Here is a 55985-nt window from a genome sequence, read left to right on the forward strand (position 1 = left end):
TCACCACCGTGCCATGGCCGCTCGCCCTTCAGAGCAAGCGCCGTTCTCTCTCCAAAACTTTTTGCAGAACCTTCAGGACACTATCATCAAAACCCCCGGTTGCCTTGCGGCGCCGGGGGTTTTTGTTTGGCTCTGCGCTGCCCAACGGGACGGAGCTTTACGTCTTCGCCGACATGGCTCGAACTGCAGCTCTAGCCGGCATCCCGGTTGGTCAAGGCGATGTGGCAGCAGCCGGAACCGTGGCCCGGCGTCCAGGTGACGTTGTCGAAGCGCACTCCGGTGGCCTCGAACAGGCCGCGGTCGAAGGCGCCGGCGATGCGGCAGAGCGTGGCGAGCTTCTTGTCGCCAACGCCAGCTTCGACCCAAGCGTCCTTCAGCGGACAGCGCTTGACCTTGAAGGCGATGCGGCCTTGGCCGCGTTCGACGTCGGTCGGATACATGCGGCCGCCATCCGGGCTGACGGCGAGGAACGCCTCGCCGATCGCCGTTGCGTCGTTCGGGCCGAAATCGGCGAAGGCCGACGCCGCAACCTCCTTGCCGCGCCGTTCGATGGTGCGGATCATGATAGCCTCAGCCTTTTCCGCGCCAACTTCCGCGGTTAGCTCGTCGAGCAACAGACGATAGAGATCGGCGCGGTTACGGAAGGCGGAATCGAGTTCGCGCGACAGTTTTTCGGCTCGGGCTTCGACGTCGGTCATGATGCGTCCTGTTCGATCCTTGACAGTCTTGGCGCTGCCGCCACCAGCGCCTTGCCGATCGCGGATTGCGGCGCGTCGATGACGGTACGGGCATCGCCGCTCTCGGCAATGCGCCCGGCGTCCAAAATGGCGACCCGGTGAGCGATGGCACGGACGACACCGAGATCGTGCGAAATGAATAGATAGGCGATGCGCTCTTCGCGCTGAAGGTCAAGCAGCAGCCGCAGGATCTGCGCGCGCACCGAAACGTCGAGCGCCGACACGGCCTCGTCGAGCACGACCAGCGACGGTTTTGTGGCGATGGCGCGGGCGATGGCGACTCGTTGGCGTTGGCCGCCGGAGATTTCGTGAATGGCGCGGCCGGCGAGACCGGGGCTGAGGCCGACGCGCTCCAGCAGAGTGGCAATACGGCGCGGGCGCTCGGCACGAGAGGCAATGTGATGGATGCGCAAGGGGTCGTCGAGCACACGCGCCACCGTGGTGCGCGGGTTCAAGGCGGCGAGCGGATCCTGAAACACCATCTGCAGACGAGCGCGCCGGTGGCGCAAGGCAGCGCCGTTCATTGACAGGAAGTCGCTGCCTTCAAATTCGATATGGCCGGCGTCGGGTTCGATGAGCCGCAGCATCAGCCGGGCTATCGTCGACTTGCCGCTGCCTGAAGGTCCGGCCAGCGCCAGCGTCTCGCCAGCTTCGATGTGGAAGGAAACGTTATCTGCCGCGGCAATGATCTTGCCGCCGCGAGGGTATCGTTTGGTCAGGCCGGAAACGGCGAACAGAGGACTGGTCATGTTCGCTGCAACAGCGGCTCGGCGTCGAGGCCGAGATGAGCGTCAAGCAGCGCCCGAGTGTAAGTGTGCCGCGGCGCACCGACGACCTGCGCCGTCGCACCGAGTTCGATCAATTCGCCATTCCGGAACACGGCGATGCGCCCCGCCAGCTCAGCGGCCAGCGCGATGTCGTGGCTGACGAACAACAGCGTCATGCCGTCCTCGGCCACCAATTGCCGAATTAGCGCGACGATCTCGGCCTGCACGATGGTGTCCAGCGCGCTGGTCGCCTCATCGGCGATCAGCAGTTTCGGGCCGGACGCGATTGCCGCGGCGATGGCGACGCGCTGCTTCTGGCCGCCGGAAAGCTGGTGTGGAAAGGCATGCATAGCCGCATTGGAGTCGGGCAGACGGACCCGTTCAAGCAAGTTTTGGGCCTTCGCGTAGGCTTGCGGCCAATTGAGGCCGAGGTGGGTGTAGGCGACCTCGGCGATCTGCTTGCCAATTGGCATCACCGGGTCAAGGCTCGCCGATGGATCCTGGAAGATGAAGCCGATGTCACGGCCGCCGATTGAAGCATGGTCGCGAAGACTTGCAGGCTGACGTCCCGTCGCACCCCCCTCTGTCCTGCCGGACATGTCCGGCAGGACAGAGGGGGGTGTCTTGGCACCAGACATTGGCGGCGGGCGCAAGAGCCAATCGATGCGGCCTTCGATCCTGGCAGAACCCGGCAGCAGCCCGGCAATGGCAAGCGCCAGCGTGCTCTTGCCCGAACCGCTCTCGCCGATGATGGCAAAGCGCTCGCCGGCGGGAATGTCGAGGCTGACACTCTTTAGTGCCGTCACCTCGGAGCCATCGCGGCGATAGGTCACCGTCAGATTGCGGATCGAAAGCAGCGCCGTCACGACAGGCCCCTCCTCACCGCCGTCGTCTCGACGACGCCTTCGCCGGCGAGATACACACCTAGCACCGTGAGCACGAGTGCTATTCCCGGAACGATCGACAGGAACGGCGCGGTGCGCAGCACGGCACGGCCTTCGGCGATCATGCCGCCCCAGGTAACGCGGTTGGGGTCGCCGAGGCCGAGAAAGGACAATGCCGCTTCGGTGAGAATCGCCGCGGCGACGATCACCGACGACAATGCCAGTACCGGCGGCAATGCGTTGGGCAGCACCTCGCGAAAGGCGATCTCCAGCGGATGCATGCCGATGACGCGGGCGCCCGCTACAAAATCGCGCTCGCGGATCGACAGCACTTCGGCTCGCGCCACGCGTGCCGGTCCGGTCCAGGCGCCCAGTGCGATCGCCGCGACGACGACGCCGAGCGACGGCCCGACGATGCTGACGAAAGCCAAAGCCAGCAGAAAAGCTGGCACGGTCTGGAAAGCGTCGGTGATGCGCATCAGCACTTCGTCGATAAGGCCGCCGGCAAAGCCGGCCAGCGTGCCGATCACTGCGCCGACGGCAAGGGCGGCGGCGGCGGCCGCCAGGCCGACCGCCAGCGAGGTGCGGGCGCCGTGGAAAAGCTCGGCCAGCATGTCACGGCCGAGGCGGTCGGTGCCTAGTGGTAGCGACCAGTCCTGGAACGGTGGCAGCAATGCCGGCCCGGCAATGGCCTGCGGATCGCCGGGAAAGAACAAAGGTGCGGCAAGCGCCACGGCAAACAGCGCCGCCAGGATGACAATGCCGGCGATCGCTTCCGGCGTCCGGAGAAAACGGCGAAGCGGGTTCACGCGCCGGCCTCATTGGCTCCGACGCGCGGATCGAGGACGGCGTAGGCGATGTCGACGAGAAGGTTGATGATGACGACCAGAACGGCGCTGACGAGAATGATGCCGAGCAGCAACGGCGTGTCGCGTGCCGCCACCGCTTCCTGCGCCAATCGGCCAAGGCCTGGCACCGAAAAGACGCTTTCGATGACGACGCTGCCGCCCAGCATTTGCGCGGACTGCAGGCCAAGCATGGTGACCAGCGGCAACAGCGCGTTGCGGGCGACATGGGCGAGCACGACGCGACGGCGGGAAAGTCCCCTGGCGCGAGCGGCGAGGACAAAATCCTGCCGCCAGACCTCGGCCATGCCGGCGCGCATCATGCGCAGATAGAGCGCGAGATAAATGAAGCCGAGCGCGGAGACCGGCAGGACGAGATGGCGGGCGATGTCGCCAGCGCGATCAAGGCCGGTCCTGGCCGAGGCGATGCTCTCGATGCCGCCGATCGGAAACCAGCGCAGGTCGACGGCAAAGACGATGATCAGCACCAGCCCGAGCCAGAAGCCCGGTATGGCATAGACCGCCAGCGAGCCGATAGACAGGAAGCGATCACGGACGCTGCCGGGTCTGGCGCCGGCATAGATGCCGAGCACCGAGCCGAGTCCGAAGGAGAGCGCGGTGGCGCTGCCCATCAACAGCAGCGTGTTGGGCAGGCGCTCGGTGATGACAGCGCGGATCGGCCGTGAAAAGGTGACGGACTGGCCAAGGTCGAGATGCAGCAGCGCCCAAAGGTAATTGGCCAGCCGCGTCAGCTCAGATTGGTCGAGCCCCCAGCGGTGACGCAACAGCTCGATCATGCCGGCGTCGCCGCCGGTCGAGACGATGTAGGCATCGACCGCATCGCCGGGAGCGGCTTCGAGCAACAGGAAGGTGCCGATGACGACAATCAGCAACACGAAGATGCTGCCGACGAGGCGACGGCGAAGGAGGGTGAGGGCGCGGCTCATGGCGGCGCCGGGTGCTTGGCGCAGTGGCAATTAGGAGATGCGGTGTTTCTTCCCACCCCCCTCTGTCCTGCCGGACATCTCCCCCGCAAGGGGGGAGATCGGATGTCATTAGCGATTTCGCCAATCTTCAACGCAGCAGGCAAATAAGCCGACGTTGCGGCCAGCCAATCTCCCCCTTTGCGGGGGAGATGTCCGGCAGGACAGAGGGGGGTGTGAAGGAACTCGGTATTTGACCAAGTTTCCACACGGATTTCGGCGCGAATTTTCATCCGCCAGAATGTGTCACGATTCTAAATAGGTGTCCGCCCAGTTCGACACCGCCCAGCGCGGGGTGTTGGCGATGTTCTTGACCGTATCGCGGGCGACGCTGATGAAACTCCATTCGGCGACGTTGATCAGTGGCAGGTCGGCGGCAACTTTTCTCTGGAACTCCTTGTAGAGTTCGGTGCGGGCGGCGGTGTCAAGCGTCTCCGATGCCTTGGCGATCAGAGCGTCGAGATCGGCGTTCTTGTAGCCGCCCTGGTTGGAGAAAGGCACCCCGTCGGGAATGCCGCTCTGCACCAGGATGGTGGTCGAGATCGCCGGATCGCCGCGGAACACCGGCGGCCCGACCGCAAGGTCGAAGGCGTGGTCGGTGTAAACCGCCTTGATATGCGCGGCAGAGTCGTTGTTGACCAGCTGGGCGTCGATGCCGATGGCGGCGAGCGCCTGACGAAGATAGTCGCCGAACTGCTTGGTCTCGTTGAAATAGGGCGCCGGCAGCAGTTTCAGCGAAAAGCGCTTGCCATCATCGCCTCGGCTGTAGCCGGCCTCGTCGAGCAAGGCGTTGGCCTTGGCGACGTCGAAAGCATAGGTCGGCACGTCGGCGGTGTAGAATTGCGGGTCGTTTTTCGGCACCGGGCCAGTGGCGGTGGCGGCATAGCCGAGAAACACCGTCTTGACGACGAAATCCTTGTCGATAGCGTGAGCGATCGCCTGGCGCACTTTCAGGTCGGCCAGCTCCTTGCGGCGATGGTTGATCTCGACGACCAGTTGGTAAGTCAGCCCTTCGTATCCTTTGGTGATCACCTTGAGGCCGGGCACTTTGGAGATGCGGTCGAGATCGGCCAGGGGCACGGCGGAGAAGGCGGCGAGCTGGATCTCTTCGGCCTCGAGCGCGCTGGCCGCCGACGTGCGGTCCGGCAGCACCTGATAGATGATCTCATCGAGATAGGGCTCGTCCTTGCCCCAATAGTCGGTGTTCTTCTCCAGCCGGTAATATTCGCCGGGCTTGTATTCGGCAAATTTGAACGGTCCGGTGCCGACCGGGGCGTTGTTGGCCGGGTTGTCCTCGATCTTTCCGGTCTCGTAGATGTGCTTGGGCACCACGCTGCTCAGCGCCGGCAAGGCGTTGCGGATCAGCTGGAACGGGGTCGGCTTGGCGAATTTGAACACGGCGGTCGCCTCGTCCGGCGTGTCGACCGCCTCCAGATCCTTGAACACGGTGCGGCCGAGATTCTGCAGCGGTTTCCAGACCTGCAACGCCGAGAAGGCGACATCGGCTGAGGTGAAGGGCTTCCCGTCATGCCATTTGACGTCCTCGCGCAGTTTGAACGTCACCGACAGGCCGTCGGCGGCGCCTTCCCAGCTGAGCGCCAGCCGTGGCTCGAGCCCGTCCTTGCCGCCGAAGGAGGCCTCGGCCAAGGTTTCCACGATCTTGCTCGAGATGAAGAAGACGCCGTTCGAGGCGACAATCGCCGGATTGAGATTGCGCGGCTCGGAATCAGCGGCGACAACCAGTCGTCCGCCCTTTTTCGGCGTCTGCGCCCAGCCGATCGTCGGCATGGCGGTGGAGGCCAGCAGCAATGCCGAACCCGCAAGCATCGTACGCCTGGAAATGGTGAACTCTGGCATGATCGAACTCCGTCCTCTCCGCGACCCGGCCGGGTGCGCCGTACCCCTCGGACGCTCGTGAGCATCCTGCAAAGCTGATTATGGCCCTTGTCCGGGGTTTCGCCAGAGACGGAATTGGCGCATCCTCACGTGGCTTTGAAATTTCCGTCCGCTGGACCAGTTACAGGGAAGCGGTCCAATGCGCTGATCTGGCCGGACCAGATTAGACCATGCCGGTAGCGGAATGAGCTTTTGGCGCCCGCTCGACCCATTCTGGCTGGACCAGACCGGGCAAAATGATGCAGATTTGAGGGGAGCCAAGGCTCTAAAACCAGAAAGGCCGTCGCCACGTGCGGTCGGTCATGGCACTTCAGGGAGAGAGACAATGAACGTTGCTCCGGGCAAGAATGTCGTCGGCAGCGTGCCGTTCGACCAGGCCAGGGTGGACGGGCTGATGGAGGAAGCCGGCATCGACGTGCTGCTCGCCACCTCCAAGCACAACACGCAATATCTGCTTGGCGGCTACAAGTTCATCTTCTTCGCCGCCATGGATGCGATCGGCCATAGCCGCTATCTGCCTGTCGTCGTCTACGAGAAAGGCGGGCCGGAGCATGCCGCCTATATCGGCAACCGCATGGAGGGCGGCGAGCACCAGAACCATCCGTTCTGGACGCCGACACTGCATGCCGCCTGCTGGGGCACGCTCGATGCCGCCAACCTGGCGGTCGAGCATTTGCGGAAGATCGGCAAGGGCAACGCCCGCATTGGCATCGAGCCCGCCTTCCTGCCGTCCGACGCCTATATGCTGATCCGCAACGCGCTGCCGGACGCCAAGCTGATCGACGCCACGCACATGCTGGAGCGCATGCGAGCAATCAAAACCGAAGCCGAGCTGGAGAAGCTGCGCATTGCTTCGGAGCTGATCACCGATTCCATGCTGGCGACCATCGGCTGGGCACGCGAAGGCACAACCAAGAGCGAGATCATCGAACAGCTCAGGCGCGAGGAGACCAATCGCGGCGCGCATTTCGAATATTGCCTGTTGACGCTAGGCTCCAGTCACAACCGCGCGGCCTCGCCGCAAACGTGGAAGAAGGGCGAGGTGATGTCGATCGATTCCGGCGGCAACTACCACGGCTATATCGGCGACCTTTGCCGCATGGGCGTGCTGGGTGAGCCTGACGCCGAACTCGAGGATCTGCTGGCCGAGATCGAGACGGTGCAGCAGGCGGCCTTCTCCAAGGTAAAGGCGGGCACGCTGGGCGGTGACATGATTTCTCATGCCGAAGGCGTGCTGAAGAAATCCAAGGTTGCGGCCTATACCGATTTCTTCGCGCATGGCATGGGGCTGATCACGCACGAAGCGCCGTTCCTGATGACCAACCATCCGGTGACCTATGAAGGCACCTATGCCGCAAAGCCGCTGGAGAAGAACATGGTGCTTTCGGTCGAGACGACCATGCTCCACCCGACGCGCGGCTTCATCAAGCTGGAGGACACGGTGGCGGTGACCGGCGCCGGTTACATTATGTTCGGCGATCGGGGTAGGGGCTGGAACAGGGGCGGGGCTTAGGCGCCGTCTATCTCAATTCCCACCTGACGGCAGCAGCCTGAAATCCGGCAGGTCGCGCAGTGCCAATTCCGGCCCGGCCGGCGAATAGACGACGAAAAGCTGCATCGGCGCGTCGCCGGTATTGAGCGTCGAATGGAAGCGGCTTTCCGGCACATAGATGGTGCAACCGGGGCCGACCTTCTCGACGACCGGATTGCCCTTCTCGTCTTCGACCATCTGCTCGCCATTGCCTGAGATGACGAAAATGATCTCCTCGGCACCCGGATGGTTATGACGCGTATGGCCCTTGCCCGACGGCAGGTCGACGACACCACCGGAAAAGCGCTTCGCGCCGTTCACTTCGGGAGCGACCGTCAGCGACAGCCTGCCCCAGTCGAAGCCGAAGGCGCTGACGTCTTTTGGGTATACGAACACCTTGCTGTTGTCGGTCATCGTCTCACCCCTTCTTCTACGCAGCGCCGAACGTGACGGCCTTGAAATCCGCCGTTTGCCTGGCGATCGAAGCTTCCGCCGGCAGCCGTTCCATCGAACTCGCGCCGTAGAAACCGTGCAGGCCCTTGCAGCGCTCGAGAATATATTTGGCGTCGTCCGGCATCGAGATCGGCCCGCCATGGCAAAGCAGGATGATATCCTCGCGCACTGAGCGTGCCGCTTCGGCAATGGCGTCGATCTCCTTCACACAGTCGTCCAGCGATTTAGCCGAGGTCGCACCGATCGAACCGCCGGTGGTCACCCCCATATGGGCGACGACGATGTCGGCGCCGGCTTGTGTCATGGCGCGAGCCTCGTCTGGATTGAAGACGTAGGGCGTGGTCAACAGGTCGAGTTTGTGAGCCTCGGCGATCATGTCGACCTCGAGCCCGAAGCCCATGCCGGTTTCTTCAAAACTCTGCCGCATCTGGCCGTCGAACAGGCCGATGGTCGGAAAGTTCTGCACACCGGAAAAGCCCATCGTCTTCAACTCGGCCAAAAGCAGCGGCATGATGACGAAGGGATCGGTGCCGTTGACGCCGGCCAGCACCGGCGTCTTCTTCACTACCGGCAGCACTTCGTAGGCCATCTCCTTGACGATCTCGTTGGCGTTGCCATAGGCGAGCAGGCCGGCGGCCGAGCCGCGCCCGGCCATGCGGTAGCGGCCGGAATTGTAGATGATGATCAGGTCGATGCCGCCAGCTTCCTCTGCCTTGGCCGACAGGCCGGTGCCGGCACCGCCGCCGACGATCGGAACGCCGTCCGCGATCATCTTGCGGAATTTCTCCAGGATTTTCTTGCGCGGTATGGCGGCCATATCTTGGTGTCTCACTGTCTGGCGATGTCGAGGAAGGCCGTTGTGGCGGCCCAGGCGAATTCGGGGTCGTTGATATGCAGCGGCAGGCGCAGAACGCGCCGCGTTTTGGCGGGTTTGATGGTGCGCTCGATCGCCTCGAACAAAGCTGCATCGGCTTCAGGGTCGAAGAAGGCGCCGCCTTCGATGTCGAGCGCCGACACGCCTTTCTCCGGAATGAGGAAACGAACCGGACCCTGGCAGAGGCTCAGCCTTGTACCGATCCATTCGCCGATCATTCTGCTTTCGTCGGCGGTGGTGCGCATCAGTGTGACGTTTGGATTGTGCTCATAGAATAGCCGGCCGCGATAGCGTTCCGGAATTGTTGGCGGCGCCCAGAAATTGACCATGTCGAGCGCGCCGACCGAGCCGACATAAGGCAGCCCGGTGCGGGCGATGGCACCAAAGCGATCGTCCGTCGCCGGCAGCACGCCGCCAAACAGCAAGTCGCAGACTTCGGTCGTGGTGATGTCGATGACGCCGGACAACAAGCCGCTGTCGGCCAATTTTTCCATGGTGCGGCCGCCGGTTCCAGTGGCATGAAATACCATACAGTCATAAGTCGAACGAAGTTCGTCGGCGATGGCGGTCACGCACGGCGTGGTGACGCCGAACATGGTGAGGCCTATCGAGGGTCTGCCGTCGGCCGGCGGCGCCGGCTTTGCCGCCATGCCTGATATCGCCTGGGCGGCATTGTGGAGCACGACACGGGAAAGCCGGTTGAGGCCGGCCATGTCGGTCACCGACGGCATCATGACGATGTCGGAGACGTCGACATAAGGCGCGGTGTCGCCGGAGGCCAAGGTCGAAACCATGATCTTGGGCAGGCCGAGCGGCAGCGTGCGCATGCCTGTGGTGATGATCGAGGTGCCGCCGCCACCGCCGATGCCGATAATCCCGGCAATATCGCTACGCGATTGAACAAATCGGGCAAAGGCGGCAGCCATCGCCGCCACTGCGGTGCCGTGGTCGTCGACGCCGAGCACGGCATTGCGACCCTCTGAATGGTGGCTGGCGACCTCGTCTGCCGAAACATCGACCGGCACGGTCGCGCCGCGTGTTCCGATGTCGACACGGGCAATCGAAGCGCCGGTTGCGGCGACCGCATCGGCCAGAAAAGCGAGTTCCTCGCCCTTGGTGTCGGCGGTGCCCACCACATAGATGCGCTTCATCGCGTTTCCCCGGTCCTGGGCGTGTTCGACGCTGCCGCCCCTTTGCCCGGCCATTCGACGGCGCGAAGGGCCATTGCAATTTTTTGAGACGCGCGTATCGTATTGACATGAATGTCTCACGTCAACAAGCGGCAACGGACGACGATGCCGGCCAGGGGCCGAACCCGCGGGTAGAGCGCGGGGCCCGCGCGCGCACCAGGCGGCTGATGCTGGAGACGGCGACAAAGCTGATGCAGGCGGGCGCCACGCCGTCGGTCAGCGAGGTGGCGGAGGCGGCGGAAGTCTCACGCGCCACCGCCTATCGGTATTTTCCGAGCCAGGCGGCGCTGGTGCAGGCGGTGGTCGATGAGGGGCTCGGACCGATCCTTACCTGGAAATCGAGCTCTGCCGATCCCGAGCGCCGGGTGGCCGAGCTGTTCGAGACCGCCATGCCGCGCATCGAGGCCTTCGAAGCGACGTTCAAGGCGGCGCTGAAACTGTCGCTCGACCAGTGGGCGCAGCGACAGGCAGGCACGTTTGACGGCGAACCGGCGTTCACGCGCGGCCATCGCGTCGATCTTTTGAAAGATGCGATTGCGCCACTCAAAGGCCGGTTGCCGCCGCGCGAATTCAAGCGGCTCGCGCAGGCGCTGTCATTGATCTTCGGTGTTGAGATGCTGATCGTACTGAAGGATATATGGGGATTGGACAGCCGCAGTATGATGTCGGTCGCGCAATGGGCCGCCAGCGCGCTGGTACGCGCAGCTGTGACGGAATCGATGATTGAAGGAGATGGGATCGCACCGATGACAGCCGCTAGATGACGCCAATCTGGTTCGACCAGATTTGCACCCTGCCTACTCATACTATTGGCGATGCAGCGGCCGAGGCAAGGCCCCTCTGTATCAAGGAGTAGGAAAATTCAGGGAAAACAGGCAGATATCGCAGAAACCAACTTGTCTGCGTGTCCGCCGCCGTCCAAGAAAGGGCTTGACGTTCGTCTGAAATTGGTAATACCAGATCAGGACAAATAAAGCGGATCAAAGGGTGAAGGCTAATATCCGTTTCGGTCGAACGAGGAGGCTCAAAAACCGGAACGGTGCCGTCACGGGAGGACTACCAGGGCCGGCCTCGCCGCCGGCTCGCATGACGCGGTAGAATGCGCACAAGGGAGGAAATCATTATGCGCAAGACAATGACCAGCTTGCTTGCTGGTATCGGCTTAGTGCTAGCCTGCGGAACGTCCGTCTACGCGCAGGAAAAGGAACTTACAATCTTCTGGGCGGAATGGGATCCGGCCAATTACCTGCAGGAACTCGGCAACGAGTACGAGAAGGAAACCGGCGTCAAAATCACGGTGGAAACCACACCGTGGCCCGACTTCCAGACCAAAGCCTTCACCGAGTTCAACGCCCATGGCGACGCCTATGATATGGTCGTCGGCGACTCGCAATGGCTCGGTGCCGGCTCGACCGGTGGCCACTATGTCGACCTGACCGACTTCTTCAACAAGCACAAGGTCGGCGACGTGATGGCACCGGCGACGGTGAAGTACTACGCCGAATATCCGGGCGGCAGCAGCAAGTACTGGGCCATTCCGCTTGAAGGCGACGCCGTCGGCTGGTCCTACCGCAAGGACTGGTTCGAGGATCCGAAGGAAAAGGAAGCCTTCAAGGCCAAGTATGGCTACGATCTCGACGTGCCGAAGGATTTCAAGGCGCTGCGCGACATCGCCGAGTTCTTCTACCGGCCGGACCAGAAAAAATACGGCATCGCCATCTACACCGACAATTCGTATGACGCGATGGCGATGGGCTTCGAAAACGCGCTGTTTTCCTTTGGCGGCGAGCTGGGTGATTATAAGACCTACAAGGTCGACGGCTTCATCAACTCCGACAAGGCGATCGCGGCGCTCGACGCCTACAAGGAACTCTACAAGTTCACGCCTCCGGGCTGGGCCAAGTCGTTCTTCGTCGAGGACAACCAGGCGATCACTGAAAACCTGGCCGCGATGAGCATGAACTACTTCGCGTTCTTCCCCTCGCTGATCAACGAGGCGTCGAACCCGAACGCCAAGAACACCGGCTTCTTCGCCAATCCTCCCGGCCCGAACGGGGACCAGTTCGCCGCACTCGGCGGTCAGGGCATCTCCATCGTTTCCTACTCGCAGAAGCAGGAAGAGGCGACCAAGTTCCTGGAATGGTTCATCAAGGACGAGACCCAGAAGAAATGGGCAGCGCTTGGCGGCTACACCTGCAGTGCCGCCGTGCTCAAGTCGCCCGAATTCCAGAACGCCACGCCCTACAACAAGGCGTTCTACGAGACCATGTTCAAGGTCAAGGACTTCTGGGCGGTTCCGGAATATGCCGAACTGCTGCAGCAGCTCAACCAGCGCATCTACCCCTACATGATCGGCGGCGAAGGCACCGCCAAGGAGACGCTGGACGCACTGGCAGCCGACTGGAACGCGACCTTCAAGAAATACGGCCGCGGCCAATAAGTATGAACCTTCACGGAGGGGGCGTTCGTGCCTCCTCCGTTTCTTTTTCTGATTCTTGAACCGGGAGCAGGGTCTTGGCGACCACGATGATCACCACGCTGGACAGGTCCTCGCGGGCCGCTGCTCGCGGTCTAAGCGACATTTCGATCCGCAATCTCTTCATCATCCCGACGATCCTGTTTCTGATCGTCTTCAACATCTTCCCGCTGATCTATTCGCTGGGCTATTCGTTCACCGATTTCCGCGCCTCGACCAGCGCGGCGGCGAATTTCGTCGGGCTGCAAAACTATCGCGACCTGCTCAGCGATCCCTATGTCTGGTCCAACTTCGCCATCACCGCAAAATACGTCATCATCTCGGTCGCCGGCCAGCTGCTCGTCGGCTTCGGCGTGGCCATGCTGCTCAACCGCGACATTCCGCTCAAGGGCCTGCTGACGACGCTCCTGTTGTTGCCGATGATGCTGTCTATGGCCGTCGTCGGCCTGTTCTGGAAACTGCTCTACGATCCGTCCTTCGGCATCATCAATTATGCGCTGGGCCTCGGCACCTTCGAATGGCTGTCGGATCCGAAAATGGCGCTCTATGCGGTCGCGCTGACCGATATCTGGATGTGGTCGCCCTTCGTCATGCTGTTGTCGCTGGCCGGCCTGTCGGCCGTGCCCAAGCATCTCTACGAGGCCGCCGCGATCGACAGGGCCGGGCCGTTCTACACCTTCTTCCGCATCACGCTGCCGCTGGTCGCGCCGATCCTGATGATCGCGGTCATCTTCCGCACCATGGAAGCGTTCAAGACCTTCGACCTCGCCTATATCCTGACCAGCCAGCCGACGGCCGAGCTGATCTCGATCCGGCTCTACAAGATGGCGTTCCAGGAATGGCAGACCGGGCGCTCCTGCGCGCTCGCCTACATCGTGCTGATCATGGTGCTAGCGATCACCAACATCTATGTCAAATACCTCAACAAGGTGAAGGAGCGCTGAGATGGCCGCAGTCCGCACTTCTTCCGAAATCACCTTCAACCGGGTCGCCATCGTCGCCGTCCTGCTGGTGACGATCATCTTCCTGGCGCCGATCTACTGGATAGCCTCGACGGCGTTCAAGCCGCGCAACCTCGCCACCACCATTCCGCCGACGGTGGTTTTCCAGCCGGAGATATCGCCCTTCGTCAAGTTGTTCACCAAGCGTTCGCAGCTGCGCAGCCCGCCATCACCGGAGGAGTACGCGGCTGCGCCGTGGTGGGAGCGCGTCGTCTTCAATGGCGGCGAAAAGATCGTGCGCGACGGCAAGGGCCAGGTGCAGTGGTCGGGCTATCCGAGCCGTTTCATGAACTCGCTGATCGTTGCCATAACCTCGACCGTCCTGGCCGTCGGCATGGGCACCTTCACCGCCTATGGGTTCTCGCGCTTCAAGGTGAAAGGCGAGGCGGACCTGCTGTTCTTCATCCTGTCGACGCGCATGCTGCCGCCGGTGGTCGTCGCCATTCCGATGTTCCTGATGTACCGGGCGGTCGGCCTCAACGATTCCCATGTCGGCCTGATCATCCTTTACACCGCCTTCAACCTGTCCTTCTCGGTGTGGCTGATGAAAGGCTTCATGGACGAGATCCCCAAGGAGTATGAGGAGGCGGCGCTCGTCGACGGCTATACGCGCATGGAGGCCTTCTTCAAGATCGTGCTGCCCGAGGCCGCCACCGGCATCGCCGCCACCGCCGTGTTCTGCTTTATCACGGCGTGGAACGAATATGCCTTCGCACTGATCATGACCAGCCGCCGTGCCCAGACGGCGCCGCCTTTCATTCCCAGCCAGGTCGGCGCCGGCCTGCCGGACTGGACGGTGATTGCCGCCGGAACCTTCCTGTTCCTGCTGCCGGTTGCGATCTTCACCTTCCTGCTCCGCAACCACCTCTTGCGCGGCATGTCCTTCGGAGCGATCCGCAAATGAGTTTTCGCGACATCAATCAGAAATATCTTGAACCGGGCAGCCAGGTGCTGATGGTGCTCGGCATCATCGCGCTCTGCCAGCCATGGCACATGCTGCTGCACAGCTACGGCGTGACCATCATCCTGATCGGCCTGATCGGCTTCAACATCACCTCCAAGATCGCGCCGGAGGAGAAGGCCGGCACCGGGCAAGGGGCAAACCCGGGGGCACAGCATTGACCCAGATCGAGCTTCGCGGCGTCCAGAAATATTTCGGCGCCGTCCAGGTCATCAAGGACCTCAACCTGAAGATCGACGATAACGAGTTCATCGTGCTGCTCGGCCAGTCGGGCTGCGGCAAGACGACGACGCTCAGGGCCGTTGCCGGACTGGAGACGATCGACGGCGGCGACATCCTCATCGACGGCAAGCCGGTCCAGCACCTCAAGGCCGCCGACCGCGACATCGCCATGGTCTTCCAATCGTTCTCGCTCTATCCGCATATGAGCGTCTACGAGAACATCGCCTTTCCACTGAGGGCGACGCGCAAGAGCAAGGCCGAGATCGACAGCGAGGTGCGCTCGGTCGCCAAGACGCTGCAGATCAGCGATCTCCTCGCCAAGAAACCGTCGGCCCTGTCCGGCGGCGACATGCAGCGCGTCGCGATCGGCCGAGCCTTGGTGCGGCGGCCGAAGGCGATGCTGATGGACGAGCCGATCGGCGCGCTCGATGCCAAGCTGCGCGAGGAGATGCGGGCCGAGATCAAGCGGCTGCACATCAAGCAGGGCTCGACCAGCATCTACGTCACTCACGACCAGATCGAGGCGATGAGCCTCGCCGACCGCATCGTCATCATGCATGAGGGCGTACTGCAGCAGGTCGGTTCGCCGGACGAGGTCTATTCGCATCCGGCGAATCTTTTCGTCGCGCAGTTTGTCGGCAGCCCGGTGATGAACGTCGCCGACGCTTCGGTGACCGAGAAAGCCTCGTCGGCCTCGGTCACGGTCGGCGATGCGGCCGCCGGCTTCGAATTCCCGCGCACCTTGCTGTCGAAGCTCAACGGCCATGTCGGCGGCCAGCTCGCGCTCGGCATCCGGCCGGAAGGCGTTCTCGTTCGCCGCGAAGCCGCCGAGGGGTTCTTGCCGGTGGAGACGCAGATCGTTGAGCCGCTCGGCTCCTTCGATATCGTCGACCTCAAGGTCGGCTCCAAGATGCTGCGTGCACGCACCAAGAGCGGCTTCATCGGCGGCCCCGGCGAAAGGGTCTTCGTCAGAATCGATCCCAGCCAGGCGCATTTCTTCGACACGGCGAGCGGCAAATCGCTGGGAGTGAGACTCTGATGGCCCACATCCAGCTCAAGAACATTTCGAAGAAATTCGGCAACCACACCGCTTTGACCGGGCTCGACCTCGACATCGCCGACGGCGAGTTCTTCGTCCTGCTCGGCGAGACCGGCGCCGGCAAGACGACGACGCTGCGCATGATTGCCGGCCTGGAAAAACCGAGCGAAGGCCAGGTCTTTATCGACGGCGTCGATGTCGCCGATTGGGGCGCGGCCGAGCGCGACGTGGCGCTGGTGCTGCAGCAATATTCGCTCTATCCGCGTTATACGGTGCGCGAAAACCTCGAATTTCCGCTGAAGCCGAAGATCCGCCGGTTGCCCGATGCCGAGATCAAGGATCGTGTCGACCGCGCTGCCAGGACACTGCGGATCGAGCATCTGCTCGACCGCAAGACCGACCGGCTTTCAGGCGGCGAGATGCAGCGCGTCTCGATCGGCCGCGCCATCGTGCGCAAGCCGCGGGTATTCCTGATGGACGAGCCGTTGTCGGCGCTCGACGCCAAATTGCGCGAGGCGCTGCGCACCGAATTGAAGAACCTGCAGATGCAGCTCGGCGCCACCTTCCTGTTCGTGACGCACGATCAGATCGAGGCGATGTCGATGGGTGACAAGGTCGGCGTGCTCAACCATGGCCGCATCGTCCAGACCGGCACGCCGTACGAGATCTACAATAATCCGCGCGACACCTACGTGGCGAGCTTCGTCGGCTCGCCGCCGATGAATCTCATCGACGGCAAGCTTGTTAACGGGCGTGCGGTGATGGCACCGCTGAATTTCGAATTGCCGTTTGCGGGGGGTGCCAAGACTTCGGGGGGTGCCAAGACGGGCGCGGCGACCGACGGTCGCCCGCTCGTCTTCGGTATTCGTCCCGAGGACGTCTATCTCGAGACCGGCGCGCCGGTCGAGGCGCGGGTCCATGACGTCGAGAACCATGGCGTCGAGAAGATCCTGACGCTGCGGGTCGGCGACGCCATGCTGCGCGCCACTGTGCCGGCCAGGACCGACGTGCAGATAGAGCAGCCGGTGCGCTTTGCCTGGAACCCGGACAAGGTGGTGCTGTTCGATAAGGGCAGCGGAATAAGCCTGCGTCACGCCGGCTAAGTACAAGCCTCTTTACTGCAGCTAGAGCGGGATGCGTTCAAATTGACCGTGCATCCCGCTCTATCTATCTGTTTTAGTCGCATTTGTGCGACGCCGTGTGATTCCACTTGGCTGCGAAATGCTCGAGTCTTCCCGTCATCCCCCGTACGGGGGATGCGGATGCTTCGATTTGTCGAATAGGCTGGTCCTTGGTCCCAAACGGGCTTTGAGCCCAATTTGGAGGCCCAAAATGGAGGGTTGGCTATGGGAAATCTGTTCCGCAGTTTTGCTGCGATCCTGCTTGTCGCCGGTATGGGATTGTCGGCCGCACATCTGGGCGAGGCGCAGGCAGCCAAGAAAGTTGTCGCCGGCGCGAAGGTCGACGCCAAGAAGATCAAGGATCTCAACGGCACGGTCAATCTGTCCACCAGTGACTGCAAGCTGTTGTTGAGCGGCACCGTTGTCGAAGTCTCGGATGGCAGGTGCGGGGCTTCCGGCAAATATTGCAAGAGCAGCGCCGGCTCGGCCTGCATCACCGAGCAATAACCCGGCCAACGTTTAGCCGGCCTGGCGGATCTCCGCCTGTTCCTCGGCCCGGAAATGGCTGGGCGGCGATCCGATTACCCGCTTGAAGGCGCGGCTGAAGGAGGCGTCGGATTCGTAGCCGAGGCGCGCCGCGACGACGGAAATCTTGAGCCGGTCGCGGACCAGCCATTGCCGCGCCTGGTGCATCCGTACCTGCGTGACGTACTTTGCCGGTGTTTCGCCGACAATGGTTGCGAAGCGCTCGGCGAAACCTGATCGCGAGGCGCCCATCATCTTCGCCAGAGCCACCACCGTCCAGTCGCGGCTCGGTTCCAGATGGATCGCGGCCAGCACCCGGCCGATCTCGCGGTCCCTCACCGCCGCGATCCATCCGGAAGAGTCGCCGCAGCCGCGCTCGACCCATGAGCGGATGACGGTCGCGGCGAGCACATCGGCCAGCCGCGCCAGGATGCCGCCGGAGCCGACGCGCTCCATCGTCACCTCGCGGGCCATCGCCTCCAGCAAATGCGGGATACCTGGCTCATAGGCTTCCAACTCATGCGCGCGCATCACGTCCGGCATCATGCCGAGCAAGGGGTGCAAGCCATCGAGATTGAAATACATGCTGCCGAAAAACAGCAAGGTGCCCGGACGGCAGCCGGGCACGCCGTCGTTCGACATGCAATAGACACCCTTGCAGATCTCCTCGACCTCATAGCCGTGGATCGGCGCCGCCTCGATACCCGGCTCGCTCGCCAGCGTGTGGGCTGAACCGCGCGGCAACAACACCGCGTCGCCCGCCTTGAGCTCGACCCATTCGCCGGGCGGCTGCAGCAACCAGCAGCCTTTGCGACCGATGAAATGAAACCGTGCCGCCGCCTGAGCCGGAAAATGGATGCCCCAGGGTTCCCTCATCTCGCAACGGCCGTAATCGACGCCTTCGAGGCGCAATCCGCGCAATATGTCTGTCAGCGGATCACCGGTGACAGGGATTTTGGACGAACGGTCAAGCATAATGGTGTTTCTAGCATGGAAACTCCGGACAGTCACTCCCTATGTTGCACTGCAGCCAGATGCTGCGCTGCAACCAGATCGGAGATCCCTCATGACCGAACCCGCGACAGGCGTCATGGACGCCGTTCTCGACCTGACGGAAACCGGCGAACGATCCGAGCCCGCATGGGGGGCGGTGGTCTCCTTGGCGCTCGGAGTCTTCGGCCTGGTGACCGCGGAATTTCTGCCTGCCAGCCTGCTGACGCCGCTTGCGCAGGATCTCGGCATCACCGAAGGCGCCGCAGGGCAGGCGGTAACGGCCACCGCCGTCATTGGCGCGATTGCGGCGCCGACAATGGCCATTGTCACCAAGCGGCTGGACCGCAGGCTGGTCATGTGGGCGCTGACGGTGCTGCTTGTGCTGTCAAATCTGGTAGCCGCGTTTGCGTCGTCGCTTCCCGTTCTTCTGATCGCCCGTATCATGCTTGGCATTAGTCTCGGTGGCTTCTGGTCGATGTCGGCAGCCATGGCGATGCGGCTCGTTCCGATGCGGCTGATGCCGCGCGCCATGTCGATCATCCTCACCGGCGTTTCGGTGGCGACGGTCTGTGCGGCTCCGGTCGGCGCCTATGTCGGCGACATCTGGGGATGGCGGACGGCCTTCATGATCGCCGCCGTGGTCGGCGCGCTAGCGCTGCTCGTGCAGGTGGCTACCATTCCGAAGCTGCCGCCGGCAGGTACGGCAGGTTTTCGCACGCTGCTGGAGGTGATGAAGCGGCCGATGATCAGGGTGGCACTGCTGGTGGTGCTGCTGGTCGCCTCGGGACACTTTGCCGGCTTCACCTATGTCCGCCCGTTTCTCGAGAAGGTGCCCGCGCTGGACATCGAGACGATCTCGCTTGTGCTGCTCGCCTACGGCATTGGTGGCTTCTTCGGCAATTTTGCCGGCGGCTTCATGGCGGAACGCAGCCTCAAGGCAGCCGTCAGCCTGGCGCCTCTGCTGATCGCGTTTTCGGCGCTCCTGCTGCTGGTGGTCGGAGGCTCACCCGTCGTGGCTGCAATAGCGGTGGCCAGCTGGGGCTTTGCCTTCGGCGCCGTCCCAGTCGGGCTGCAGACCTGGCTGGTGCGAGCCGCCCCCGATCAGGCGGAAAGCGCCGGCGGGCTGATGGTCATGACGTTCCAGGTCGCCATCGCGTTGGGCGCCGTCTTCGGCGGCCTGCTGGTCGACAATACCGGCGTTGCCAGCGCCTTCGCGTATTGCGCGGCGGCGACGTTGCTTGCGGCATTGGCGGCGTTCTTCCTTGGCCCCAAGCCGATCGACGAGCCCAATTCCTAAACGGAACGGCCGTCGAAGTCGAAGACCGGCACGGCGGCGACGTCCAACGCCTCGATGCAATGAATGTTGATATAGGCACTTCGCCCGCTCCCTTCGCCGACATCCTCGGCGAAGGGGTGAATGCCGCAGCTGCGGCAGAAGCGGTGGGCGATGACATGGTTGCCGAAGCTGTAGCGGCCGAGATCATCGCCCCAGGCAAGCACCCGCATGCTCTCATGCGGCACTGCCCATAGCAGTGCACCCTTGCGCGTGCAGATCGAGCAATTACACCGTACGGCTCCGGTCAGCTCGCCTTCGACCTCGAACGCGACCTTGCCGCAGTGGCAGCTGCCTTCGTAGAGCATCGGGCCTTCCTCGTGCGGTTCGACAGGTGCAAACCTGACCGTGCCGGGCTATGTCTCCTGCGGCCAGTTTGTGGCTGCTACATTAAGACGTTGCAAGCGTGCGGAGTCCGACACCGAAAATGCAATCAGCCCGTGATCGCCTGGAAGCAATTGTTTCGCGTCTTGCTGCTCGCGTGGGCGATGAGAGCGTTTTCGCAAAGCTCTATCCTGAAGCAGCACGGGCGGCGGCCGACGCCGCCGATGCGCGGCGAAAAGCCGGCGTCACGCTCGGGCCGCTCGATGGGACGATCACCTCGATCAAGGATCTGTTCGATGTCGCCGGCGAGCCGACGACGGCGGGCTCGCTGCTGCTCGCCACGGCAGCGCCGGCGTTGCGGGATGCCATTGTCGTGGAACGGTTGCGCCAGGCCGGTGCAGTCATCCTCGGCAAGACCAACATGACCGAGTTCGCCTTCACCGCGATCGGCGTCAATCCGCATTACGGCACGCCCGGCAATGCAAGTGATGCCCGCCGTATTCCGGGCGGCTCGTCCTCAGGCGCCGCGGTTTCGGTCGGCGAAGGCACCAGCGAAATCTCCATCGGTTCCGATACCGGCGGATCGGTGCGCATTCCGGCATCGTTGAATGGCGTCGTCGGTTTCAAGCCGACGGCGCGGCGCGTGCCGCTCGCGGGTGCGTTTCCGCTGTCGGCCACGCTGGACTCGATCGGTCCGCTGGCCCGCACCGTCGCCGAATGTGCGGCGGCCGACGCAGTGATGGCGGGCGAAAACCTGGCGGCACTGTTGCCGCTTCCGCTGGACGGCCTGCGCATCGGTATTCCGCGCGGCGTGCTGTTCGATGATACGGAGGAAGAGGTCGCGACGACGTTCGACCGGTGTCTTCGCAAGATGGAGCTTAGCGGCGCACGGCTTGTGGAGTTGTCGATCGACGACCTGCTTGTCGATCTGCGCGCGGCAACCAAACGCGCCTCGATCGCGGCAATGGAAGGGGCGGAGATCCATGCCGACTGGCTGGCGACGGGAGCGACGATGCCGGTCGACCCGCGGGTAAGCGGGCCATTGTCGCGCGCCGCCGCCATTCCGGCCACGGTCTATATCAGAGCAATGCGCCGTCGCGCAGCACTTGCCGCCGCGATGGATGACCGGCTGGCGTCGGTCGACGTGCTGGCCCTGCCGACCACGCCGATGACCGCGCCGACGATCGTCTCGATGACCGGCGACGAGGCCCTGTGCGACAGGACGGAAGGCCTTCTGCTGCGCAACACGCAGGTCGCCAACCAGTTCGATCTTTCAGCCATCTCGCTGCCGATGCCCGGGATGATGCGTCCGGCCGGGCTGATGCTGGTGGCGCGCAATGGCCATGACCACCACCTGCTGCGGATCGCCGCTGCGGTCGAGGCACTGCTTGCAAATTGATCCGATAGCGCGTGTCAGCGCGACGAGCAGTGGCCGCGCTCGTTGTCCTTGGCGGTGCGCTCGATGCTGGTGGCAACCAGCCAAGGCAGGGTGTATCGCTTGCCGTTGAAGGTCCGGGTGCGGTTCTCGATCGAGCCGACAACAACGACCTTGCCGGCATAGAGCTTGTCCGAAAGATCGAGGCCCTTGTCTTGCTGCGGCAGGCGATCGATGTCGATCGAAACGCCTTTGACGAACTTGCCGGTGTCGAGGTCGAGCGCGCTGTTCGATGGACAGGGTGCCATCACGCAGCGCAAGCCGTTGTCGCAGAACACGTAGCTGCCCTGTCCGTTGGCCAAGGCATGCGCCGCCGCCATGCAGACACTGGCGGTCAGCAGGAATTTTGTGGTGTTTCCCATACCGGCAACGTCGCTGGCGAATTCGGGAAAATTGAGGCGTAGCCTTTGCTTAGAAATCGGCAGGGAACCGCCGCCGGTAGTGCTCGACCACTTCGGGATTGCGCAGATTGACCGGCAATCTGTTGGCCAGCACCAGCAAGGCTTCGCCAGCCGCGCCGACGCCCATGCGCATCATCGACTGTTCGGTGATCCCGGCCATGTGCGGGGTGACGATGACGTTGTCGAAGCCGAAGTAGGGATGGTTGGGCGGCAGCGGTTGTGTCGCAAAAACGTCGAGCGCGGCGCCGCCGATGCGGCCCTTCTGCAAGGCCTCGATCAGCGCGTCGTCGTCGATCACCGGCCCGCGCGAAACATTGATTAGCAGCGCATCCGGCTTCATCCGGTCAATACGTTCCCGGCTAATCAGCCCCCGCGTTTCGGGCGTCAGCGGGCAGCACAGAACGATGATGTCGCTCTGCTCGATGAGCGCATCGATCGACAAGAAGCCGACGCTGTCCGGCGCCGGCTGCATGCTGCGCGTCGTTGCCACCACATTCAGATCGAAACCATGGGCGGCGATGTGGCCGACCGCCTGGCCGATTGCGCCGAGGCCGACAATGCCGATCGTCTTGCCGGCAAGCTCATTAGCCACGACGGTGTGTTCGCGGCCGGCCAGCCAGCCCTTCGCCCGCAAGTCGCGGTCCAACACACGAAAGCGCCGAAGCAGCGCCAGTGCCGCGAACATCACATATTCGGCGACCGAGCGCGCGTTCACTCCCGGAACGTTCGCCACCAGCACGCCCGCCGCGTTGGCCGCTTCCATCGGTACCATGTCGAGCCCGGCGCCGTGGCGGATCGCGGCCCTGAGCTTGGTCGCGCCTTCGAAAAGCGCCGCAGGCAAAGGAGCGCGAACGATGATGACATCGGCGTCCCTTGCCTCGGCGGCCAGCGTGGCCGCGTCGAGAGCGGAAGCAACGACGAGTTCGCCGGCCCCTGTCAGCATGGAAGAGGCACGGGGGTGCAGTCTGTGTGTCGACAGGATCTTGGGCATTTCAGGCCTTTTCGAGCGCTGGGCTTTGCGGTTCCGCCTCACGCCCCTCGATCAGCCCCTTCCAATAGCTTTCGGCGCCTTGCAGATGAGCGCTCATCAGCGCCTGGGCGAGGTTGCCGTCGCGGCGCAGCAGCGCCTCGTAGATCTGGATGTGCTCGGCATGCGAGCGCACGCTGCGTTCGGGATCGTTGAAATAGATCGGCAGGCGCATCTCGCCCATCATGTAGTAGACGCTGCAGACATTGTGGAACACACTGTTCTTGGTCGCCCGCACGATCTCGAGGTGGAACTCGCGGTCTTCCCTGGCAAGGCCTTCGCCGGCCGCTATGCGATCCTCTGAGGCCTTCAGGATCTCGCGCAGCCGCTCGAAATTCTCCTCGGTGGCGCGGGAACAGGCAAGTTCGGCGGCCTTGATCTCGTGGATCTTCCGCAACTCGACCGTCTCGTAGATCTGGACAGGATCGAGCGGCAGGCCGGCGCGGGCGAACAGCGCCATAGCCTCGACGCTCGCCTGCTTTGTATCGATGTAGATGCCGGACTTCGCCCGTCGTTCGACGATGCGCATGGCCTCGAGAATGGCCAGCGCCTCGCGGATCTGACCGCGGCTGACGCTGAAATGCTCTGCCAGTTCGCGCTCCGACGGCGTGCGGCCCGTCTCCTTGTCCGAATGGGAGAACAGGTAGGCGGCGAGTTCCGCGAGAAGGTTCTTTTCTTTCATGTCAGCCGTGTTGCGCGTGCGCCTCCAGGAACCGCTCCGAAATAGTGAATCCCAGCCCGGGTCTATCAGGGATCGCTACCATACCGTCCTTTGCTTCGACAGTCTCTTCGATCAGATCGTGGATCATCGGGTTGGCCCCGAGTGAATATTCGACGGTGAAGCTCGCCGGCGAAGCGGCGCAAACATGCAGCCCGGCAAAAAAGCAGGGCGCGCCCGCCCAAAGGTGCGGCGCAAAGCGCAGATTGAAGGCGCTGGCGATGGTTCCGATCTTCATCGCCTCGCTGATGCCGCCGCAAAAGGCCGGATCCGGCTGGAAGATATCGGCGGATTTGAGTACGGCGAGATCGCGGAAGGCGTAGCGCGTCGCCTCACTCTCGCCGGTGGCAATCGGGATCGAGCCGCAGGCGCGCACCTCAGCCATGCCGCGCTTGTCGTCGGCGATCACCGGCTCCTCGAACCAGGCGAGATCGAGGTCGCCGGCGAGATGGATGAAGCGCTTGGCTTCGGCCACCGTGTAGGTGCCGTGCGCGTCGACCATCAGGTCGATGTCGGGACCGAGCGCCTGTCTTGCAGCGCGGACGCGGGCGGCGGAGACGTGCGGGGCGCCGTCCATGGCGCCGACGCGCATCTTCAGCGCCTTGAAGCCGCCCTTGGCGACGTAGGATTGCAGCTGATCGCCGATGGCTTCCGCAGTGGCCCAGCCGCCGGAAGCATAGGCCGGCATGCGGTCCAGCTTGCGGCCGCCGAGCAGTCGCCAGACCGGAACGCCGAGTGATTTGCCGAGAATGTCCCACAATGCGATGTCGACGGCGCTGATAGCGGCGATGCTCATGCCGCGTCGCGCCAATTGCGGCATGGCGTGGCCGGCGCGGGCGGCGCTGTCGTGACGCGCGCCATTGTAGAGCATCTCCCAGATGACGCCGATGTCGGCCGGGTCGAGGCCGACCAGCTGCGGCCCGACCTCATGGTTCAGCAAATGGACAAGGGCGCCGTAGCTGCCGGCGCTGCCGGCGGCGTTCTTGCCTTCGCCCCAGCCGACAAGCCCGTCGTCGGTTTCGATGCGCAGGATGGCGGCGTCGAACGTCGCCACCTGACCGAAGTCGCTGCGGTGCTGCTTCGCGGCTTCGATCGGTATGCGAACCCACCAGGCTTGGACCGTCTTGATGCGCATGTTCATCCTCGGCCCGGCCGCGGTGAGGCGGAAGGGCTCTTTCCAAACGGCTTGGCTACTTGATCAGCGGCAGCAGCGTTTCCGCATTGATGCGCATCTGGTCAGTGTAGAATTTTTCCGTGAGCACGCTGGAGCCGTGGTCCTGAATGAATTTCAGCTGCTCTGGCGAGATGTCGACCGGATTGCGTTCGACCATGTCGGGATAGGGGGCTGCCGGCGTGCGGTCGACTGGGGCGACGAATTCATTGGTCAGCGCGCCGTCATAGCCGATCTCCTTCAGCGTGCCGACAATCTTCGGCCAGTCGATCTGCCCGAGGCCGGCAGCGAAGCGGTTGTTGTCGGCGACATGGAAGTCGTACAGGCGCTTGCCGACCTGCCGGATGGCGTCATAGACGTTAAATTCTTCCATGTGGATGTGGTAGGCGTCGAGGCAGACGCCGCATTCGGGGCTGACCGCATCGGCAAGGGCCAGTGCCTGGGCGCCGCGGTTGAACAGGTAGGTTTCGAAGCGGTTGAGCGGCTCGACCGCGATCTTGACGCCGACCTTCTTGGCGTGGGTGAAGCATTCCCGGGTGGCGTCGACCACCCATTTCCATTCCTCTTCCTCGGTGCCGTCCGGCACGACCTTGCCGACGGTGGCGGGAACCAGCGTGATGATCTCGCCGTCGAGCTCGCTGACCATGGTCAGCACGTCCTTGACATATTGCACCGAGCGCTCGCGCTGGCCCTGGTCCTTGGCGGCGAGATTGCGCTCGCCCAGCATCAGCGTCACCGCTCCCCAGCAACGGATGCCGTACTCGTTCAGCAGCGCGCGTGTTTCCTTGGTCTTGTACTGTTCGGGTTCGCCGGAAATCTCGATCGACTCATAGCCGAATTTCTTGATGCGCTTGAGCGTCGTTTCCAGCGGCTCCGCCCGCATCCAATTGTGCGTCGAAAGATGCATGGTCTATCCTTCCCAGAATCGCCTGTACCAGTTCGCCTGCGACGCACTCTGCCGAAGTGCGCTGCATGATTCCTCCCTAAGGCCTCCCAGCATTTTTTTGGCAAACTGGTTCGACCAATTGGGCTTGATGGGAGATCTACAGTAATTTCATCTGGACGGCAAGAAGTGCTACCATCAAGCGCCGTCTCTTGCTTACAGCATTGATTACGTTGAATTATGTTGGGCAGCTCGGCATGGTTGCAGGACTGCGGCCGCGCGTCAAATGGCTTGACCAGATTTCGGCATTTGGTAATACCAGAATAGCGGCGCCGAGCGCGCTGTGCAAAGAGACCAAAGAGGCTGGCCCTGTTTTCAATCGGCGCTATGCTTGGTCGCGAAACATAGGGAGATGCCGATGCCGACGACGATGAAGGGGCCTGGTCTGTTCCTGGCGCAGTTTGCGGGCGACGCCGCTCCGTTCAACTCGCTGGCCTCGATCACCAAATGGGCGGCCGGTCTGGGCTACAAGGGCGTGCAGATCCCGACATGGGACGCCCGGCTGTTCGATCTCGAGAAGGCAGCGTCGTCGAAGGCCTATTGCGACGAGGTGAAGGGCATCTGCGCCGATGCCGGCGTCGAGATCACTGAACTGTCGACGCATCTGCAGGGTCAGCTGGTGGCGGTGCATCCGGCCTACGACGCACAATTCGACGGCTTCGCTCCACCTGCGGTGCACAACAATCCAAAAGCCAGGCAGCAATGGGCGGTCGAGCAGATGAAGTTCGGCGCCAAGGCGTCGAAGAATCTCGGGCTCAAGGCGTCGGTGTCGTTTTGCGGGGCGTTGGCCTTCCCTTACCTCTACCCGTGGCCGCAGCGGCCGGCGGGATTGATCGAGGAAGCATTTGCCGAACTCGGCAAGCGCTGGAAGCCGATCCTCGACGTCTATGACGAGAACGGCGTCGATGTCGGCTACGAAATCCATCCGGGCGAGGACGTGTTCGACGGCGCGACATTCGAGATGTTCCTCGATGCGGTCGGCGGCCACAAGCGCTGCAACATCAACTACGACCCGTCGCACTTCCTGCTGCAGCAGCTCGATTATCTCGAATTCATCGACATCTACCACGAGCGGATCAAGGCGTTCCACGTGAAGGATGCCGAGTTCAATCCGACCGGGCGGCAAGGCGTCTATTCCGGCTACCAGAGCTGGACCAACCGTGCCGGGCGGTTCCGCTCGCTCGGCGACGGACAGGTGGATTTCGGCGGCATCTTCTCCAAGCTTACCCAATACAACTATGATTCATGGGCGGTGCTGGAATGGGAATGCTGCCTGAAGCACCCGGAGGATGGTGCTGCCGAGGGCGCTCCCTTCATCCAGCATCATATCATCAGGGTTACGGAAAAGGCATTCGACGACTTCGCCGGCGGCACGACCGACAAAAAGGTGCTGCGCGGGATGATGGGGATCTAACACAGCTTTCCCTCCCCCTTGAGGGGAGGGTCGATCCGCGCAGCGGATCGGGGTGGGGTCGCTGGGTTGAGCTCGGCATTGACCGACCCTCCCGGCCTTTCGGGCCACCCTCCCTCAAGGGGGAGGGGTATCTCAGACAACGAGGGAGAAAATCATGGTCGGCGCATCGAAGGCGGAAACCGGGGGCGGTCCGATCCGCTACGGCATGGTTGGCGGCGGACAAGGCGCCTTTATCGGCGCGGTGCACCGCATCGCGGCGCGCATGGACAACGAGTTCGTGCTGGTCGCCGGCGCTCTGTCGTCGAATCCGGAGCGTGCCAAGGCCTCGGCGGCCGAGCTCGGGCTCGATCCGGCACGCAGCTACGGCTCCTATGCCGACATGGCCAAGGCCGAGGCCAAGCGGCCGGACGGCATCGAGGTGGTCGCCATCGTCACGCCGAACAATGTGCACGTGCCGGCTGCCAAGGCTTTTCTCGAGGCCGGCATCCACGTCATCTGCGACAAGCCGCTGGCGACGACGCTGGCCGAGGCAAAGAAGCTGGCGGCGCTGGTCGAAAAGACCGGCAAAGTGTTCGTGCTGACGCATAACTACACCGCCTATCCGATGGTGCGGCAGGCACGCGAGATGGTGGCCAAGGGGCAGCTCGGCGATATCCGCATCGTGCAGTCGGAATATCCGCAGGACTGGCTGACCGAGGACCTGGCCGCCACCGGCCAGAAGCAGGCTGCGTGGCGCTCAGACCCCAAGCAGGCGGGTGCGGGCGGTGCGCTGGGTGATATCGGCACCCATGCCTACAACCTTGCCCGTTTCGTCTCCGGGCTGGAGCTCGATTCGTTGTCGGCCGATCTCGATGCCTTCGTGCCGGGGAGGCTGCTCGACGACAACATCAATGTGCTGCTGCGCTTCAAGCCGGTCGGCGGGTCGCACCCGGCCAAGGGCATGGTCTGGGCCAGCCAGGTGGCGCCCGGCCACGAGAACGGGCTGAAATTGCGTATCTACGGCTCGAAGGGCGGGCTCGAATGGGTGCAGGCCGACCCGAACTATCTCTGGTACACGCCGTTCGGCGAGCCGAAGCAGTTGATTACCCGAAATGGCGCCGGCGCGCTCCCCGTCGCGGGGCGCGTCAGCCGCGTCCCGCCAGGGCATCCGGAAGGCTATCTCGAAGGTTTCGCCAACATCTACCAGGAAGCCGCGCGGGCTATTCGTGCGGCGCGCCGGACGGGCGGCAAGCCGGCTAAGGATGTCGTCTTCCCAACCGTGCAAGACGGCGTCGAAGGCATGGCCTTCATCGAAGCCTGCGTGAAGTCGTCGAAGAAGAACGGGGCGTGGACGAAACTCTAATCGCTGCGCCCGGTTAAGGGTGTCCCCCCTCACTCGGATTGCCAGCCGAATTGCAAGGGCAATTCGGGGCAATCCGACTTCTCCCCCAGGGGAGAGGAGATCGCCAGCGCTGCGTCTGACTCTTCTCCCCAGCGGGGAGAAGGTGGCCGCGAAGCGGCCGGATGAGGGGCTTATAGCGAAGTCGGCGGAGGAGCCAGCCGGCCGTCAAAGGGGAGGGGCGTCGATGAAGATCGGCATGTGCATGCTGTTGTGGACGACGGCCGTGTCGAAAAAACACGAGCCGCTGTTGAGAGACATCAAGACGACCGGCTTCGACGGCGTCGAAATACCGGTCTTCTCCGGCGCGCTGGACGGCTACAAGAAGCTCGGTGATCTGCTCGACCGAATCGGGCTGCAACGCACCGCCGTCTCGGCGATGGGCGATCCGGCGATGAATTTGATCTCGCCGGATGCCTCGACGCGCAAGGCCGGTATCGACTACATGAAATCGGCGATCGACTGCGCTCAGGCGCTTGGCGCGAACACGTTGAGCGGCCCGCTCCATTCGACGCTCGGGGCCTTCTCCGGCAGCGGGCCGACGGCGGCCGAGAAAAAACGTTCGATCGCTTCGCAACGCGCCATTGGCGACCATGCCGGCAACAAGAGCGTCACCATCGGGCTGGAGGCGCTCAACCGCTTCGAATGCTATCTGCTCAACACGATGGACGATTTGTCGGAGCATATCGACGCGATCGACCGGCCGCACATCAAGGCGATGTACGACACCTTCCATGCCAACATCGAAGAGGCCGACCCGATCGGCGCCTATTCGCGCAACCGCAAGAACGTCGTCCATATCCATATTTCGGAGAACGATCGCGGCGTGCCGGGCCGCGGTCACATTCCCTGGAAGGAGACGTTCTCCGCCATCCGCAAGAGCGGCTACGACGATTGGCTGACGATCGAGGCGTTCGGGCGTTCGCTGAAGGATTTGGCCGCGGCCACCAAGGTGTGGCGCGACTTTTCCGAAGGCCCGGAAGCTGTCTACCGCGACGGCTACAGGCATATCAGGAGCGGGTGGAGTAAGGCGGCCTAACTGCCGCCGGCGCAACGCGGCCGTCACCCCTGGTCGGCCTGGATCCTGTTGTAGTCGTGGATCGTCCTGCTCAAGCGGCGGCGCAGGAAATTGGAAATGTTGTCGAAGATGAAAACGACGAGCAGGACCAAGAGCACCATGTAGAAGACATTGGCCCAGTTGGAGTTGGTGCGCATCGCTTCCCAAAGCTTCAGGCCGATACCGCCGGCACCGACAGCGCCGATGATCGTTGCGCCCCTGGTGTTGGATTCCCACTGGTAGAGCGTCTGGCTGATGAAGACCGGAATCACTTCCGGCAGCACGCCATAGCGCTGCACCAGCAAGCCGTTGGCGCCGGTCGACTGGATGCCCTCGCGCGGCTTGTCGTCGATGTTCTCAAGGCCTTCCGAATAGACTTTGCCGAGCGTGCCGATCTCGGTGAAGAAGATCGCGGCGCTGCCGGCAAGCGGGCCCGGGCCGAAGGCGCGGGTGAAGAACAGCGCCCAGATCAGCATGTCGACCGAACGCATGAAATCGAAGAAGCGCTTGAGCACCTGACTGATCACGCCGCTCGGGGTGATGTTGCGGGCGGCAAAGAAGGCGAGCGGGAAGGCGACGATGCCGCCGAGCAAGGTGCCGAGAAATGCCATGACGATGGTCTGGAACAGCTTCGTCCAGACATCGCCATGCTGCCACTGGGCGTTGTACCAGATATTGTCGGCGGCCAGCGTGATGTTAGATGTGCCCGGCTTGAGCTGGGGTCCGGACATCAGCAACGAGACCACCTCGCCGGGCGACTTGCCGAAGAAGGGCGAGCGTGTGTCGAAGACGAAATTCGCCCAGCCGAGGAAGCGCTTGCGGACCTTGACGCGATCGACGGTTATGCGGACCTCGCCGGCAAAGCCCATCCTGGCGACGATTTCGTCGTCGTGTGCGGTGATCCAGTCCGGCACCAGGCCGGATATCACCGGCTTGCCGCTGGCCAAGGACACCGGCACCGTCTGGCCATTGGCGACCAGCATCGCCTCGGTCTTGTCGAAGGTAACCGATTTGGCCCGGCCGTCGATCAGAATGGTGTAGGAGCCGTTCGCACTGGTGATGACCCAGTCGGGATGAGGATCTTCGCCGAGCGCGGAAAAACGCGGGTATTTGGGCGTGATCTGAGGCTGATCGAGACGGAATTCCGGCTGCAGATCGTAGCTGATCCATTGCGTCAGAAAGAGCGGCAGGCGTTCCCAGTGCGATTCCCTCAGCACTTGCGGCAGGTTGAAGAACCACAAGGCGTAGAGGAGGTAGAGCAGGATGCCGGTGAACAGGACCAGCGGGCCGAAGCGTTTGTACAGGGGCCGCCGGAACACTTGGGGAAAGCGCTCTTCGATCGACTGCATCTCATCGGCGGTCATTGCGGCCATGCTCAGGCGCCCATCATGAATGCCTGCTCACCGACGAGCTTGCGCCTTAGCCAGGCAGAGAACTGGTCGACGAGGAAGATCGTCGTGAACAGCAGCAGCACCAGTGCCAGCGTTTTGGCGCCGAAGCCGCGCGAGATGGAGAGCTTCAGTTCCTCGCCGATGCCACCACCCCCGACCGCGCCGATGATGGTCGAGATGCGGACATTGATCTCGATCCTGAGCAGCGTGTAGGACGTGAAATTGGGCAGCACTTGCGGCAGGCCGGCAAAGCGCACGCGCTCGAACCAGTTGGCGCCGACCGCGCGCAGGCCTTCTTCGGCGCGCATGTCGATGTTTTCGTTGATCTCGTAGAAGAGCTTGCCGAGGGCGCCGATGGAATGCAGGCCGATGGCGATGATGGCCGCGACCGGGCCGGTCGAGAGGATGGCTGCGAAAAGGCCGGCAATGACGATCTCCGGGAAGGCGCGAAGCAGTTCCATGAAGCGCTTGACGACGAGCCTGAGCACCGGACTGGGCGTCAAGTTGCGCGCGGCGATGAAGGAAAAGGGCACCGCAAAGACGAAGCCGATGAAAGTGGAAACCAGCGCCACGTTGAGCGTGGTGAGCATCAGCTCGAAATATTCGGGTAGATAAAAGCCGCCCCAGAGATAGATGCGGCCAAGCGGGAAGTTGAACTCCTGGCTGCCTTTGTCGTGCGGCGATGCGATGTCGAACAGCGCGCGCCAGACGTCATTCCAGTCCTTGGGAACAAGCCAGCTAAGGAAATCCAGTATGTGCGGCAGCCGATCGAAGAAATGTCCGGCATTGGCCTCGTCGGCGAACCACATGGCTGTGCACATGGCGACAAGCAGCAAGCCGATGCCGAGCGCGGTGTAGAACCGGCGCAAGGACGTCTGGCGTCGCCAGGTGTCGGCCGTCCGCCGGGTCGCGTCTGAACGGATCGTGGCTGAGATGGTCATGATCGGCATGCAAAAAGGGCGGCGCTGGTAAGGCCGCCCTTTTCAATTGCATTCACCCGCCGATCGCGGCTTTGCGGGCTTCGACGATGACGCTGTAGAAGTCCGGCTTCACTGGAACGTAGCCAGTGAAATCGCCGCCTTCGATGGCTTCGAAGCAAGGCTTGTCCTTGGCCGGCAAGCTGGTGAAGAAGTTGGCGAGCTTGGCGCTCATATCGCCGCCGAGCGCGGTGCGCACGACCAGCGGGCCATTCGGGATCAGGCCGGAGCGCCAGACTTCGACGAAGTCGTTGGGGTCGACGGCGCCCTTGGCGACTTCCTTGTGGAAGGTGCCGGACGTGTAACCGTTCTTGAAGTCGCCGATGCCCGAGGAGTCGTCAACCGCCACGTCGACCTTGCCGTCGCGGACGGCGAGAAGGTTGTTCTCGTGGCCGCCATTGAACTGGGTCGAGGCGAAGAAGGTTTCGTTCGAAGCGCCGGTGTCCTTCGGGATCTGGGTCAGCGGGATCAGATAGCCCGACGTCGAATCCGGGTCGGCATAACCGAGCTTCTTGCCCTTGGCCGATTTGATGTCGGTGATGCCGGACGACTTCAGCGCCAGGCCTATCGAATAATAACCGGTCGCACCGTCGGTCTGCTGGGTGGTGAGGATCGGGGTCACCGCGTTCGGATCCTTGAGGTAGACGCTGGCATAGCCCGACGCACCAAGCTCGGCGAAATCGAGCGTGCCGCCGAGCAGGCCCTGGATGACGCCGTCGTAGTCGGCGGCCGGGAACAGCGAGACCTTCTCGAAGCCGAATTCGGACGTCAGGTGATCGGCGAGGCACTGAAAATTGCGCAGCCGGTCCGCTTCATTTTCACCGCCAAGGATACCGATGCGGAATTCCTTGATATCCTGGGCGTGAGCGGCACTGGCCGCGATGGCGAGCAATGAAACCGCGCCAAAAACCATCTTCCTGAACATTGGGTCTCTCTCCTTTGATCCGGCCTCGCGCCGGTTGCGATCGAATTTTGACGAGTGCCTTTGACGCGGGCGGCGATCAGGCCGTTCTCAATAACCAGGAAACGCTGGCTCGAGCGGTCCGGCGGATGCAGCGATTTTCTGTTTGATGGCGACACTGGTCGAGGTGATGGCCTCGGAGATTTCGCCGCCATTGCTGTCGGCGCCATAGACCATGCGCACCGCCTCGCGATTGAGGTCTTCGGGCGGGCCGTCGAAGACGACCTTGCCGGCGGCCATGCCGATGATGCGGTTGCAATAGTTGCGCGCCGTATCCAGCGTATGCAGATTGGTGATGACGGTGATACCCTCGCGCAAATTGATATCCTGCAGCGAATCCATCACCACTTTGGCGTTGAGCGGATCGAGCGAGGCAATCGGCTCGTCGGCGAGCAACACCTTCGGCTGCTGCATCATGGCACGCGCGATCGCAACGCGCTGCTGCTGGCCGCCGGAAAGCGTGCCGGCGGGCTGCAGCGCGGTGCGGGCGATGTCCAGGCGCTCGAGGGCTGCAACCGCCTCGGCGCATTCGTTGCGGGAGAACATGCCGAACAGGTTGGACAGGGTCGAGCGGTGGTTGAGCCGGCCGAGCAGTACATTGGTCAGCACATCGAGGCGCGGCACCAGATTGAACTGCTGGAAGATCATGGCACAGTCGCGTTGCCAACGCCGGAGCGGCGAGCCGCGCAACCCGGAAACCTCGACGCCGTCGAACAGGATGGATCCCTGGCTGGGATCGATGAGGCGGTTGATCATGCGCAGAAGGGTCGATTTGCCGGCGCCGGAGCGGCCGATGACGCCGACCATCTGTCCTTGCGGGATCGAGATGTGAACATTGCTGACGGCGGTGTTCTTGCCGAACCGGCGGGTGACGCCGCGGATTTCGAGCGTAGCTGACATGGTGCAGGCTCCAGTCCAATCGCAATTGAAGGTCTGTTAACCCTCGCTAGCGCAGCTACGTGAACCTGCGGTGTCTGATTGATGTCAGTTTTGTTACCGCCCACAGCCTGGAGCGGGGCGGGATCAACTCGGCGCGAGAAGCTCGAATGGTGAATGGTGATAAGAAAGGCTTTCCTGAGCCTCGAAATTTAATCGCTGCCCGCCATTACCATTCACGATCCTTAGCCACCATACTTCTCCAGAAAAGCCTCCGCCGACAGCTCCCGGAAATCGTCGAGCGCGGCGCGCAGCCTTGCATGATCCCAATCCCACCAGGCGAGCGCCTGATAGCGCTCCGCGGTGCGGCGGTCGAAGCGCTCGCGGATCGGCTTGGCCGGTACGCCGCCGACGATGGTGTAGGGAGCGACGTCCTTCGATACCACTGCGCCGGCACCGACCGCCGCACCGTCGCCAACGGTGACGCCGGGCAGGACGGTCGAGCCATGGCCGAGCCAGGTGTCGTGGCCGATGGTGACGCGTTTGGCGCGGCGCTGAGCGAAGAATTCGCTCTCGTGCTCGGCGTCGTCCCAATAGTCGGAGGCGCGATAGGTGAAATGGTGCAGCGTCGGCCGCCAGGTCGGATGATTGGTGGCATTGATGCGGACGCTGGCGGCGATGTTGGCGAATTTGCCGATTGTCGCGCACCAGACGCTGCAGTCCTGCATCATGTAGGAATAGTCGCCGATCATGCTTTCCGAAACCCGGCTTCGGTCGGCGATCTCGGTCCAGCGGCCGAGCGTCGAGTTCTCGATCTCCGCCGTCTCGTGGACCAGCGGGGCCTCCGACAATTTCCTGGTCATGCGGCGATTTTCCCAGCGGCGAAGGCGGTCACGTCTATGATGCGATCGGCGACGGCTTCGCGCACGTCGTAATCGTGGAAGATGCCGAGCAAAGCGACGCCCGCCGCCTTCTTGGCGGCGATCAGGGAAATCACGACGTCCCGGTTCTTCGCATCAAGCGAAGCGGTCGGCTCGTCGAGCAGCAGGATCGGATGCTCGGTGATGAAGCCGCGCGCGATGTTGACGCGCTGCTGTTCGCCGCCGGAGAACGTCGCCGGCGGCAGCGCCCAGAGTTTTTCCGGCAGGTTCAATTGGGCCAGCAAGTCGCGTGCCTTGCCGCGCGCGGCTTCGCGCTCCTCGCCGCGCTCGACCAGCGGTTCGGCGACGACATCGAGCGCCGAGACGCGCGGCACGGTGCGCAGGAACTGGCTGACATAGCCGATCGTGAGCCGGCGCACGGCTAGCACGGTGCGCGGGCTGGCCGTGGCGAGATCGATGAGCCCGTCCTCGTGCTGGACGATGATCTGGCCTGCGTCGACGGCATGATTGCCGTAGAGCATTTTCAGGATCGAGCTCTTGCCGGCGCCGGACGGGCCGCCGAGCACGGAGCATTCGCCGGCCCTGATCGCGAACGAGACGCCGGCGACGACAGGCAGTTTGATGCCGTCGCGCAGATGCATGGTGAAGCTCTTGGCGACATCGGAGACGACGAGCGGGGTTGCCATCAGAAGGTCCTCCAATCGCCATTCGTTTGCGGGCCAACACCCCCCTCTGGCCTGCCGGCCATCTCCCCCTCAAGGGGGGAGATGGGCAGCCTGACTATCTCGCTCGTTCTGCAACGTTGTAGGATGGCGAAACCGGGAGTGATAGCCAATCTCTCCCCTTGAGGGGGAGATGCCAAGCGATGCCAAAGAGGGCAGGCCAGAGGGGGGTACGCCGGAGCAATCATCGTCACACCTGCAGAATCGAGGAGACAAGCAACTGGGTGTAGGGCGCGCGCGGATCGTCGAGGACGCGGTCGGTGAGGCCGCTTTCGACAACACGGCCGTCCTTCATCACCATCATGCGCTGCGACAACAGCCGCGCCACGGCGAGATCGTGGGTGACGACGATGGCCGCCAGGCCGAGATCGGTGACCAGCCCCCGCAGCAGATCGAGCAGGCGTGCCTGTACCGAAACGTCGAGGCCACCGGTCGGCTCGTCCATGAACACCAGCCGCGGCCCTGTGACCAGGTTGCGGGCGATCTGCAGGCGCTGGCGCATGCCGCCGGAGAAGGCGCGCGGCTCGTCGTCGATGCGGTCCTCGTCGATCTCGACGCGCGACAGCCAGTCGACCGCCGCCGCGCGGATCCTGCCATAGTGGCGGTCGCCGACCGCCATCAGCCGTTCGCCGACATTGGCGCCGGCCGACACCGTCATGCGCAGCCCGTCGGCGGGGTTCTGATGGACAAAGCCCCAGTCGGTGCGCATCAGGAAGCGGCGCTCGGCCTCGCTCATGCGGTAAAGCTCACGGAACTGGCCGTCGCGCATGCGGTAGCTGGCGGTGCCGGAAGAGGGCAGCAGCCGAGTCGACAGGCAGTTGAGCAAAGTCGTCTTGCCGGAACCGGATTCGCCGACCACCGCCAGCACTTCGCCCGGCCACAGATCAAAGGTGACGTTCTCGCAGCCGACGCGCGAGCCGTAGAATTTGGACAGCGCCGAAACGCGCAGCAGCGGTTCGTCGGTCATTCAGCCGGCTCCATTTTTCCTGGGGCAAGATGGGTCTCGGGCGCGAGATGGCCGCGGTGGCCTTCGGCGCGCCGCTTCTCGCAATAATCGGTGTCGGAGCAGACGAACATGTGGCCGCCATGGTCGTCGAGGATGACCTCGTCGAGATAGACGTTCTCGGCCGCGCACAGCGCGCAGGGCTGGTCGAAGGTCTGCACTTCGAAGGGATGATCCTCGAAGTCGAGGCTGACCACCTCGGTAAAGGGCGGCAGCGCATAGATGCGTTTTTCGCGGCCGGCGCCGAACAACTGCAGAGCCGGCGAACGATGCATCTTCGGATTATCGAATTTCGGCGTCGGCGAGGGGTCCATGACATAGCGGCCCTCGACCTTGACCGGGTAGGCGTAGGTGGTGGCGATGCGGCCGTGCTTGGCGATGTCCTCGTAGAGCTTCACATGCATGAGGCCGTATTCCTCCAGCGCATGCATTTTGCGCGTCTCGGTCTCGCGCGGCTCGAGGAAGCGCAGCGGCTCGGGGATCGGCACCTGATAGACCAGCACCTGACCGGCACTCAGCGGATATTCAGGGATGCGGTGGCGCGTCTGGATGATGGTCGCCTTGGCCGTCTCGGTGGTGACGGCGATATTGGCGACCTTCTTGAAGAAGGCGCGGATCGAAACGGCATTGGTGGTGTCGTCGGCGCCCTGGTCGATGACCTTGAGTACATCGTCCGGGCCGATGATCGAAGCGGTGACCTGCACGCCGCCGGTGCCCCAGCCATAGGGCATCGGCATTTCGCGCGACGCGAACGGCACCTGATAGCCGGGGATGGCAATGCCCTTGAGGATGGCGCGGCGGATCATCCGCTTGGTCTGCTCGTCGAGATAGGCGAAGTTGTAGGTGGCGATGTCGGTCGGTTGTCCGGTCATTCGGCGGCCTCCCTCTTCTCTTCGGCCTTGCCGGCGTTTTCGCGGGCGTCGTGCGCGGCGCGCATGCGGCGCACGAGGTCGAGCTCGGCCTGAAAATCAACATAGTGTGGCAGCTTCAAATGCTCGACGAAGCCGGTCGCCTGGACATTGTCGGAATGCGAGATGACGAACTCTTCGTCTTGCGCGGCGGCGACGACATCTTCGCCGAATTCGGTTGCACGAAGAGCGCGGTCGCATAGCGCCATGGCCATCGCCTTGTGCTCGCTCTGGCCGAAGACGAGGCCGTACCCGCGGGTGAATTGCGGCGGCGCCTTGGCCGAGCCCTTGAACTGGTTGACCATCTGGCATTCGGTGACGCGGATGCTGCCGAGCGGCACGGCAAAGGGCAGTTCCGGCACGTCCAGTTCCAGTTCGACCTCGCCGATACGAACCTCGCCGACGAAAGGATGGTTGCGCGCATAGCCGCGCTGGGTGGAATAGCCGAGCGCCAGCAGAAACCCCTCGTCACCGCGCGACAGCGCCTGCAGGCGGATATCACGCGCCATCGGGAATTCGAGCGGCTCGCGGGTGATGTCGCCGGGGACATGATCCCCGGGCATGTCGCCGTCGGGCTCGATCAGGCCTTCGCGAGCGAGGATGGCCGAGACGCGCGGCATCGCCTCCGCTTCGCCTGCACGCTGCTCCGGTTCGGCGACTTCGCCGCCGGCGGCAAGCTCGGGATCGAGCAGCCGGTGGGTGTAGTCGAAAGTCGGGCCGAGCAACTGCCCGCCGGGCAGGTCCTTGTAGGTCGCCGACACGCGCCGTTCGACCAGCATCGAGCCGGTTTCGATCGACCTGGTATAGCCGAAGCGCGGCAGCGTCGTGCGATAGGCGCGAACCAGGAAGATCGCCTCGATCATGTCGCCGCGCGCCTGGACGATGGCGAGTGCCGCCAATTCCCTGTCGTAGAGCGAACCTTCGCTCATCACCCGGTCGACGCCGAGCGCCAGCTGCTCGACGATCTGGTCGAGCCGAAGTGCGGGCACCGAGCGATCGCCGCGCCGGCGGTCGGCGAGCAATTTGTGGGCGTTGCGGATGGCCGCTTCACCGCCTTTTACCGCGACATACATCCTACGCCTCCATCGTCTTAATGCGCGTCGTGCGCGGCAGGCAGGCAATTGCGTCGGACGTGGCGAGGATGATGTCGACACCCCGCGGAAAGCGCTGATTGTTCTGCTTCCATTGCTCGACGAAATGACGCGGCATTTGCGCCGGCGCGATCGTCGCCGTCTTCTCGATGCCCGGGCCTTCGAGCAGCAGCGGAGCGCCGGAGACGAGATCGCCGACCTCAAGGATCAGCGTCGTCGAACGATCGGGATAATCCTGGGTGCCTTGCGAAAACCCGTCGAGCGCCATCATCTCGGCCGGCGTGGCAATCAGCGCGAAATGCGCGTCGGCCGGGGTGTTGGCCAGCGGCGCGCCGGTATGGAAGCCAAGCCAGGATTTCACCGCCGCCGACCCCTGCAAAGCCGGGTCGAGCCAGAGCGGCGTGTCGTTGTCGCACAGCGCCAGAGCAATGGCACCGGCGGTGGCCGACAGCGGCACGGGGGGGTGGGCGAGGGCCGGCAAGGGCTGCACGCTGCCCGGCCGCGCCATCGCGTCCATCACAGCGCGGAATACGGTCTGCGCGTTGAATACCGGATCGGCGAAGCCGCCTTCGATCGATTGAGTGGCGAGGTCCATCAGTCTTCTCCGCGCACCATTGTGAAGAAATCGACCTTGGTCGCCGCCGTCTCGGCGCGGCGCTGGTCACGGGCCTTGGCCAGTGCCGCCTGCAAGGGCGCGACGAGCCTGGTCTCGACCCCGTTGCGGTGGGCCGGGTCCTGCCACAGCGCATCGGCGATTGCTGCCAGCCTTGCCTTCTGCTTGTCGCGGCCGAGCGCATAGCAGTGGCCGACATGGCTGGACGCAAGCCGCACCGTGGCACGGGTGACCGTCGCCTCGCCGACATTGAACGGCGCGCCGCCGCCGCCGATGCGGCCGCGCACGGTAACCAGGCCGGTTTCGGGGCCACGCAGAAGTTCCGCTTCACAAGGCAGCCCGGCTTCGTCCCAGAGGCGGACAATGTCGTCCCCGGCCGATTGCGCCAGCGTCGCCATTACGGCCTTGCGCTCGGCCTGCTCTCGCGCTTCCCGTCCTCGCATGGCCGCTACTCCTCGTCTGCGTGCATTTGTCGATTGATATAGACAACTATACAAATTATATCTATTATCTAGCGCGTGTCTATGACGTGTACGTGACACGGGCCAAAAGGTCGGCGCAAAGATTGGGGCGGGAAATGATCGGGCAAGCAAACAGCATCGAGCGGCGCAGCGGTGTCGCGCTATGGCGGCAGATCGCCGACCAGATCCTGCACTCGATCGCCGTTGGCGATTTTCCCGAGAATGCCGCGCTGCCGCCGGAGGTGGCACTTGCCGAACGCTATGGCGTCAACCGCCATACGGTGCGCAGCGCTATCGCAGCCCTGGTGCAGGAGGGTGTGCTCAAGGCGGAGCAAGGGCGTGGCACCTTCGTGCTGTCGCGAAAGCGGCTGTCCTATCCGATCGGCGCCCGCACCCGCTTTTCCGAGGGATTGCAAGGACAGGCGTCCGAGCGGCATATCACCTTGCTCGCCTCATCGGTCGAGCCGGCCAACCGTCGTGTCGCAGAGGGCTTAGGCCTTGCGCAGGGGGCCGACGTGATACGCCTGGAAACGCGGGGCGAAGCCGATGGAATGCCGGTGTCCCGCGCTGCCGGCTGGTTCGATGCCAGGCGCTTTGCCGGCATCGATGCTGCCATGGCAGAAACCGGTTCGATCACGGCATCGCTGGCACGTTTCGGCATCGACGACTATCTCCGGCAATCGACCGTGCTGTCGGCGCGCCATGCCGATGCCGCCGACCTTGCCGACCTCGACCTGCAGCCCGGCGCCATCGTGCTGGTGACGGTCGCCGTCAACGTCACGCCCGACGGTCAGCCGATCCAGTTTTCGGAGTCGCGCTTCCCGGCCGAGCGCATCGAACTCAAACTGTCGGCGCTTTGAGACGCGGCTATCGTTGTGTCATCCGACCTGGATGACCGCCTTGATCAGCCCGGATTTCTCATGTGCCCAGCGGGCGAGGTCGCGCGGCGTCTCGCCAAGCGTGGTGCGGTGGGTGACTAGCTTTGCCAGCGGCACCGCACCGTTGCGGATTGAAGCGGCGACATGGTCGAAATCGGCGCGCAGAGCGTTGCGGCTGCCGATCAGCATCATCTCGCGCTTGTGGAATTCGGGATCGGAAAAGGCGATGTCGTCCTTGACGACGCTGACCAGCACCAGCGTGCCGCCATGCGCGACATGGGCGAAGGCCGACTGCACCGACTGGGTGTTGCCGGTGGCGTCGAAGACCGCGTCAAAACCATCGCCGTCGGTCGCCTGCCGCACCAGATCAGCGGCGGCGCCCTGCGAGCCGTTGAGGGTCGCGAAGCCGAGTTCGCTTTCGGCGAAACCCAGCCTCTCGGCACTCATGTCGAGCAGCGTCACGTCGAGCCCGGCGATGCGGGCGAACAGCGCCGTGCCGAGCCCGATCGGGCCGGCGCCGATGACCAGCGTGCGCGCACCTGGATCAGCCAGCGAGCGCCGCACGGCATGGGCGCCAATCGCTAGGAATTCGACGGCTGCCGCATCGCCCAGCGACAGGCCGTTTGCCGGATAAAGATTTTGCGCCGGCACCAGGATCTGCTCGCACATGGCGCCGTCGCGATGGACACCGAGCACCTCGATCCTGACGCAGCAATTCGGCTTGCCTTGCCGGCAGGCGATGCATTTGCCGCAGGCGAGATAGGGATTGACGATCACCGGCTCGCCGACGGTGAGATCGACGCCCTCGCCAACCTCGATCACGGTGCCCGAAACCTCGTGGCCCATGATGCGGGGATAGGCGAGGAACGGGTGCTTGCCGTCGAAAATGTGATAATCGGTGCCGCAGATGCCGACATGGTTGACCGCGACCAGCGCCCAGCCCGAGGGCGGCGCGCCAGGCGCCGGGCGATCTTCCAGGACAAGTTCGCCGGGCGAGCGGCAGACGACGGCTTTCATGCTTCAATCCAGTCGGTTCATGGCACCGCCGGCTCTGCTGTTGCGAGGCCGGCGGCTGTTAGGGGGCGATCTATTTGCCGCGGCGGCGCAGCCCGTCGAAATAGACGATGACGATGATCAGCACCCCGGTGATGATGCGCTGCCAGAAGGCGTTGACGTTGAGCAGATTGGCGCCGTTGTTGATGGTGGCAAGGATGAAGGCGCCGAGCAGCGGCCCGTGCACGGAGCCGACAGCGCCGAACAGCGACGTGCCGCCGATCACCGAAGAAGCGATCGCCTGCAATTCCCAGCCCTCGGCCTGCGTCGGATTGCCGATGCCGATGCGCGACGCGAGCAGCACGCCGACGAAGGCCGCACACAGCCCCGACAACGTATAGGCCATGTAGATTGTGCGCTGGACGTTGACGCCCGACAGACGCGATGCCTCGGCGTTGGAGCCGACCGAGAACAGGTAACGGCCCCAGCGGCTGTGGTGCAGGAAGATGTAGGCCGGAATGCCGACCAGGATCACCATCCAGAACAGATTGGGGACGCCGACGAAGGAACTGCGCGAGAACGTCTGAAAGGCGTCGTTGTTGATCGAGATCGAGTTGCCGTTGGTCATCAACAGGCCGATGCCGCGCAGCGAGGTCAGCGTCGCCAGGGTGATGATGAAGGGTGGCAAGCCCATCTTGACGATGCCGAAGCCATGGAACATGCCAATGGCGACGCCGACCAGCAAGGTAATCAGGATGGCTAGGAAAACCGGTGTGCCGGCGTTGATCAGCATCGCGACGATGACGGTGGCGAAGCCGACAACGGCGCCGACGGAAAGGTCGATGCCGCCGGTGATGATGACGAAGGTCTGGCCGACCGCCAGGATGGCGATCATCGACCCTTGCCGCAACAGGTTCGAGATGTTGTTGGCCGAGGCGAAGCTCGGCGTCGCCACCGACAAGATGATCCACAAAAGAACCAGCAGTGCCAGCAGTGTCAGCCCGAACAGGGCGTTGTAGTTGCGTTTCGGCCTTTCGGCAGCGATCGCCTCGGTGCTCATATCCGTCCTCCCGGTCTTTCTTGTTTCTCGGCCAGCGCCTGGGTGAGGATCTCCTCGTGATCAGCGGTATGAAACCCATGCGTGGCCACCAGCTTGCCGCGCCGGAACACGTGCAGCGTGTCGGCGAGCTCATAGACCTCGGGCAGGTAGGACGAGATCAGAATGATGCCGGCGCCCTTGGATAACAGCGCGCCAAACAGGCGGTAGATCTCGGCCTTGGTGCCGACATCGACGCCGACGGTCGGCTCGTCGAAGATGAACAGCTTGGCGCCGTGCGCGAGCCATTTGCCGATGACGATCTTCTGCTGATTGCCGCCGGACAGGCTGGAGGCCAGCGCACTTCGCGTCGGCGTCTTGATGCGCAGGTCGGCGATCTGGCGATCGGCCTGGGCTTTTTCCTGCGCGCGGGAGATCAGCAGATTGCTTGAGATGCGCTTGTAGATCGGCAGATTGAGGTTGAGCCCGACCGGCAGGTTGAGGCAGAGGCCCTGGTCGCGGCGGCTTTCCGGGGCCAGCGCCATGCCGAGCCTGATCGCGTCATGTTCTGAATTGACCTTGACCTCCTTGCCCTCCCAGAGGATCTGGCCGGCCGCCTTGCGGTGGCGGCCATAGAGCGTGGTGACGAACTCGCTGCGGCCGGCGCCGATCAGCCCGTAGAGGCCGACGATCTCGCCGGCGCGGACGGACATCGAGACATTTTCGAAACCCTTGCCGGACAGGTTCCTGGTTTCTACAAGCATCGCGCCCGGGGTGAAATGCTCCTTGTGGTAGACCTGCTCGATCGAGCGGTTGATCATCATCTTGACCAGCTCGGCGTCATTGGTCTCGGCGATATTCCTGGTGCCGACCAGCGTGCCGTCGCGCAGCACCGAGACGCGGTCGGCGAGCTCGAACACTTCTTCCATGCGATGGCTGATGTAGATGATGGTGACGCCTTCGCCCTTCAGCCGGCGGATCAGCGTGAACAGCTGGTCGGCCTCCTTGCGGGTGAGGTAGGCGGTCGGTTCGTCGAAGATCAGGAATTTGGTGCCGCGCACGGTGGCGCGGGCGGCGGCGATCAACTGCTGCTGACCGATGGTCAGGTCACCCAGCATGACATGCGCCGGCAGGTCGAAGCCGAGATCGTCGATGATCTTCTGCGCCTGCCTGACCATAGCCCGCTGCTGCAGGATGCCGAAACGGGAATCCTCCTCGCCGAGGAACATGTTGGCGGCGACGGTGAGATGGCGGCACAGGACGACTTCCTGATGCACGGCATTGATGCCGAGCGCCATCGCCTCATGCGGCGTCGCCAATGCGGCAGGCTTGCCCTCCCAGATGACGTCGCCGGAGGTGCGCGGCATGACGCCGGTCAGAAGCTTGATCAGGGTGGATTTGCCGGCGCCGTTCTCGCCGACGATGGCGTGGATCTCGCCGGCCTTGAAGGCGAGGTCGACCGGCTTCAGCGCGTGAGTGCCGGGATAGCGCTTTTCCAGCCCGCGGAGTTCGAGGATGGTCCTGCCCGGTTCAAGCGTTGGGGCCGGATGGAGTTCCTGCGCCGTCGACATCATGACAATCCTCCCAGATTGGCCCCCCAAAGATTGGCCTCGCGATTGGCACGAGTGGGATGTTTCCGGGGCGAAAAGGCCCCGGAACAGTTCACAGTGGCGATGCTCAGTCGAGCTTCGGGTTGAGCAGCGCGTCGATCTTCGGATCCTTCATGTTGGCCTTGGTGACCAGGTTGGCGCCGGTGTCGACATTGGCTTCGACCTTCTCGCCCTTCGAGGCGGCAAGCGCCGTCTTGATGCCGTCATAGCCCATCCGGTACGGATCCTGGACGACGAGCGCCGAAATGACGCCGTCATTGAGGAACTTGATCAGCTTCTCGTCGCTGTCGAAGCCGACCAGCCCGACCTTGCCTGCGAGGCTGTTCTCGGCGATCGCCTGGCCGACGCCCTGCGCCATGATCAGGTTGGAGGCGAAGATGCCCTTGAGGTTGGGGTTGGCGGTGATCAGGTCGGTGGCGATGTTGAGGCCGGTGGTGGCCTGGCCGTCGGCGTATTTGTCGGCGACCAGCTTGAGGCCGGGATATTTGGCGGCGAGTTGTTCTTTGAAGCCCTGGGCGCGCTGTTCGAGCGAGCCGGCGCCCGGAAGCGCGGTGATCAGGGCGACGTCGCCCTCGACCTTGCCGCCATTGGCTTCGCCGATGGCTGCGGCAAGGCCGTCAGCGGCGACGCGGCCGCCCTGAATGTTGTCGGTGGTCAGGAACGAGGTGAAGGCCTTGGAGTCGGCGCCGGAGTCGATACCGATGATCTTGACCTTGGTGGCGGCCTCGTCGATCGGCTTGCCGAGCGCCTTGGCTTCGGTCGGTGCGATGACGACGGCGGCCGGGTTGCCGGCGACGGCATTTTCGAGGATCGAGATCTGGCCGTTGACGTCGGTCTCGGCCTGGGCGCCGAGCTCCGGCACGTTGACGCCCAGGTCCTTGCCGGCCTTGCGGGCGCCGGCCAGGACGATCTGCCAATAGAAGGACGTGGTGTCCTTGACGATGATCGGAATGGTCACGTCGGCCGCGGATGCCGGGGCCGAATGCATCACGCCGGCAAGCATCGAGGCGGCTGTGAGTGCCACGAAGGCGCGGCGATTGAGAATGCTGGTCACGAATTTCATTAGGAGTCCTCCCTAAGTCGCCCGGTGAATGTTATGGAAGCTCCATTCGGATGGCGCGGCCCAAACGGAACTTTATCAATAAAAAACATTTACCGCATTTTGATAGTGCATCAACTCAGTCGGCGCAAGCGCTGTTTGATGCCTGCCTCGGATGGCTGGGCGGAAGAGTCCTTTCTGTCGGAACTCCGCTGCCAATCTCCTCCAATATCCCGCATGGAATATTAATTCCATCACTCAGTCAATATGGAATGTTCATTCTTTTTTTGGGAGTGTACGAACTGCGACACCTGGCGATCACGTCAGGTGTTCGCGACTGTCGCGAGCGGTCCGGCTTAGAGCGTCGCGCCGAGGTGCCAAGGCACGAACTCGTTGTCGCCGTAGCCGAATTCCTCGCTCTTGGTCTTGCGGCCCGAAGCTGTCTCGACGATCAGTTCGAAGATCTCGCGGCCCATGCCGGCAATGGTCTTTTCGCCCGAGGCGATGACGCCGCAATTCACGTCCATGTCCTCTTCCATGGTGTGGTACATGGTCGAGTTGCTGGCGACCTTGATCGACGGCGTCGGCCGGCAGCCGAAGCAGGAGCCGCGGCCGGTGGTGAAGACGATGACGTTCGCGCCACCCGCCACCTGGCCGGTGGCCGAGACCGGGTCGTAGCCGGGCGTGTCCATGAACACCAGCCCGTGCCCGGTGACCTTTTCGGCATAGCCGAAGACGCCGTTGAGCGGCGTCTGGCCGCCCTTGGCGACCGCGCCGAGCGACTTTTCCAGGATGGTGGTCAGGCCGCCGCGCTTGTTGCCCGGCGAGGGATTGTTGTCGATGGATGCGCCATGCTTGGCGACATGGTCTTCCCACCATTTCACGTAGCCGTCGAGCTTGGCGGCGATCTCGGGAGTTGCGGCGCGATAGGCAAGCAGGTGCTCGGCGCCGTAGATCTCCGTCGTTTCGGAGAGGATGCCGACGCCGCCGACGCCGGCCAAAATGTCGACGGCCGCACCCAGCGCCGGGTTGGCAGTGATGCCGGACATGCCGTCGGAGCCGCCGCATTGCAGGCCGACGACGATCTCGCTGACCGGGATCGGCTCACGCTGAAGCTTGCCGACCTCTTCGGCGATCTCGGCCAGCACGACCAGCGCCTTCTCGACCGATTTGCGCGAGCCGCCGGCTTCCTGGATGTTGAAATGGCGTTTTCCCGCGGCGACGCCCTTCTGGCCATAGAGGGTGAGCTGGTTGACCTCGCAGCCGAGCCCGACCATCAGCACGCCGCCGAAATTCGGATGACGTGCATAGCCGGCCAGCGTACGGTGCAGCACCATCATGCCATCGCCGGTGGCGCTCATGCCGCAGCCCTGGCCGTGGACGATCGGGACGAAGCCGTCGATGCCGGGATATTGCGGCAGAAGCGTGCGGTTCGCCGCGTCGGCGATGGCATGGCAGACGGTGGCCGAGCAATTGACGCTGGCGAGAATGCCGATGAAGTTGCGCGTGCCGGCACGGCCGTCGGCACGGCGGTAGCCCATGAAGGCGCGGGCGCGGTCGGCCTCGGTCGCGTGCACGGCCTCGCTCGGCGGCACCACCGGCAAACGCCCGCTTTCGAAGACCAGATTGTGCGAATGGACATGCTCGCCGGGCGCGATATCCTGCGTGGCACGGCCGATTGCCTGGGCGTATTTGACCACGGCTTCGCCGGCGGCAATCGGCTTGATCGCCACCTTGTGGCCCGGCTCGATCAGCGCGGCGGCGGCGGCGCCGCCCGGCAGTACGGTGCCGATCTCGATGCGGCCATTGGCGACCGCGACATTGTCGGCGGGAGACAGAAGAATGCTGTTTGCGGCGTTCACGGGAGCTTCCTGGGTATGTTCCTGGGTGCGCGAGCGGATTGACACGCGGCTCTTAACATATAATGTCTTTTATCGTGAAAAAACATTTTTGCGTCAATTGTTTTTTCGCCAGAGCGCGACGCGTCTTTTGGATGCGCGACGTAGGCTCTACAACCAAAACTAGCGTTGCGCATGATGTTTTCCGAAGCGATTCCGATTTCATGCGCGAGAAAAGCTTCACGCCGGCCGCAAACGCCGGCGCGCCACGGGGCAGGGGATGTCGAAGAGCAACAACGTATACAAGGACGCCTATAATCGCGGTCTTAGGCTGCTCGACGAAACCAGGAGCCTGCCTTCGGAGCCGGAGCTGGGCACGCTGCTCGGCGTCAGCCGCACGACCGTCCGCACCATCCTTGCCCGCATGGAAGAGACCGGGCTGATCGATTGGAACAAGCGCAGCAAGACGGTTCTGCGCGAGCCGCGGCCGGACGATTTTTTTCCCGAGGAAGAGACCGACACGCTGGCCGAGATCATCGAACGCTCCTTCATGCGGCGGCTGCTTGCCGGTGGCGCCGAGGCCGGCATGCAGATCAACGAACTCGAACTGGCGCGCGAGATCGGCGTCGGCACCACCAGCGTGCGCGAATTCCTGATCCGCTTCTCGCGCTTCGGCCTGATCGAGAAGCGCCGCAACAGTCATTGGGTGCTGAAAGGCTTTACCCGCGCCTTCGCGCTGGAGCTGACCGAAATCCGCGAGATGTTCGAACTGCGCTCGGCCGCCGCCTTTGCCGCTCTGCCCGAGGACAGCCCGGTCTGGGCCGACCTCGACAGCCTGGAAGACGAGCATCGCCTGCTGGCGCGCGAGATCGCCGTGCGCTTCAACGCGTTCTCCGAGCTCGACGAGCGCTTTCACCGGCTGATCCACCGCGCCTCGCACAACCGCTTCATCGTCGATTTCTACGACGTCATCGCCATGATCTTCCACTACCACTACCAGTGGAACAAGGCGCAGGAGCGCGAGCGCAACGAAGTCGCGGTCCAGGAGCATCTCGCCTATATCGCCGCGCTCAAATCGCGCGATCTCGCCAAGGTCGACGCCGCCTGCCGCAAGCACCTGAAATCGGCCCGCCACACGCTGCTGACGTCGATCCCGGAGGGCAGGCAGCCGCTGCGCGCGTGATTGTGTTGCGTTGCCGCAGCAACGTTTTGGCGATTTTCCGGCCGCCGGCTCCGTGCTAGAGAGCTGACGTTGCTGCGTGAAGAGGCTGGTTCTTGACCATACGCCGGAGACGATGGAGCATGCCGGTCGCGTTCGCCGCGGCCTGGCTTTTCGTGCTCCAGTCGATGTTCGGCGCGTTTGCTTCCGGCATCGAGCCGAACGCCTCGCAATTCGATGCTTTCGGCAACACGATCTGCACCCATGACGGTGCGGCGCAACTCCCGGCAGGGGATCCGCATCAGCAGCACATGCCGGCTTGCTGCATGCTTGGCTGCAACCTCGTTTCGGCGGTCTACGCGCCGCCCGATGCCACCGGGAGCCTGTCTCGCAGCCCTTCCGTCGAAACCATCGCCTTTTTCCTGCCGGCCTTCCGGCATCGCGATTTCGCCCGCGCCCGCACTCCGTCCAATCCGCGCGCACCACCGGCGACGGCCTGATCCGTTCTGGTTTGCGCCGCGCACACCCTTGGCCGGCGCGTTTATCGACATCGTTCGCGACCGGCATCGGCGCGATCTCTTAAAATCCACGGAGCAATCATGTCTCACTCTTTTCGCGCTGCCGCATCCAGCCGCAGGCGCTTCTCACTGGGTAGTTTCGAGCAGCGTCTCGGCGTCGCCCTTTGCGTTCTTGCCCTCCTGTTCGCCAACGCCCAGACGGTGTTGGCACATGAGTTCAAGCTTGGCGGTCTCGAGATCGGGCACCCCTGGTCGCGCGCCACGCCAGCCGGCGCCAAGGTAGCCGGCGGCTACTTCACCATCACCAACACCGGCAGTGCGCCGGATCGCCTGCTGTCGATCACCTCCGACATTTCGGTTAAGGCCGAACTGCACGAGATGGGCGTCAGCAATGGCGTCATGACCATGCGGCCGGTCACCGGCGGCCTCGAAATCCCGGCCGGCGGCAAGGTCGCGCTGGCGCCTAAGGGCTATCATCTGATGTTCATGGATTTGAAGCGGCGGCCCAAGGAGGGCGAAATGTTCTCCGCCACGCTGACCTTCGAGAAAGCCGGGCCCGTGCAGATTGAATTCGCCGTGCAAGGCATCGGCAGTGCGGCACCCCAGGACGACGACTGACTTGGCCGCTTCGAGAGGTACCATCATGAAGAAATCTCTTTTGCCCGGCTGCGTGCTTCTTGTTCTCGGGACCAGCGCGGCCTTCGCCCACATCACGCTCGAAACGCCGGAGGCGGCGGTCGGCTCGACCTACAAGGCGGTTCTTCGGGTGCCGCATGGCTGCGAGGGCAAGGCAATGACCGCCTTGCGCGTGCAGATCCCGGAAGGGGTGCTCTCGGTCAAACCGATGCCGAAGCCGGGCTGGACGCTGCAGGTCAAGAACGGCAAATACGAGAAGTCCTACCAGCTCTACGGCCAGGCAGTGACCAGCGGCGTCAAGGAGGTCGACTGGAGCGCCGGCAGCCTGCCGGACGAATTCTACGACGAATTCGTCTTTCGCACGACACTGGCGTCCGACCTGCCGGCAGGCCAGACGCTGCATTTCCCGGTGGTGCAGGAATGTGACGGCGTCGCCGATCGCTGGATCGAAATTCCGGCGGTCGGGCAGGCTGAGGACGCGCTGGAATTTCCGGCGCCCGGCCTCAAGCTGCTGCCGAAGAAGTGAGCTCCAGCGGCGCGCTTTGGCGGATGAGCGCGCCGCTGCTCTTGGCGGTGAGATGAGCGCGGCATCCTTCCTGCGGCGAGCTTGCATGGCCGGCAACCATTCTGGCCGGCTTGTGGCTGGCCTGCTCGCCGCCATCGTGCTGCTCGCCGTAATTGCCATGCCTGATCCGGCCTTCGCCCATGCGGCGCTGATCAAGGCCGAGCCGGCTGACGGTGCGGTGCTGGCGCAGAGCCCGTCGCAGATGTCGCTGACCTTCAGCGAGCCGGTTTCGCCGCTGGTGCTGACGCTGGTGCGGCCCGACGGCACGGCGGTCCCGCTGAGCTCTTTCCAGCTCAGCGGCCAGACCGTCGAGATCGACAATCCGCAGGCGCTGACATCCGGCACGCATGTGCTGAGCTGGCGAGTGATCTCCGCCGACGGGCATCCGGTCGGCGGCTCGGTGCTGTTCTCGGTCGGCGCACCGAGTGCTGCGCCGGCCGCCTCCGAAGCCGTCGACCGGGGGCTTCGAACGGCGATCTGGATCGGCAAGGTTTTTCTATATATCGGCCTGTTTTTCGGCGTCGGCGGTGCCTTTGCGCTGGCCTGGCTGGCGCAAGGCGGTCGATCCGGCCAGCGCCTGATCGTCGCGGCAATCCTGTGCGGGCTGGCCGCCGCACCCCTGTCGCTCGGCATGCAGGGGCTGGATGCGCTTGGCGCGCCGCTTGCCCGGCTGGCGCAGCCGGTCATCTGGCAGACCGGGCTGGGCACCAGCTTCGGCTGGACGGTGCTGATCGCGCTGATGGCGCTCGGCCTCAGCCTATTATCGCTGGTCGTGCCGCCCGCCGACGCAAAGCCGCTCGCCTTGGCCGGACTGGCTGGCGTCGGCGCAGCACTTGCCGCCAGCGGGCATGCCAGTGCCGCCGAGCCGCAATGGCTGACCAGGCCGATGGTGTTTCTGCACGGAACTGGTATCGCCGTCTGGGCCGGGGCGCTGGCGCCGCTTGGTCTTGCCTTGAAACGGCAGCCGGCCAAAGCCGGGCCATTGCTGCGACGGTTTTCGCGAGCGATCCTGTTCGTCGTGGCCGTGCTTGCGGCAGCCGGCATCGTGCTCGCCGTCATCCAGGTGCAAACGCCGTCGGCGCTGGTCCACACCGCTTATGGCCGGCTGCTGCTGCTCAAGCTCGTGCTGCTCGTCTTTCTGTTCACGCTCGCCGCCGTCAACCGCTTCAAGCTCACGGCCTCGGCCGAGGCAGGAAATACGGAAGTCCAGCGGCGGCTGGCCCGCTCGATCGCCATCGAGGTGCTGATCGTGGTGGCGATCTTCGGAGTTGGCGCCGGCTGGCGCTTCACGCCGCCGCCGCGGGCGCTGGCAATCGCCGCGGCACAGCCGGCATCGGTGCATATCCACACGCAGCAAGCGATGGCCGATCTCAGCATTGCGCCCGGCCACACCGGACCTGTTGCTGCTTCGATCTTCATCATGACCGGCGATTTCGGCCCGCTCGACGCCAAGCAGGTGACGCTGGTGCTGTCAAAGCCCGATTCCGGCATCGAGCCGATAAAACGCCCTGCGACGAAGCCCGGCGACGGCACCTGGCGCGTCGACGATCTCGTCATTCCGATCGCCGGCCGGTGGACGGCGCGGCTCGATATCCTGGTCTCCGATTTCGAGATGGTGAAGATAGAGGCGCCGATCGACATCAGGCCGTGACGAGAGCGCTGGTCCGCGCAACACAATTCGGCGAGACGGTTGACGCGGCCTTGAAGGCCCGTCAATCATCGTCATCAAGAATGGGCATCCAACCCAATCGCGGCTCAAAGCAACAAGATCCGAAAGCAGGGAAGAAACAATGGAAAAAGCCGAAATCGGCCTGATCGGCCTTGGCACGATGGGCTCCAACCTGGCGCTCAACATCGCCGGGAAGGGGCACCGCATCGCCGTCTTCAACCGCACGGCGGCGCGCACCGATGCCTTTGTCGAAAATGCCGGCGCGCTCAGGGATAGGGTGGTGCCCTGCTACAGCCTCGAGGAACTGGCCGCCGCGATCCGGCCGCCGCGGCCGATCATCATCATGGTGCTGGCCGGCAAGCCGGTCGACGAGCAGATCGCGGCATTGCGCGGCGTGCTGTCGGCCAACGACATCGTCATCGACGCCGGCAACGCCAATTTCCGCGATACGATACGGCGCTTCTCGGAGCTTACCGATTCGGGCCTGACCTTCATCGGCATGGGCGTGTCCGGCGGCGAGGAGGGCGCACGCCACGGTCCCTCGATCATGGTCGGCGGCACCGAAGAGTCCTGGAAGCGCGTCGAAAAGGTGCTGACCGCGATCTCGGCCAAGTTCAAGGGCGAGCCTTGCGCGGCGTGGCTTGGCACCGACGGCGCCGGCCATTTCGTCAAGACCATCCACAACGGCATCGAATATGCCGACATGCAGATGATCGCCGAGATCTACGGCATCTTGCGTGACGGGCTCGGCATGGGGCCGAAAGAAATCGCTGAGGTGTTTTCCCAGTGGAACACGGGCCGGCTCAACTCGTACCTGATCGAGATCACCGCCAAGGTACTGGCCGCCGACGACCCCAAGACCGGCAAACCGGTGGTCGACATCATTCTCGACCGCGCCGGCCAGAAAGGCACCGGCAAATGGTCGGTGATCGAGGCGCAGCAGCTCGGTATCCCGGCCACAGCGATCGAGGCGGCTGTGGCGGCCCGCGTGCTGTCGTCGATCAAGGACGAGCGGCTGGCCGCCGAAAAGGCCTATGGCGGCGGCGTGAGCAAGATTTCCGGAGACAGGGACGCGCTGCTCGGCGATCTCGAGCTGGCGCTGTTTGCCGGCAAGATCGCCGCCTATGCGCAAGGGTTCGCGGTGATGAGCGGCGCGTCGAAGGAATTCAACTGGAACCTGCCGATGCCGGTCATCGCCAAGATCTGGCGGGCCGGCTGCATCATCCGCTCGCAATTGCTGGATACGATGGCGGAGGCCTTCGGCGCCGGCGGCGCAGCCACCAACCTGTTGATGGCGCCGGCTTTCGTTTCATTGATGCAGGAGGCCCATCCGTCGCTTCGCCGTGTCGTGGCAAGTGCAGCCGAAGCGGGCTCGCCGGTGCCGGCCCTGTCATCGGCGCTTGCCTATTTCGACAGTTACCGGCAGGGCCGCGGCACCTCGAACCTGATCCAGGCGCAGCGCGATTTCTTCGGCGCGCACGGCTTCGAGCGTATCGACGGGCAGGGCGCTTTCCATGGCCCGTGGGGGAGCGGGGCGGCGGGGTAGCGCCACATATACGACGTTCCGGAACGACTGATCTTTTCCGGAAAGCTGTCATCCATTTAGGTTTTCGTGGACAAGCCTTTCTCGAAGATGTCTCTCACAACATACGGCGCGTCACCCGCTTTCATGAACTCGTCAAACGCTGCAATTGGATTGTCATCAGGAATTTCGGAGCGGTCGACGACGGCGGTTCAGCGTGCCGAGAATGACTTGACCGCTTTCGAGTTGGTAATCGAGCGAACCCGTCCACATGTTCACGCGGCCGTAGCCGGGTGAGAACGCAACGCAAGCCGTTACACACTTTTCCTGGAATTGCTCTAGGGTTTTGGCTCAGACCGTTGGCAACACTGGCTACAGGAATTCGCTGATCAGATCGAATTCTAATTGGCTCACTTGGTCGCCCCCGCCGAGGTAGACCGCGATCTCTCCGAACACCTCGTCGATCGCGGCGAGCCTAGTGTCGGTATAGATTAGCGTTGTTATGCGGTGCTTCTGAAAGTATTCCCGCATCTTGGTTGCTTCCTTCTCAAAATTCGCTAGCGCCTCCTCGTTTATCTGTTTCTGGGTCTTCCCGGCAGTTCCTTTGAGCAGTCCATGGGTGGACCATGGAGAAAGCTCGATGCCGACCTTCCTTAAGGTCACTGGATCTATGATGCACAAATCCAGCCGATACTTGTGCTTCTTATCCTTGCCGTTGTAGCGAAATTCTGGGATGAGCAGGGGAACGTCCTCCGGCTTTTCCTGGGCTTTCACATAGTCGCAATAGCGCTTCGCAATTTCTCGCTCATACGTAGACCCGGACGGCCTCACCAACACTTTCATAAAAAACTGTAGGTAGTCGTCGACAGTAGCGAAGATTAAAGGCTCAGGGTCTTTCTGAACAACAAGGCCAGAGCTCAAGACATGACCGATCGTCCAGTACAACTTCGGAAAGTGCCGAATCTCGCTTTGGTCGTTTTCCCACTCCCCGTTCTTGTACCTAGGCGTGATCAGGATGCCATAGTCATTATTATTTTGGCCAATCCAGACCTCTGCATCGGCCGTCGATGGACGCTCTCGAACTAGCTCGTCGTAGTGACGCAAGAACGAACGCTGAAGAAAAAGTAAGAAATACTTCTTAACCGCCTTTGACTTCGTCAATGTGGCGAAGTTCTTGTCCAGCGTGTCGGCGCTGAACGGGGTTCCACCGGCCGACCATCCGTCTTTCTCCCGGGCCTTTTTGAACCCGGACAGATAGAGGGAGATGTATTCATCGGCCGATTTGATGACGGCATTCTTAAGGTCGATGAATGTCGCTGCCTTGCCACCGATCAGAGCGTTGAACGACTGTTGGTCAGCTATGCCGGTGTTTGCAGATACAACTGGCCACAGCACCTTCAGTTCTCCCGTTATTTCGGCGTCCCGTTTGTTGCGGGCGGTTTTGTTCGGATCACGTTTTGCCATTTCTGATTTCCTCTGGAGTATTTGAGTGCGTTTCCGAAATGCCACGAACAGGAAGCTATTTGATTATGCCGCTCAGCGACCAAGTTCGAAGCTACCTCGCAGATGGCAAAGGACACCGGTCGCGGGGCGCGCCGGCCTGTTCGCCAATTCCATCGAACGAGTTCTGTAAGGTGTTGCGTTACACACAACGCAACTGCTATAATCAGTCTATGGCTGAAAAAAAATTTCCTCTGCATCCCGGCCAATATGTCCGGGAAAATATCCTCAACACCCTGGCGGTGAACGTTACAGAGACTGCTAAGCTGCTCGGTATCAGTCGCCCTGGCGTGTCCAACTTCCTGAACGGAAAAGTTTCGGCGACGCCAGATATGGCGATGCGCATCGAGCGGGCCTTTCGCGTTCCTGCGAAGACGATCCTCGATCTGCAAAGCGCATACGATGCCCATGCAAGCAAGGCGGCGGGCACTGCGCAAAACGCGCGCGCTTACGTGACGCCATTCCTGAATGTGCAGGCGAACGACCTTGTGAACTGGTTCACGACAACCATCCAGGCGCGCACGAAGCTTTCCATCTTGCTACGCACACTTGTCCATTCGACGGGGCACGATCTTGAGAAGGTCGATTTCCCCGGCAACGATGATGCCGAGCGTCCCGGTTGGGATGGCTTCATTGAGGCTGGCTCGGGTACCCCTTGGATTCCGGCTGGTACGTCGGGCTGGGAATTTGGCGTCACCGCTGACATCAATGACAAGGCCAACGGCGACTTCGCAAAGAGCGTGAAGGCGACCAAGAAGGCCGATCGCGACGACATTACCTTCGTTTTCGTCACGCCGCGCCGCTGGCCCGGCAAGACTGCATGGATTGCCGCCATGAAAGCGAAGAAGCTCTGGAAGGACGTTCGCGCCTATGACGCCAGCGACCTTGAACAGTGGATGGAACAGTCGCTTGCTGCGCAGACATGGTTTGCGAACCAGACGGCTCGGTCTTCAAGCGGTGTGCGGACGCTGGATCGATGCTGGAGCGATTGGGCCAACGTTACAGACCCTGCGCTTCATCCCTCGCTATTCAGTACAGCCAACAAGGTCTGGGGTGATAAGATCAGGGGGTTCGTGGCGACAGACCATTCCGAGCCCCTTGTGATTGCCGCCGACTCTGTCGAAGAAGCGCTCGCTTTCCTCAGTCAGGTTCTGGCTGAGCCGGAACTGGAACTACACAAGGACCGCGTGCTCATCTTTGACGAGCCGGGCGTGCTGCCAAAGCTTGCTCAAGGCACTATCGATTTCATCGCTGTTGCGCACACACGCGAGGTTGAGCGCGAGTTTGGACCTCACAGTTCCGAGTTGCGTACCATCGTTGTCTATCCGCGCAATGCCACCAACTCTGAACCCGACATCGTGCTGGAGCCGCTTGGCGACGAGGCCTTCAACAAAGCCCTCGAGGCGATGGGCAAGGGACGTGATGACTTGACGTCGCTC

The 55985-nt window shown here is 63.1% G+C and carries 55 protein-coding genes (1 of these 55 running past the window's edge); 22 read left to right on the forward strand and 33 right to left on the reverse strand.

From position 1 onward, the window contains the following. Positions 1 to 191 precede the first annotated feature (191 nt). The 6 genes from NKI01_RS17595 to NKI01_RS17620 form a co-directional block, all read right to left on the reverse strand. Complete coding sequence (locus tag NKI01_RS17595) at positions 192 to 698, reverse strand: L-2-amino-thiazoline-4-carboxylic acid hydrolase (protein ID WP_352849367.1); 507 nt, start codon at positions 696 to 698, stop codon at positions 192 to 194. Beyond that, entirely contained in the window at positions 695 to 1486 is a 792-nt protein-coding gene (locus NKI01_RS17600; RefSeq protein ID WP_352964066.1) for an ATP-binding cassette domain-containing protein, read from the reverse strand. The genes NKI01_RS17595 and NKI01_RS17600 overlap by 4 nt, the downstream gene beginning before the upstream one ends. Beyond that, complete coding sequence (locus tag NKI01_RS17605) at positions 1483 to 2370, reverse strand: ABC transporter ATP-binding protein (RefSeq protein ID WP_352918462.1); 888 nt, start codon at positions 2368 to 2370, stop codon at positions 1483 to 1485. Before NKI01_RS17605 ends, NKI01_RS17600 begins: the two co-directional genes overlap by 4 nt. After that, positions 2367 to 3197: an ABC transporter permease gene (locus NKI01_RS17610; RefSeq protein WP_023722306.1), complete on the reverse strand. Its 831-nt coding sequence runs from the start codon at positions 3195 to 3197 to the stop codon at positions 2367 to 2369. Before NKI01_RS17610 ends, NKI01_RS17605 begins: the two co-directional genes overlap by 4 nt. Then, positions 3194 to 4180 (reverse strand): ABC transporter permease, encoded by a 987-nt coding sequence (locus NKI01_RS17615; protein WP_352964069.1) that lies wholly within the window; start codon positions 4178 to 4180, stop codon positions 3194 to 3196. Before NKI01_RS17615 ends, NKI01_RS17610 begins: the two co-directional genes overlap by 4 nt. Before the next feature lie 282 nt (positions 4181 to 4462). Continuing rightward, the gene (locus NKI01_RS17620; protein ID WP_352484964.1) at positions 4463 to 6073 is read right to left on the reverse strand and encodes an ABC transporter substrate-binding protein; all 1611 of its coding nucleotides are present in this window, start codon (positions 6071 to 6073) and stop codon (positions 4463 to 4465) included. 364 nt (positions 6074 to 6437) lie between these two features. On the opposite strand from NKI01_RS17620, the gene NKI01_RS17625 reads away from it, so the two are divergent. Further along, complete coding sequence (locus tag NKI01_RS17625; protein ID WP_352484965.1) at positions 6438 to 7625, forward strand: M24 family metallopeptidase; 1188 nt, start codon at positions 6438 to 6440, stop codon at positions 7623 to 7625. 12 nt (positions 7626 to 7637) lie between these two features. Here NKI01_RS17625 and NKI01_RS17630 read toward each other — a convergent pair whose 3' ends face one another. The 3 genes from NKI01_RS17630 to NKI01_RS17640 are packed head-to-tail and all read right to left on the reverse strand — an operon-like array spanning position 7638 to position 10121. Then, complete coding sequence (locus NKI01_RS17630) at positions 7638 to 8057, reverse strand: cupin domain-containing protein (RefSeq protein WP_023722310.1); 420 nt, start codon at positions 8055 to 8057, stop codon at positions 7638 to 7640. A 16-nt stretch (positions 8058 to 8073) separates the two neighbouring features. Continuing rightward, a complete protein-coding gene (locus tag NKI01_RS17635; protein ID WP_352484966.1) occupies positions 8074 to 8913 on the reverse strand; it encodes a phosphoenolpyruvate hydrolase family protein in 840 nt (279 codons plus the stop codon). An 11-nt stretch (positions 8914 to 8924) separates the two neighbouring features. Continuing rightward, entirely contained in the window at positions 8925 to 10121 is a 1197-nt protein-coding gene (locus NKI01_RS17640) for a Tm-1-like ATP-binding domain-containing protein (protein WP_023722312.1), read from the reverse strand. A gap of 107 nt (positions 10122 to 10228) precedes the next feature. Between NKI01_RS17640 and NKI01_RS17645 the strand changes: the two genes are divergently transcribed. The 8 genes from NKI01_RS17645 (at position 10229) to NKI01_RS17680 (ending at position 17487) form a co-directional block, all read left to right on the forward strand. Beyond that, entirely contained in the window at positions 10229 to 10924 is a 696-nt protein-coding gene (locus NKI01_RS17645) for a TetR/AcrR family transcriptional regulator (RefSeq protein ID WP_023722313.1), read from the forward strand. A 359-nt stretch (positions 10925 to 11283) separates the two neighbouring features. After that, positions 11284 to 12600: an ABC transporter substrate-binding protein gene (locus tag NKI01_RS17650; RefSeq protein WP_023722314.1), complete on the forward strand. Its 1317-nt coding sequence runs from the start codon at positions 11284 to 11286 to the stop codon at positions 12598 to 12600. A gap of 74 nt (positions 12601 to 12674) precedes the next feature. Further along, positions 12675 to 13580 carry a carbohydrate ABC transporter permease gene (locus NKI01_RS17655; RefSeq protein ID WP_023722315.1) on the forward strand — a complete coding sequence of 302 codons (906 nt, stop codon included), beginning with the start codon at positions 12675 to 12677 and terminating at the stop codon, positions 13578 to 13580. A gap of 1 nt (position 13581) precedes the next feature. Further along, on the forward strand, positions 13582 to 14541 hold the full coding sequence (locus NKI01_RS17660) for a carbohydrate ABC transporter permease (protein WP_023722316.1): 960 nt from the start codon (positions 13582 to 13584) through the stop codon (positions 14539 to 14541). Continuing rightward, positions 14538 to 14759, forward strand: a complete 222-nt coding sequence (locus NKI01_RS17665) for a hypothetical protein (protein WP_023722317.1) — start codon at positions 14538 to 14540, stop codon at positions 14757 to 14759. Before NKI01_RS17660 ends, NKI01_RS17665 begins: the two co-directional genes overlap by 4 nt. Continuing rightward, positions 14756 to 15859, forward strand: a complete 1104-nt coding sequence (locus NKI01_RS17670) for an ABC transporter ATP-binding protein (protein WP_352495526.1) — start codon at positions 14756 to 14758, stop codon at positions 15857 to 15859. Before NKI01_RS17665 ends, NKI01_RS17670 begins: the two co-directional genes overlap by 4 nt. After that, complete coding sequence (locus tag NKI01_RS17675; RefSeq protein WP_023722319.1) at positions 15859 to 16962, forward strand: ABC transporter ATP-binding protein; 1104 nt, start codon at positions 15859 to 15861, stop codon at positions 16960 to 16962. Before NKI01_RS17670 ends, NKI01_RS17675 begins: the two co-directional genes overlap by 1 nt. A gap of 243 nt (positions 16963 to 17205) precedes the next feature. Continuing rightward, on the forward strand, positions 17206 to 17487 hold the full coding sequence (locus NKI01_RS17680; protein ID WP_023721992.1) for a hypothetical protein: 282 nt from the start codon (positions 17206 to 17208) through the stop codon (positions 17485 to 17487). A gap of 12 nt (positions 17488 to 17499) precedes the next feature. On the opposite strand, the gene NKI01_RS17685 is transcribed toward NKI01_RS17680, so the two are convergent. Then, on the reverse strand, positions 17500 to 18480 hold the full coding sequence (locus NKI01_RS17685; RefSeq protein ID WP_352495524.1) for an AraC family transcriptional regulator: 981 nt from the start codon (positions 18478 to 18480) through the stop codon (positions 17500 to 17502). 91 nt (positions 18481 to 18571) lie between these two features. Between NKI01_RS17685 and NKI01_RS17690 the strand changes: the two genes are divergently transcribed. Continuing rightward, positions 18572 to 19795, forward strand: a complete 1224-nt coding sequence (locus NKI01_RS17690; protein ID WP_352964074.1) for an MFS transporter — start codon at positions 18572 to 18574, stop codon at positions 19793 to 19795. On the opposite strand, the gene NKI01_RS17695 is transcribed toward NKI01_RS17690, so the two are convergent. Then, positions 19792 to 20139, reverse strand: coding sequence for a GFA family protein (locus tag NKI01_RS17695; protein ID WP_352495522.1), 348 nt, complete (start codon positions 20137 to 20139; stop codon positions 19792 to 19794). The two genes, NKI01_RS17690 and NKI01_RS17695, sit on opposite strands and share 4 nt — an antisense overlap. A gap of 119 nt (positions 20140 to 20258) precedes the next feature. On the opposite strand from NKI01_RS17695, the gene NKI01_RS17700 reads away from it, so the two are divergent. Beyond that, entirely contained in the window at positions 20259 to 21554 is a 1296-nt protein-coding gene (locus tag NKI01_RS17700; RefSeq protein ID WP_352964077.1) for an amidase, read from the forward strand. Positions 21555 to 21568: 14 nt separating this feature from the next. Here the strand turns inward: NKI01_RS17700 and NKI01_RS17705 are convergent, their stop codons facing one another. Genes NKI01_RS17705 through NKI01_RS17725 form a run of 5 tightly spaced genes read right to left on the reverse strand, consistent with a single transcriptional unit; the run spans position 21569 to position 25814 of the window. Continuing rightward, complete coding sequence (locus NKI01_RS17705) at positions 21569 to 21952, reverse strand: hypothetical protein (RefSeq protein WP_023721986.1); 384 nt, start codon at positions 21950 to 21952, stop codon at positions 21569 to 21571. 49 nt (positions 21953 to 22001) lie between these two features. Beyond that, a complete protein-coding gene (locus NKI01_RS17710) occupies positions 22002 to 22982 on the reverse strand; it encodes a hydroxyacid dehydrogenase (protein ID WP_352483634.1) in 981 nt (326 codons plus the stop codon). A gap of 1 nt (position 22983) precedes the next feature. Next, positions 22984 to 23700: a FadR/GntR family transcriptional regulator gene (locus NKI01_RS17715; protein WP_352483633.1), complete on the reverse strand. Its 717-nt coding sequence runs from the start codon at positions 23698 to 23700 to the stop codon at positions 22984 to 22986. 1 nt (position 23701) lies between these two features. After that, entirely contained in the window at positions 23702 to 24871 is a 1170-nt protein-coding gene (locus NKI01_RS17720; protein WP_352495521.1) for a mandelate racemase/muconate lactonizing enzyme family protein, read from the reverse strand. Positions 24872 to 24926: 55 nt separating this feature from the next. Then, positions 24927 to 25814: a sugar phosphate isomerase/epimerase family protein gene (locus tag NKI01_RS17725; protein WP_023721982.1), complete on the reverse strand. Its 888-nt coding sequence runs from the start codon at positions 25812 to 25814 to the stop codon at positions 24927 to 24929. Positions 25815 to 26208: 394 nt separating this feature from the next. On the opposite strand from NKI01_RS17725, the gene NKI01_RS17730 reads away from it, so the two are divergent. The 3 genes from NKI01_RS17730 (at position 26209) to NKI01_RS17740 (ending at position 29681) form a co-directional block, all read left to right on the forward strand. Next, positions 26209 to 27264 (forward strand): sugar phosphate isomerase/epimerase family protein, encoded by a 1056-nt coding sequence (locus NKI01_RS17730; RefSeq protein WP_031194931.1) that lies wholly within the window; start codon positions 26209 to 26211, stop codon positions 27262 to 27264. 154 nt (positions 27265 to 27418) lie between these two features. Further along, positions 27419 to 28606, forward strand: coding sequence for a Gfo/Idh/MocA family protein (locus tag NKI01_RS17735; protein WP_352789279.1), 1188 nt, complete (start codon positions 27419 to 27421; stop codon positions 28604 to 28606). Between the two features lie 223 nt (positions 28607 to 28829). Beyond that, positions 28830 to 29681, forward strand: a complete 852-nt coding sequence (locus NKI01_RS17740; protein WP_352964081.1) for a sugar phosphate isomerase/epimerase family protein — start codon at positions 28830 to 28832, stop codon at positions 29679 to 29681. A gap of 23 nt (positions 29682 to 29704) precedes the next feature. On the opposite strand, the gene phnE (NKI01_RS17745) is transcribed toward NKI01_RS17740, so the two are convergent. The 11 genes from phnE (NKI01_RS17745) to phnG form a co-directional block, all read right to left on the reverse strand. Further along, entirely contained in the window at positions 29705 to 31072 is a 1368-nt protein-coding gene (phnE, locus tag NKI01_RS17745) for a phosphonate ABC transporter, permease protein PhnE (RefSeq protein ID WP_352964084.1), read from the reverse strand. 2 nt (positions 31073 to 31074) lie between these two features. Next, a complete protein-coding gene (gene phnE, locus NKI01_RS17750; RefSeq protein ID WP_352592799.1) occupies positions 31075 to 32031 on the reverse strand; it encodes a phosphonate ABC transporter, permease protein PhnE in 957 nt (318 codons plus the stop codon). Between the two features lie 52 nt (positions 32032 to 32083). Then, a complete protein-coding gene (phnD, locus tag NKI01_RS17755; protein WP_023721976.1) occupies positions 32084 to 32992 on the reverse strand; it encodes a phosphonate ABC transporter substrate-binding protein in 909 nt (302 codons plus the stop codon). Positions 32993 to 33079: 87 nt separating this feature from the next. Further along, complete coding sequence (gene phnC, locus NKI01_RS17760; protein ID WP_023721975.1) at positions 33080 to 33928, reverse strand: phosphonate ABC transporter ATP-binding protein; 849 nt, start codon at positions 33926 to 33928, stop codon at positions 33080 to 33082. Positions 33929 to 34149: 221 nt separating this feature from the next. Then, positions 34150 to 34767, reverse strand: a complete 618-nt coding sequence (locus tag NKI01_RS17765) for a DapH/DapD/GlmU-related protein (RefSeq protein WP_352483629.1) — start codon at positions 34765 to 34767, stop codon at positions 34150 to 34152. Then, on the reverse strand, positions 34764 to 35471 hold the full coding sequence (gene phnL / locus NKI01_RS17770) for a phosphonate C-P lyase system protein PhnL (RefSeq protein ID WP_352964087.1): 708 nt from the start codon (positions 35469 to 35471) through the stop codon (positions 34764 to 34766). Before phnL ends, NKI01_RS17765 begins: the two co-directional genes overlap by 4 nt. A 226-nt stretch (positions 35472 to 35697) precedes the next feature. Then, positions 35698 to 36474, reverse strand: coding sequence for a phosphonate C-P lyase system protein PhnK (gene phnK / locus NKI01_RS17775; RefSeq protein ID WP_352964090.1), 777 nt, complete (start codon positions 36472 to 36474; stop codon positions 35698 to 35700). Next, positions 36471 to 37382 (reverse strand): alpha-D-ribose 1-methylphosphonate 5-phosphate C-P-lyase PhnJ, encoded by a 912-nt coding sequence (locus NKI01_RS17780; RefSeq protein ID WP_352964093.1) that lies wholly within the window; start codon positions 37380 to 37382, stop codon positions 36471 to 36473. The genes phnK and NKI01_RS17780 overlap by 4 nt, the downstream gene beginning before the upstream one ends. Continuing rightward, positions 37379 to 38491, reverse strand: a complete 1113-nt coding sequence (locus NKI01_RS17785; RefSeq protein WP_352964096.1) for a carbon-phosphorus lyase complex subunit — start codon at positions 38489 to 38491, stop codon at positions 37379 to 37381. The genes NKI01_RS17780 and NKI01_RS17785 overlap by 4 nt, the downstream gene beginning before the upstream one ends. A gap of 1 nt (position 38492) precedes the next feature. Next, positions 38493 to 39104 (reverse strand): phosphonate C-P lyase system protein PhnH, encoded by a 612-nt coding sequence (gene phnH, locus NKI01_RS17790; protein ID WP_352495514.1) that lies wholly within the window; start codon positions 39102 to 39104, stop codon positions 38493 to 38495. Further along, positions 39104 to 39565, reverse strand: a complete 462-nt coding sequence (phnG, locus tag NKI01_RS17795; protein ID WP_352964100.1) for a phosphonate C-P lyase system protein PhnG — start codon at positions 39563 to 39565, stop codon at positions 39104 to 39106. Before phnG ends, phnH begins: the two co-directional genes overlap by 1 nt. A gap of 134 nt (positions 39566 to 39699) precedes the next feature. Between phnG and phnF the strand changes: the two genes are divergently transcribed. Next, positions 39700 to 40443 carry a phosphonate metabolism transcriptional regulator PhnF gene (gene phnF, locus NKI01_RS17800; RefSeq protein WP_352483624.1) on the forward strand — a complete coding sequence of 248 codons (744 nt, stop codon included), beginning with the start codon at positions 39700 to 39702 and terminating at the stop codon, positions 40441 to 40443. Positions 40444 to 40461: 18 nt separating this feature from the next. On the opposite strand, the gene NKI01_RS17805 is transcribed toward phnF, so the two are convergent. From NKI01_RS17805 to NKI01_RS17825, 5 genes are all read right to left on the reverse strand, one after another. After that, positions 40462 to 41478: a zinc-binding alcohol dehydrogenase family protein gene (locus NKI01_RS17805; RefSeq protein ID WP_352495512.1), complete on the reverse strand. Its 1017-nt coding sequence runs from the start codon at positions 41476 to 41478 to the stop codon at positions 40462 to 40464. Between the two features lie 70 nt (positions 41479 to 41548). Next, positions 41549 to 42514, reverse strand: coding sequence for an ABC transporter permease (locus tag NKI01_RS17810; RefSeq protein WP_352483622.1), 966 nt, complete (start codon positions 42512 to 42514; stop codon positions 41549 to 41551). Continuing rightward, positions 42511 to 44064 (reverse strand): sugar ABC transporter ATP-binding protein, encoded by a 1554-nt coding sequence (locus NKI01_RS17815; protein WP_352964103.1) that lies wholly within the window; start codon positions 44062 to 44064, stop codon positions 42511 to 42513. Before NKI01_RS17815 ends, NKI01_RS17810 begins: the two co-directional genes overlap by 4 nt. Positions 44065 to 44167: 103 nt before the next feature. Then, the gene (locus tag NKI01_RS17820; protein WP_023721963.1) at positions 44168 to 45163 is read right to left on the reverse strand and encodes an ABC transporter substrate-binding protein; all 996 of its coding nucleotides are present in this window, start codon (positions 45161 to 45163) and stop codon (positions 44168 to 44170) included. Positions 45164 to 45495: 332 nt separating this feature from the next. Continuing rightward, complete coding sequence (locus tag NKI01_RS17825; RefSeq protein WP_352789298.1) at positions 45496 to 47001, reverse strand: UxaA family hydrolase; 1506 nt, start codon at positions 46999 to 47001, stop codon at positions 45496 to 45498. Positions 47002 to 47257: 256 nt separating this feature from the next. Between NKI01_RS17825 and NKI01_RS17830 the strand changes: the two genes are divergently transcribed. From NKI01_RS17830 to gnd, 6 genes are all read left to right on the forward strand, one after another. Beyond that, positions 47258 to 48160, forward strand: a complete 903-nt coding sequence (locus NKI01_RS17830) for a GntR family transcriptional regulator (RefSeq protein ID WP_352483619.1) — start codon at positions 47258 to 47260, stop codon at positions 48158 to 48160. Between the two features lie 119 nt (positions 48161 to 48279). Further along, positions 48280 to 48636, forward strand: coding sequence for a DUF2946 family protein (locus NKI01_RS17835; RefSeq protein ID WP_352483618.1), 357 nt, complete (start codon positions 48280 to 48282; stop codon positions 48634 to 48636). Positions 48637 to 48735: 99 nt separating this feature from the next. Then, positions 48736 to 49272 carry a copper chaperone PCu(A)C gene (locus tag NKI01_RS17840; protein ID WP_352483617.1) on the forward strand — a complete coding sequence of 179 codons (537 nt, stop codon included), beginning with the start codon at positions 48736 to 48738 and terminating at the stop codon, positions 49270 to 49272. A gap of 25 nt (positions 49273 to 49297) precedes the next feature. Continuing rightward, the gene (locus NKI01_RS17845) at positions 49298 to 49816 is read left to right on the forward strand and encodes a YcnI family copper-binding membrane protein (RefSeq protein WP_352483616.1); all 519 of its coding nucleotides are present in this window, start codon (positions 49298 to 49300) and stop codon (positions 49814 to 49816) included. A gap of 52 nt (positions 49817 to 49868) precedes the next feature. Further along, entirely contained in the window at positions 49869 to 51506 is a 1638-nt protein-coding gene (locus NKI01_RS17850) for a copper resistance CopC/CopD family protein (RefSeq protein ID WP_502899442.1), read from the forward strand. 139 nt (positions 51507 to 51645) lie between these two features. After that, positions 51646 to 53070, forward strand: a complete 1425-nt coding sequence (gene gnd, locus NKI01_RS17855; RefSeq protein ID WP_352964111.1) for an NADP-dependent phosphogluconate dehydrogenase — start codon at positions 51646 to 51648, stop codon at positions 53068 to 53070. Positions 53071 to 53418: 348 nt separating this feature from the next. Here the strand turns inward: gnd and NKI01_RS17860 are convergent, their stop codons facing one another. Next, positions 53419 to 54510, reverse strand: coding sequence for a hypothetical protein (locus NKI01_RS17860; protein WP_352964114.1), 1092 nt, complete (start codon positions 54508 to 54510; stop codon positions 53419 to 53421). Here NKI01_RS17860 and NKI01_RS17865 point away from each other — a divergent pair. Continuing rightward, positions 54504 to 55985, forward strand: partial view of a HigA family addiction module antitoxin gene (locus NKI01_RS17865; protein WP_352964117.1) — the 5' portion only. 2838 nt of this gene lie beyond the right edge of the window; 1482 of the gene's 4320 nt are visible here — the first part of the coding sequence; its start codon is at positions 54504 to 54506; its stop codon lies off the right edge, out of view. The genes NKI01_RS17860 and NKI01_RS17865 overlap by 7 nt on opposite strands.

Origin of the sequence: Mesorhizobium sp. M0815 (genome assembly GCF_040319995.1) — a bacterium.
In the GTDB taxonomy this organism is placed as follows: Bacteria; Pseudomonadota; Alphaproteobacteria; order Rhizobiales; family Rhizobiaceae; genus Mesorhizobium.

What these genes read in the sequence shown, in the direction of transcription:
- NKI01_RS17785 (WP_352964096.1), bottom strand. Translation starts at nt 38,491, where the DNA reads ATGTATGTCGCGGTAAAAGGCGGTGAAGCGGCCATCCGCAACGCCCAC.
- NKI01_RS17615 (WP_352964069.1), bottom strand. Translation starts at nt 4,180, where the DNA reads ATGAGCCGCGCCCTCACCCTCCTTCGCCGTCGCCTCGTCGGCAGCATC.
- phnE (WP_352964084.1), bottom strand. Translation starts at nt 31,072, where the DNA reads ATGGCCGCAATGACCGCCGATGAGATGCAGTCGATCGAAGAGCGCTTT.
- NKI01_RS17805 (WP_352495512.1), bottom strand. Translation starts at nt 41,478, where the DNA reads ATGAAAGCCGTCGTCTGCCGCTCGCCCGGCGAACTTGTCCTGGAAGAT.
- NKI01_RS17640 (WP_023722312.1), bottom strand. Translation starts at nt 10,121, where the DNA reads ATGAAGCGCATCTATGTGGTGGGCACCGCCGACACCAAGGGCGAGGAA.
- NKI01_RS17845 (WP_352483616.1), top strand. Translation starts at nt 49,298, where the DNA reads ATGAAGAAATCTCTTTTGCCCGGCTGCGTGCTTCTTGTTCTCGGGACC.
- NKI01_RS17860 (WP_352964114.1), bottom strand. Translation starts at nt 54,510, where the DNA reads ATGGCAAAACGTGATCCGAACAAAACCGCCCGCAACAAACGGGACGCC.
- NKI01_RS17740 (WP_352964081.1), top strand. Translation starts at nt 28,830, where the DNA reads ATGAAGATCGGCATGTGCATGCTGTTGTGGACGACGGCCGTGTCGAAA.
- NKI01_RS17650 (WP_023722314.1), top strand. Translation starts at nt 11,284, where the DNA reads ATGCGCAAGACAATGACCAGCTTGCTTGCTGGTATCGGCTTAGTGCTA.
- NKI01_RS17595 (WP_352849367.1), bottom strand. Translation starts at nt 698, where the DNA reads ATGACCGACGTCGAAGCCCGAGCCGAAAAACTGTCGCGCGAACTCGAT.
- phnG (WP_352964100.1), bottom strand. Translation starts at nt 39,565, where the DNA reads ATGCGAGGACGGGAAGCGCGAGAGCAGGCCGAGCGCAAGGCCGTAATG.
- NKI01_RS17720 (WP_352495521.1), bottom strand. Translation starts at nt 24,871, where the DNA reads ATGCGCATCAAGACGGTCCAAGCCTGGTGGGTTCGCATACCGATCGAA.
- phnF (WP_352483624.1), top strand. Translation starts at nt 39,700, where the DNA reads ATGATCGGGCAAGCAAACAGCATCGAGCGGCGCAGCGGTGTCGCGCTA.
- phnL (WP_352964087.1), bottom strand. Translation starts at nt 35,471, where the DNA reads ATGGCAACCCCGCTCGTCGTCTCCGATGTCGCCAAGAGCTTCACCATG.
- NKI01_RS17725 (WP_023721982.1), bottom strand. Translation starts at nt 25,814, where the DNA reads ATGCATCTTTCGACGCACAATTGGATGCGGGCGGAGCCGCTGGAAACG.
- NKI01_RS17680 (WP_023721992.1), top strand. Translation starts at nt 17,206, where the DNA reads ATGGGAAATCTGTTCCGCAGTTTTGCTGCGATCCTGCTTGTCGCCGGT.
- NKI01_RS17645 (WP_023722313.1), top strand. Translation starts at nt 10,229, where the DNA reads ATGAATGTCTCACGTCAACAAGCGGCAACGGACGACGATGCCGGCCAG.
- NKI01_RS17700 (WP_352964077.1), top strand. Translation starts at nt 20,259, where the DNA reads ATGCAATCAGCCCGTGATCGCCTGGAAGCAATTGTTTCGCGTCTTGCT.
- NKI01_RS17705 (WP_023721986.1), bottom strand. Translation starts at nt 21,952, where the DNA reads ATGGGAAACACCACAAAATTCCTGCTGACCGCCAGTGTCTGCATGGCG.
- NKI01_RS17850 (WP_502899442.1), top strand. Translation starts at nt 49,869, where the DNA reads ATGAGCGCGGCATCCTTCCTGCGGCGAGCTTGCATGGCCGGCAACCAT.
- phnH (WP_352495514.1), bottom strand. Translation starts at nt 39,104, where the DNA reads ATGGACCTCGCCACTCAATCGATCGAAGGCGGCTTCGCCGATCCGGTA.
- NKI01_RS17675 (WP_023722319.1), top strand. Translation starts at nt 15,859, where the DNA reads ATGGCCCACATCCAGCTCAAGAACATTTCGAAGAAATTCGGCAACCAC.
- phnE (WP_352592799.1), bottom strand. Translation starts at nt 32,031, where the DNA reads ATGACCATCTCAGCCACGATCCGTTCAGACGCGACCCGGCGGACGGCC.
- NKI01_RS17815 (WP_352964103.1), bottom strand. Translation starts at nt 44,064, where the DNA reads ATGATGTCGACGGCGCAGGAACTCCATCCGGCCCCAACGCTTGAACCG.
- NKI01_RS17665 (WP_023722317.1), top strand. Translation starts at nt 14,538, where the DNA reads ATGAGTTTTCGCGACATCAATCAGAAATATCTTGAACCGGGCAGCCAG.
- NKI01_RS17830 (WP_352483619.1), top strand. Translation starts at nt 47,258, where the DNA reads ATGTCGAAGAGCAACAACGTATACAAGGACGCCTATAATCGCGGTCTT.
- phnK (WP_352964090.1), bottom strand. Translation starts at nt 36,474, where the DNA reads ATGACCGACGAACCGCTGCTGCGCGTTTCGGCGCTGTCCAAATTCTAC.
- NKI01_RS17765 (WP_352483629.1), bottom strand. Translation starts at nt 34,767, where the DNA reads ATGACCAGGAAATTGTCGGAGGCCCCGCTGGTCCACGAGACGGCGGAG.
- NKI01_RS17730 (WP_031194931.1), top strand. Translation starts at nt 26,209, where the DNA reads ATGCCGACGACGATGAAGGGGCCTGGTCTGTTCCTGGCGCAGTTTGCG.
- NKI01_RS17810 (WP_352483622.1), bottom strand. Translation starts at nt 42,514, where the DNA reads ATGAGCACCGAGGCGATCGCTGCCGAAAGGCCGAAACGCAACTACAAC.
- NKI01_RS17835 (WP_352483618.1), top strand. Translation starts at nt 48,280, where the DNA reads ATGCCGGTCGCGTTCGCCGCGGCCTGGCTTTTCGTGCTCCAGTCGATG.
- phnD (WP_023721976.1), bottom strand. Translation starts at nt 32,992, where the DNA reads ATGTTCAGGAAGATGGTTTTTGGCGCGGTTTCATTGCTCGCCATCGCG.
- NKI01_RS17820 (WP_023721963.1), bottom strand. Translation starts at nt 45,163, where the DNA reads ATGAAATTCGTGACCAGCATTCTCAATCGCCGCGCCTTCGTGGCACTC.
- NKI01_RS17840 (WP_352483617.1), top strand. Translation starts at nt 48,736, where the DNA reads ATGTCTCACTCTTTTCGCGCTGCCGCATCCAGCCGCAGGCGCTTCTCA.
- NKI01_RS17620 (WP_352484964.1), bottom strand. Translation starts at nt 6,073, where the DNA reads ATGCCAGAGTTCACCATTTCCAGGCGTACGATGCTTGCGGGTTCGGCA.
- NKI01_RS17690 (WP_352964074.1), top strand. Translation starts at nt 18,572, where the DNA reads ATGACCGAACCCGCGACAGGCGTCATGGACGCCGTTCTCGACCTGACG.
- NKI01_RS17735 (WP_352789279.1), top strand. Translation starts at nt 27,419, where the DNA reads ATGGTCGGCGCATCGAAGGCGGAAACCGGGGGCGGTCCGATCCGCTAC.
- NKI01_RS17625 (WP_352484965.1), top strand. Translation starts at nt 6,438, where the DNA reads ATGAACGTTGCTCCGGGCAAGAATGTCGTCGGCAGCGTGCCGTTCGAC.
- NKI01_RS17695 (WP_352495522.1), bottom strand. Translation starts at nt 20,139, where the DNA reads ATGCTCTACGAAGGCAGCTGCCACTGCGGCAAGGTCGCGTTCGAGGTC.
- NKI01_RS17715 (WP_352483633.1), bottom strand. Translation starts at nt 23,700, where the DNA reads ATGAAAGAAAAGAACCTTCTCGCGGAACTCGCCGCCTACCTGTTCTCC.
- NKI01_RS17635 (WP_352484966.1), bottom strand. Translation starts at nt 8,913, where the DNA reads ATGGCCGCCATACCGCGCAAGAAAATCCTGGAGAAATTCCGCAAGATG.
- gnd (WP_352964111.1), top strand. Translation starts at nt 51,646, where the DNA reads ATGGAAAAAGCCGAAATCGGCCTGATCGGCCTTGGCACGATGGGCTCC.
- NKI01_RS17630 (WP_023722310.1), bottom strand. Translation starts at nt 8,057, where the DNA reads ATGACCGACAACAGCAAGGTGTTCGTATACCCAAAAGACGTCAGCGCC.
- NKI01_RS17600 (WP_352964066.1), bottom strand. Translation starts at nt 1,486, where the DNA reads ATGACCAGTCCTCTGTTCGCCGTTTCCGGCCTGACCAAACGATACCCT.
- NKI01_RS17660 (WP_023722316.1), top strand. Translation starts at nt 13,582, where the DNA reads ATGGCCGCAGTCCGCACTTCTTCCGAAATCACCTTCAACCGGGTCGCC.
- NKI01_RS17710 (WP_352483634.1), bottom strand. Translation starts at nt 22,982, where the DNA reads ATGCCCAAGATCCTGTCGACACACAGACTGCACCCCCGTGCCTCTTCC.
- phnC (WP_023721975.1), bottom strand. Translation starts at nt 33,928, where the DNA reads ATGTCAGCTACGCTCGAAATCCGCGGCGTCACCCGCCGGTTCGGCAAG.
- NKI01_RS17685 (WP_352495524.1), bottom strand. Translation starts at nt 18,480, where the DNA reads ATGCTTGACCGTTCGTCCAAAATCCCTGTCACCGGTGATCCGCTGACA.
- NKI01_RS17780 (WP_352964093.1), bottom strand. Translation starts at nt 37,382, where the DNA reads ATGACCGGACAACCGACCGACATCGCCACCTACAACTTCGCCTATCTC.